Origin of the sequence: uncultured Parabacteroides sp. (assembly GCF_902493135.1) — a bacterium.
In the GTDB taxonomy this organism is placed as follows: domain Bacteria; phylum Bacteroidota; class Bacteroidia; order Bacteroidales; family Tannerellaceae; genus Parabacteroides.
The window spans coordinates 1-57671 of the sequence record NZ_CABUOD010000027.1 but is presented as its reverse complement, the minus strand read 5'-3'; the positions used below and the strand labels follow the sequence as shown (position 1 = coordinate 57671).

Annotated in this window: 32 protein-coding genes; 10 read left to right on the top strand and 22 right to left on the bottom strand. The window is 45.6% G+C overall.

The annotated features are described in order from the left end of the window. The first annotated feature begins 66 nt into the window (after positions 1–66). Both RDN79_RS12770 and RDN79_RS12765 read left to right on the top strand, forming a co-directional pair. On the top strand, positions 67–384 hold the full coding sequence (locus RDN79_RS12770; protein ID WP_008146258.1) for an SUF system Fe-S cluster assembly protein: 318 nt from the start codon (positions 67–69) through the stop codon (positions 382–384). A 4-nt stretch (positions 385–388) separates the two neighbouring features. Beyond that, the gene (locus RDN79_RS12765) at positions 389–1165 is read left to right on the top strand and encodes a UDP-2,3-diacylglucosamine diphosphatase (protein WP_298546411.1); all 777 of its coding nucleotides are present in this window, start codon (positions 389–391) and stop codon (positions 1163–1165) included. 80 nt (positions 1166–1245) lie between these two features. Here RDN79_RS12765 and RDN79_RS12760 read toward each other — a convergent pair whose 3' ends face one another. The 4 genes from RDN79_RS12760 to folP all read right to left on the bottom strand — a co-directional run bounded on the left by RDN79_RS12760 (position 1246) and on the right by folP (position 5269). Continuing rightward, positions 1246–2445 carry an acetate/propionate family kinase gene (locus RDN79_RS12760; RefSeq protein ID WP_298546413.1) on the bottom strand — a complete coding sequence of 400 codons (1200 nt, stop codon included), beginning with the start codon at positions 2443–2445 and terminating at the stop codon, positions 1246–1248. Positions 2446–2469: 24 nt separating this feature from the next. Then, on the bottom strand, positions 2470–3486 hold the full coding sequence (gene pta / locus RDN79_RS12755) for a phosphate acetyltransferase (RefSeq protein ID WP_298546415.1): 1017 nt from the start codon (positions 3484–3486) through the stop codon (positions 2470–2472). Positions 3487–3618: 132 nt separating this feature from the next. Beyond that, positions 3619–4404 carry a diadenylate cyclase CdaA gene (gene cdaA, locus RDN79_RS12750; RefSeq protein ID WP_298546417.1) on the bottom strand — a complete coding sequence of 262 codons (786 nt, stop codon included), beginning with the start codon at positions 4402–4404 and terminating at the stop codon, positions 3619–3621. 4 nt (positions 4405–4408) lie between these two features. Beyond that, positions 4409–5269: a dihydropteroate synthase gene (folP, locus tag RDN79_RS12745; RefSeq protein WP_298546419.1), complete on the bottom strand. Its 861-nt coding sequence runs from the start codon at positions 5267–5269 to the stop codon at positions 4409–4411. A 97-nt stretch (positions 5270–5366) separates the two neighbouring features. Here folP and murF point away from each other — a divergent pair, with 97 nt between their 5' ends. After that, the gene (murF, locus tag RDN79_RS12740; protein ID WP_298546421.1) at positions 5367–6653 is read left to right on the top strand and encodes a UDP-N-acetylmuramoyl-tripeptide--D-alanyl-D-alanine ligase; all 1287 of its coding nucleotides are present in this window, start codon (positions 5367–5369) and stop codon (positions 6651–6653) included. A 74-nt stretch (positions 6654–6727) separates the two neighbouring features. Here the strand turns inward: murF and RDN79_RS12735 are convergent, their stop codons facing one another. From RDN79_RS12735 to RDN79_RS12705, 7 genes are all read right to left on the bottom strand, one after another. Next, positions 6728–8143 carry an FAD-dependent oxidoreductase gene (locus RDN79_RS12735; RefSeq protein ID WP_298546423.1) on the bottom strand — a complete coding sequence of 472 codons (1416 nt, stop codon included), beginning with the start codon at positions 8141–8143 and terminating at the stop codon, positions 6728–6730. 33 nt (positions 8144–8176) lie between these two features. Continuing rightward, on the bottom strand, positions 8177–10867 hold the full coding sequence (locus RDN79_RS12730) for a glycoside hydrolase domain-containing protein (RefSeq protein ID WP_298546425.1): 2691 nt from the start codon (positions 10865–10867) through the stop codon (positions 8177–8179). Positions 10868–10881: 14 nt separating this feature from the next. Continuing rightward, on the bottom strand, positions 10882–12012 hold the full coding sequence (locus tag RDN79_RS12725; RefSeq protein WP_298546427.1) for an acyltransferase family protein: 1131 nt from the start codon (positions 12010–12012) through the stop codon (positions 10882–10884). 82 nt (positions 12013–12094) lie between these two features. Then, the gene (locus RDN79_RS12720; protein WP_298546429.1) at positions 12095–13843 is read right to left on the bottom strand and encodes a RagB/SusD family nutrient uptake outer membrane protein; all 1749 of its coding nucleotides are present in this window, start codon (positions 13841–13843) and stop codon (positions 12095–12097) included. Positions 13844–13877: 34 nt separating this feature from the next. Next, on the bottom strand, positions 13878–17330 hold the full coding sequence (locus RDN79_RS12715) for a TonB-dependent receptor (RefSeq protein ID WP_298546431.1): 3453 nt from the start codon (positions 17328–17330) through the stop codon (positions 13878–13880). Positions 17331–17553: 223 nt separating this feature from the next. Continuing rightward, the gene (locus RDN79_RS12710; protein WP_298546433.1) at positions 17554–18537 is read right to left on the bottom strand and encodes a FecR domain-containing protein; all 984 of its coding nucleotides are present in this window, start codon (positions 18535–18537) and stop codon (positions 17554–17556) included. A gap of 68 nt (positions 18538–18605) precedes the next feature. Then, entirely contained in the window at positions 18606–19175 is a 570-nt protein-coding gene (locus tag RDN79_RS12705; protein ID WP_298546435.1) for an RNA polymerase sigma-70 factor, read from the bottom strand. Between the two features lie 345 nt (positions 19176–19520). On the opposite strand from RDN79_RS12705, the gene RDN79_RS12700 reads away from it, so the two are divergent. Continuing rightward, the gene (locus RDN79_RS12700) at positions 19521–19781 is read left to right on the top strand and encodes a hypothetical protein (protein WP_298546437.1); all 261 of its coding nucleotides are present in this window, start codon (positions 19521–19523) and stop codon (positions 19779–19781) included. A gap of 78 nt (positions 19782–19859) precedes the next feature. On the opposite strand, the gene RDN79_RS12695 is transcribed toward RDN79_RS12700, so the two are convergent. Both RDN79_RS12695 and RDN79_RS12690 read right to left on the bottom strand, forming a co-directional pair. Beyond that, positions 19860–22169 (bottom strand): DUF2339 domain-containing protein, encoded by a 2310-nt coding sequence (locus RDN79_RS12695; protein WP_298546439.1) that lies wholly within the window; start codon positions 22167–22169, stop codon positions 19860–19862. A gap of 25 nt (positions 22170–22194) precedes the next feature. Continuing rightward, entirely contained in the window at positions 22195–25137 is a 2943-nt protein-coding gene (locus RDN79_RS12690; protein ID WP_298546441.1) for an alpha-L-arabinofuranosidase C-terminal domain-containing protein, read from the bottom strand. A 191-nt stretch (positions 25138–25328) separates the two neighbouring features. Here RDN79_RS12690 and RDN79_RS12685 point away from each other — a divergent pair, with 191 nt between their 5' ends. From RDN79_RS12685 to RDN79_RS12660, 6 genes are all read left to right on the top strand, one after another. After that, positions 25329–25901: an RNA polymerase sigma factor gene (locus RDN79_RS12685; protein ID WP_298546443.1), complete on the top strand. Its 573-nt coding sequence runs from the start codon at positions 25329–25331 to the stop codon at positions 25899–25901. 90 nt (positions 25902–25991) lie between these two features. Beyond that, positions 25992–26981 (top strand): FecR family protein, encoded by a 990-nt coding sequence (locus tag RDN79_RS12680; protein ID WP_298546445.1) that lies wholly within the window; start codon positions 25992–25994, stop codon positions 26979–26981. A 443-nt stretch (positions 26982–27424) separates the two neighbouring features. After that, the gene (locus RDN79_RS12675; protein ID WP_298546447.1) at positions 27425–30439 is read left to right on the top strand and encodes a TonB-dependent receptor; all 3015 of its coding nucleotides are present in this window, start codon (positions 27425–27427) and stop codon (positions 30437–30439) included. Positions 30440–30451: 12 nt separating this feature from the next. Then, positions 30452–32107: a RagB/SusD family nutrient uptake outer membrane protein gene (locus RDN79_RS12670; RefSeq protein WP_298546449.1), complete on the top strand. Its 1656-nt coding sequence runs from the start codon at positions 30452–30454 to the stop codon at positions 32105–32107. 76 nt (positions 32108–32183) lie between these two features. Next, entirely contained in the window at positions 32184–35297 is a 3114-nt protein-coding gene (locus tag RDN79_RS12665) for an FAD-dependent oxidoreductase (RefSeq protein WP_308573233.1), read from the top strand. A gap of 76 nt (positions 35298–35373) precedes the next feature. Further along, entirely contained in the window at positions 35374–36255 is an 882-nt protein-coding gene (locus RDN79_RS12660; protein ID WP_298546451.1) for a PfkB family carbohydrate kinase, read from the top strand. A 122-nt stretch (positions 36256–36377) separates the two neighbouring features. Here RDN79_RS12660 and RDN79_RS12655 read toward each other — a convergent pair whose 3' ends face one another. From RDN79_RS12655 to RDN79_RS12615, 9 genes are all read right to left on the bottom strand, one after another. Then, the gene (locus tag RDN79_RS12655) at positions 36378–40385 is read right to left on the bottom strand and encodes an Ig domain-containing protein (RefSeq protein ID WP_298546453.1); all 4008 of its coding nucleotides are present in this window, start codon (positions 40383–40385) and stop codon (positions 36378–36380) included. A gap of 20 nt (positions 40386–40405) precedes the next feature. Then, the gene (locus RDN79_RS12650; protein WP_298546455.1) at positions 40406–44374 is read right to left on the bottom strand and encodes a DUF6383 domain-containing protein; all 3969 of its coding nucleotides are present in this window, start codon (positions 44372–44374) and stop codon (positions 40406–40408) included. Between the two features lie 202 nt (positions 44375–44576). Beyond that, positions 44577–45332: a DNA-binding domain-containing protein gene (locus RDN79_RS12645; RefSeq protein WP_298546457.1), complete on the bottom strand. Its 756-nt coding sequence runs from the start codon at positions 45330–45332 to the stop codon at positions 44577–44579. 519 nt (positions 45333–45851) lie between these two features. Further along, positions 45852–46802, bottom strand: coding sequence for a site-specific integrase (locus tag RDN79_RS12640; protein WP_298546459.1), 951 nt, complete (start codon positions 46800–46802; stop codon positions 45852–45854). Positions 46803–46860: 58 nt separating this feature from the next. After that, entirely contained in the window at positions 46861–48420 is a 1560-nt protein-coding gene (locus RDN79_RS12635) for an ATP-binding protein (RefSeq protein ID WP_298546462.1), read from the bottom strand. A 91-nt stretch (positions 48421–48511) separates the two neighbouring features. After that, complete coding sequence (locus RDN79_RS12630) at positions 48512–49723, bottom strand: sugar MFS transporter (protein ID WP_298546464.1); 1212 nt, start codon at positions 49721–49723, stop codon at positions 48512–48514. Between the two features lie 28 nt (positions 49724–49751). Beyond that, positions 49752–52694 (bottom strand): PAS domain-containing sensor histidine kinase, encoded by a 2943-nt coding sequence (locus RDN79_RS12625; protein ID WP_298546466.1) that lies wholly within the window; start codon positions 52692–52694, stop codon positions 49752–49754. A 159-nt stretch (positions 52695–52853) separates the two neighbouring features. Continuing rightward, positions 52854–55955 carry an ATP-binding protein gene (locus RDN79_RS12620; protein WP_298546468.1) on the bottom strand — a complete coding sequence of 1034 codons (3102 nt, stop codon included), beginning with the start codon at positions 55953–55955 and terminating at the stop codon, positions 52854–52856. Between the two features lie 183 nt (positions 55956–56138). Then, positions 56139–57299 carry an acyltransferase gene (locus RDN79_RS12615; RefSeq protein ID WP_298546469.1) on the bottom strand — a complete coding sequence of 387 codons (1161 nt, stop codon included), beginning with the start codon at positions 57297–57299 and terminating at the stop codon, positions 56139–56141. Positions 57300–57671 lie beyond the last annotated feature (372 nt).

Below are 57671 nucleotides of genomic sequence, written 5' to 3'. Positions count from 1 at the left end.
GACAAGAATATACGACTACCGGGAATTGAAAATTATTTAGTATGTTTGCATTCAAATTAAAGAAAGATGAACAACGAATTCCTCCAAACAGAAGAAGCGATTGTCGCCATGCTTAAAACCGTGTACGACCCGGAAATCCCGGTTAACGTCTACGATCTTGGCCTGATCTACAATATAGAGGTGGACGATGAGAAGAACGTCCGCATCGATATGACCCTCACCGCCCCCAACTGCCCTGCTGCCGATTTCATACTGGAAGATGTCCGGATGAAGATCGAATCTGTCGACGGTGTGAACAACGTGGAAGTAAACCTTGTTTTCGAACCGGAATGGGACAAGGACATGATGTCCGAAGAAGCCAAACTGGAATTAGGTTTTTTATAGAAACATGGATTCCCTTCGAAAGAAAATATATTTTGCGTCGGACGCCCACCTGGGGGCCCGTTTCCATAAAGATCCCCTTGCCGTCGAGAAGAGACTGGTACGCTGGCTGGACAGCATCAAGGACGAGGCAATGGCGATCTATTTCCTGGGGGATATGTTCGACTATTGGTATGAGTATAAATATGTCGTACCGAAAGGTTTCGTCCGTTTCCTCGGTAAACTGGCGGAACTATCCGACAACGGGGTGGAGATCCATATCTTCATCGGCAATCACGACATCTGGATGTTCGACTATCTTCCGAAGGAGATCGGTGCGGTCATCCACCGGGATGTGCTCACCGTAGACCTTTTAGGCAAACGGTTCTTCCTCGGACATGGCGACGAGGTGGACTATCGAAGCAAGGCGTTCCGCTTCCTCCGCGCCCTCTTCCGCAATAAATTCTGCCAATGGCTGTATGCGGGCATCCATCCCCGCTGGACGTTCGGCTTCGCCCTCGGCTGGTCGCTCAGCAGCCGCAAAAGCGGACTGAAAAAACATAAGACAAGCGAGGCTGCCGAATACCTGGGCGAAGACCACGAATATATGGTCCTCTTTGCAAAAGAATACCTCAAAACGCACCCGGACATCCACTTCTTCATCTTCGGACACCGCCATATCATGCTCGACCTGATGCTCTCACGGACCGCACGGCTCCTGATTGCAGGCGACTGGATGCGACACTTCTCCTATATCGTCTGGGACGGGGAGACACTGTATATGGAGCAGTTCGAAACAGAGTAAAAAAGACTGCCCCAACCGATGTCGGGGCAGTCTAAACACTAATCCTAATGTTTTGTAAGCTGTGAGGATTAGAATAATTATTATTTACCTAATATATCCATCGTATCGGCAGCGATCATGTATTCTTCGTCTGTCGGAACCACGATGATCGTGACCTTGCTGTCCGGTGTGCTGATGACCATTTCTTCACCCCGCATACCCTCGTTCTTTTCTACGTCGATCTTCATGCCCATGTATTCCATGTTTTCACAAACGACACGGCGTGTCGCCCACTGGTTTTCCCCGACACCACCGGTCCATACCAGGATATCGCAACCGCCCATGGCAGCAGCATAGGCACCGATATATTTCTTGATACGGTAGTTATAAACGTCCAATGTCATAATAGCCCGTTCGTCTCCCGCAGCTACCGCATTTTCCAGATCACGCATGTCGGAAGAACCGCCTACCAAACCGGCAACACCGCTCTTCTTGTTGATCAAATCCGACAAGCCGTGGCCGTCCAAGCCTTCCTTATCCATAATGAAAGACAGAGCACCGGCGTCTACGTCACCGCAACGGGTACCCATCAGCAGACCTTCAACCGGGGTCAGCCCCATAGAAGTATCCACGCATTTGCCGTGGTCTACGGCAGCGATGGAACCACCGTTGCCTACATGGGCCGTAATGATCTTCTGTTCTTCATAAGGGACACCCAGGATTTCGCAAGCGCGACGGGAAACATAGCGGTGGCTTGTTCCGTGGAAACCGTAGCGGCGCACACCGTATTTCGTGTACATTTCATACGGCAAACCGTACATATAAGCCTTGGCCGGCATTGTCTGGTGGAAAGCCGTGTCGAACACAGCCACCTGGGGAATACCCGGAATCAACGCTTCCATAGCATCGATACCCTTCAGGTTAGCCGGGTTATGCAGCGGAGCCAGATCGGAACATTCGATTACCTTGTTGATCACATCCTGGTCGATCTTCACGCTGGAAGCGAACTTTTCACCACCATGTACCACGCGGTGGCCGACAGCGTCGATTTCGTTATAATCCTTGATGCAACCGTATGTCTTGTCGGTCAGGATGCTCAGGATAAATTCAATCCCTTCCTTGTGGCCGGGAATCTCTTTTTCCAAAACGACTTTCTTACCGTCTTTGTCGGTCAGTTTCAGGAATGCACCCGGCAGACCGATCTTTTCGATACCTCCCTGTGCCATTACTTCACCGGACGTCATATCGAACAATTTATATTTAATCGAACTGCTACCGCAGTTTAATACTAATACTTTCATGTTTGTAGTGTATGTTATTCGTTATTATTTCTTTGCAGCTTTCAGACCGATCGACTGGTTACAGGCAATCGCTACCATCTTATAGACATCGTCAACGGAACAACCGCGTGACAGGTCGTTAACCGGAGCAGCCATCCCCTGCAGGATAGGGCCTACAGCTTCTGCACCACCTAAACGCTGCACCAGCTTATAAGCGATATTACCTACTTCCAGAGTCGGGAATACCAAAACGTTAGCCTGTCCGGCCACATCGCTGCCCGGAGCTTTCAATGAAGCGACTTTTTCAACCAAAGCGGCATCGGCCTGCAATTCTCCGTCGACCTTCAGGTCCGGAGCCATTTCTTTTGCCAGACGGGTAGCTTCGACAACCTTGTCGACCATCTCGTGAGAGGCACTGCCTTTGGTGGAGAAACTCAACATGGCGACACGCGGTTCCATACCTACGATATCGCGAGCCGTAGCAGCCGTGGCGATCGCGATACTTGCCAGTTCGGGTGCTGTCGGATTCGGCATTACGGCGCAGTCGGCAAATACCAGGATACCTTCTTTACCATACTGCGGAGTCTTTGTAAACATCAGGAACGCACCTGAAACGCAGCTCATGCTCGGAGCCGTCTTGATAATCTGTAAAGCGGGACGCAACACGTTACCGGTCGTGTTCTGTGCACCTGCGATTTCACCGTCGGCATCGCCGGATTTGATCATCAGGCAAGCAAGAAACAAAGGATCTTCTACTAAAACGGCAGCCTTTTCGGGAGTCATACCCTTTTTCTGGCGCAACTGGAAAAGCAGGTCTGCGTAAGCGGCTTTCTTTTCGTGATTCTTCGGATCGATAATAGTAGCTTGTCCAATGTGGTTCAACCCGTACTGGGCAGCCAGGCTGTTGATTTCAGCGGGGTCGCCGATCAGGATAATGTCTGCAACTTCGTCGGCCACTAAACGGTCGGCAGCTTTCAATGTTCTTTCTTCTGTTCCTTCAGGAAGAACGATACGCTGTTTGTTTGCTTTAGCGCGTGCAATAATCTCTTGCATTAAGTCCATAGCGGAAGATCTGTTTTTATTATATTGTTAGTTAGATATCACGATAATCGGGTACAAAAGTAGGCAAAATGCAATATAGAGTTTGCAAAATCAGTAAAAGATTTACAAGCGGGTCTATCAGTTTCAGAACATTTAACAATAATTTGTTACTTCCTTCTCCCCTGACAGGATTTGTTGCAATTCTTCTGCCGTAACATTCACTTCGATTTTACCGTTATGGGCGACCGATATCTTCCCGCGTTCTTCCGAAACGATGATTACCAGAGCATCCGTTTCGAGCGACATACCTAAGCCGGAACGATGGCGCAGCCCCATATCTTTCGGCAGATTGGCGTTCTGGGCAACCGGAAGGATGCAGCCGGCAGCCTTGATACGGTTGTCGGCGATAATCATGGCGCCGTCATGCAAAGGGCTGTTCTTGAAGAAGATATTCTCGATCAGGCGGGCATTGACATCAGCGTTGAACATTTCACCGGTATGCTCATAAACGGTCAGATCGACATCCTGCTGGATGCAGATCAGCGCCCCCGTCTTTTTCTTCGCCATATTCATGCAAGCCAGGACAACCGGAGCAATGAACTTCCCTTCGTTCTCCTTGTCGTGGTTCTTTTTCGAAAATATTTTCCCCAGGAACTTCCATCCCCTGTGCGAACCGAGCGCCACCAGGAAACGGCGTATCTCATCCTGGAACAAAATCACCAGCACGAGAAAGCCGACACTGATAAACTTGTCGAGTATCGCTCCCATCAGGCGCATCTCCAATACCTGGGAAACCAGAATCCAGACAATGATAAACGAGACAACCCCACTGAAGATGGCCAGCGTACCGGAATTCTTCATCAGCTTATATGTCTGGTACAGGAAGAAAGCTACCAGTAAGACATCGATCAGGTCTTTTATTCCGAAATTCATCCACATAATATTAACAGTTGAAAGTTGAAAGTTGAAAGTTGAAAGTTTTTGAGACGAGTTTGACTGCTTCTACTGCGGCTTTTACGTCATGGACACGAAGGATATCCGCCCCATTCAACAAAGCGATCGTGTTCAGGACGGTCGTCCCGTTCAAGCTGTCGGCAGGTGTTCCGCCCAGATATTTATAGATCATGCTCTTGCGGGAAACACCGACAAGCAAAGGCAAACCGAATTCTTTAAACTCGCACAGATGGCCCATTAACGTATAATTCTGGTCCACCGTCTTGCTGAAACCGAAACCGGGGTCCAGTATAATATCGTTCACTCCCAATAGACGAAGCTGGCGGACTTTTCTGGCAAAGTAGAGCATAATCTCCTCCATCAGATCCGCATAACCGGTATGTTGCTGCATCGTCTGGGGAGTTCCGCGCATATGCATCATTATATAAGGTACATGCAAACGGGCAACCGTCCCGAACATCTCAGCATCCAACTCGCCCCCCGAAATATCATTGATTATCGCCACACCGTATTCTTCGACGCAACGACGGGCCACATCCGCCCGGAAAGTATCGACAGACAGGACCGCATCCGGATAGTGCGTATTCAGTATCTTCAAGGCAAAAGCCAGACGTCTCATCTCCTCTTCCGGCGAGACCTCTGCGGCATCGGGACGGGAAGAATAGCCTCCGAGGTCGATGATCTGCCCTCCCTCGGACAAAATCGCCTGTATGCGCTCTTCAATGGCAGCTTCCGTCTGTTTCCGGCTGTCGGCATAAAAAGAGTCGGGAGTGACATTCAGAATCCCCATCACCAGCGGAGTATCGAGCGAGGTAAGCGTTCCTCTAATATTGAGCGTTTTATGTAACATTCTTATTTTTTCTTTCCGACAAAGATAAAGGTAAATACATTAAATCACTACATTTGCGCGAAATAACTCTCATAGAAATTATAAAGGAGAAAAGACGATGACTATTCCTGAGCTATATGAATTGTTCATACACAATCCGAAAGTGACAACCGACAGCCGTAACTGTCCTCGCGGTTCGATTTTCTTTGCCTTGAAAGGGGATAAATTCGACGGAAACCAATATGCGGAAAAGGCGCTGGCTTCCGGTTGCGTATATGCCGTAATCGACAATCCGGATTATTTTACCGGAGATCGTACGATCCTTGTGGACAACGTACTGACGACCTTGCAGCAATTGGCACACCGCCACCGTAAAGTGATCGGCTGCCCGATTATCGGTATCACCGGGACAAACGGAAAGACAACGACCAAAGAGCTGTTGGCTGCCGTCCTGTCTACCAAATACAACCTTCTTTACACCGAAGGCAACCTGAACAACCATATCGGGGTGCCTCTCACCTTGCTCCGCCTGACGCACGACCACGAAATGGCCGTGATCGAAATGGGAGCCAGCCATCCGGGGGATATCAAAGAGCTGGTCGACATCGCACAGCCGAACTACGGGATTATCACCAATGTCGGACGTGCCCATCTGGAAGGTTTCGGTTCTTTCGAGGGCGTGATCAAAACAAAAGGTGAATTATACGACTATTTGCGCCGTACGAAAGGCAAGATATTCATCAACCAGGACAATAAATATCTGACAGATATCGCCAAAGGGATCGAGCCGGTCACATACGGTTCCGATGAGACGGCTTTTGCCTGGGGATGCGTGGTCAGCAGCAATCCTTACCTGACTTTCGAATGGAAACAGCAGGGTAAAATCCACACGGTGGAAACCCGTCTGATCGGCAGTTACAATCTGGACAATGCGTTGGCTGCCGTTGCCGTAGGCCGTTTCTTTAAGATTCCGGCCGAACGCATCAGCCGTGCCATTGCCGCTTACGAACCGACCAACAACCGTTCACAACTGAAAAAGACTGAAAACAACGAACTGATCATCGACGCCTACAACGCAAATCCGAGCAGCATGAAAGTCGCCTTAGACAATTTCGCCACAATGCCTGTCTCGCCCAAAGCCCTCATCTTAGGCGATATGCGCGAATTAGGCCCTGCAAGCGACGAACTCCATGCCGAAGTCATAGCCCGGATCAAGGAAGGCAACTACGACAAAGTATTCCTGTGTGGCGAACATTTCCAAAAAGCCGCCGGAAAAAACTTCACCACGTATGCCACAACAGAAGAACTGATCGAAGCCTTGCGCAAAAAACCTCTGAAAGGGTATCATGTGCTGATAAAGGGATCGCATGGGATGGCGCTGGAGAAAACGATAGAAGTGTTATGACAGCAGGATTTTCATCCTACTGTCATAACTAACACACAAAAGAAGCAGACATTCAGTACAGTTACCCGATTTTTTCAAATAATAATCGAACCTCCTTCTTGGAGCACATCCCGAACATTTACGGCTGAAACATCTTTGATCTTTTTACCCTGTTTCCACGCCAAATATGAAGCGACTCCTGCCGCTTCTCCTACCTGATTCATATTAACCATCACTCTGATGCCCGAATAAGCCACAATAGAAGCATCTATCATTCTACCGGCAAGCATCACATTATCATATTTCTTAGGTATTAAAGAACGAAGAGGAACTTGATAGAAGGTAGGATTCACTTCTGTTTTTTCCCTCCACCTTCCTACTTGATCCGGGAAACCCGGCCTGCTATAAATCTCCGTGCCATCCAAATGTCTGAAGGTCAACCCCGGCTTATCTTGATGATGGAGATCAAAGACATAACTGCCATTGGCTATGGCATCTTCAAAACGACGCCCATACAAAGCATCTTCATCACTTGTTTGATAAAGACATTCGACATGCCTCGTTTCCCGTATGCCGATGTAAGAGGGCAAAGTCACCAAACGAGGGATATTCCCGCCCTTTCCATATTTCCTCATCATATCCATAATAGCACGGATTTGCCGCCGGCCTTCCATTTCCGCCTTTGTCAAATTTCCGGCCGCCGAACAGTCCGCTCCATATACCCGTGTTCCGGCAAACATGAAAACATGAGTGTTCGGCAGATATACTCCCCAAGCCGTTCCGGAAGGTATATTGAATTCAGCACCATGTTCCTTCAACACACTTTCATATAGCCCAAGATCCAATCCTTCCAAATGTGCACAAACCGTCGGAGGCTGTAGCAATTCGAATGTATAGGTTTTCAACCCCAAACGATAGCACAAATCTCCATCACCGGTCGCATCTATAAAATATTCCGCCTTTATTATCCCTCTTCCCGATTTTCCATCGACTATCACACCCGTCAGATTTCCATCGTCGTTCAAACACGGTTCGGAAAACAATGTATGAAGATGAGGATGAATACCCGATTCCAGCACTAATTCATCCAATTCTATTTTGAGTTCCTGCGAATTGAGTCTATATGCCGAACTCGGATTCGGATTCCGCTCCACCGCATCGCGTTCGCTCAAACGATCGATAACCTCCTGAGTCAAGCCGGCAATGATCCGCTGTGTCTTTCCGACATCATACAACGAATGCCAAACATTCACCAACGAATTAGTCGCCACCCCTCCAAAGGCATTTTGCTTTTCAACAACAGCAACCGTTGCCCCTAAACGTGCCGCCCTCACAGCTGCAAATACACCAGTACAACTGCCTCCGAGCACACATATGTCCACGTCATCGAATACCGGTAAATCGACCTTTGCTTCACCTTCCGCACAAGAAGGCAAAACGCCGGTCATGCCCATTCCTATACAACCTTTCCATATATTATCCAGAAACTTTCTCCTCGAATGCGAACTCATTTCTATATCTTATTTTGAATTAAAAACTTACAACTACTTTTCCAACAAGAGGATCAAACCTCCCCGCCCCATAATCTCGCAAGGTTTCTGAAAAGACAAACTACCTTTCCATTGTACCTCCCGGATCTCCGGCAGCAGACAAGAAGAAGGTTTGAATCCAAGCAACTCCTCATCAAACGAAAGATGGGCTGTTTGAGGCAAATCCGTCCAATTCGCCAATACGACCAATGCCCTGTCATCTTTCACATAGGCTGTGGCAATTATACTTTCATTTCCTGTTTTTACCGGACATCGTTCATCCCAATATCCTCTCAAACGAGCATCCTTCATTCCGAATTCATCCCAAAGTTTCCATAAAGGAACCGGATTCCCGCTCCACGGCAAACGAGGGAGCATCCCATACACCATCCCACGAAACACATTACGGGCATCCAATGTCTCACTCATCAATCCGAAAGGAATACCGGACATCTCCACCAACCAGAAATCGGGAGTATTATAGAATCCGAATCCTTCGCCTATCCAAGTACGATCCACATAAGGCAACAACTCCAGATAAAGATGCAAAGAATTGGCATAACCGGCCCACTGGTTCATGTGGTTCCACGAATGCATGTCGATCAATCGACGTTTTCCATCCGCATCCATGACACGACGTGCACGCTGCATCGTCTGATGGTCCAACGCACTATCATCTATGTAAATGCCATCCAATCCCAAATTCTTGATCATCCAGTCCAATCCCTCCAGATAATAATTATTCCATCGGGAATCCGGAGTCGTTATAACCGAAATATCCATATCGCCTGCATATTTGCCTTCCTTAAATGCATTATACCAAGCCGGAATAAAATGAGTTTTAAGATTCTTGTTCAGCCATTCATGCGGGCCGTTTCGATGAATCAAAGTCCGGGTTTCCGGTCCCGGACCGTCATGAATCACCTCCGTGCCCAAGCTACGCAATGCCCACAATTCAGGAATCTTCACCGTCAGTTCACGAGTGGTATAATACAGCCGGACATCCAGTTCTTTCTGGTGAGCTTTCGCAATAAACTGTTTCAAATCAGGTATGGCATCGTCATAATAAGGATAATTGATAAACGGATATATATCTTTTTTATGATGGACATTTACCATATCGGCTCCAGCCTGCAAAGCTGCCGGAATATATCCGGCACTGACATCGCTATTGGAATGATAAAAATGTTTTTCTGCCAGTTCTTTCAAATTAAGCGGTTTAACAGGAGTCACCAACATATTGAAATTATAATGCAAAGTTTCCCCCTTCCGCATCAGGCGTTCGCCACTGTACGCATTCAACAAGACACATCCGTTTTCTTCCGGAATAATATCAATACCACCTTTATTTGAATTCCCCCACGACTCCGGCAAATTCAATTTGCCTAAAGCATAATAAATATTGACCAACGGCCGGACATAATTTTCGTCCTTAAAGCAAAAGTTCAAACCGGCATTCACATTTCCCATCCATATCTTATCCTGATGATTATCCGTATTCCATTGCCAACGAATCAAAGAATCCGGTCTAAAACCACCTTTATGGCCCAATCCCATCATATACTTGGCGGCATAAGACGTATAAGGCACTTCCAAACGCATGTCTTTTACCTTCACATCATTCAACGCCTTTACTTCTATCTTATAATTCGCCAAACCGTCAAAACCGAAATTACCAGTACAAATCAGTTGAAAATTACGGCTTCTGCTGTTGACCGTCCAACTGGCGGAAGCCCGGTTCCGTTCCGTAATCCGTATCGATCCGGTTTTCCAATTTTCTTTACCTTGCTGCGTTTCTATGACAAATGTCATTTCCTCAGCCAACAAGGCATTATTAATGGAAGCAGATAACTGATTATCGGAATCATAATGCGTAGAAATAGATCGGGGCAACCCGGCATCCGACAAAGCCATTGTCCCTCCCAACCAGGAAATGGTATGCTTTTCCATTTTAACCGGAATATAGGGAGAAGTAGGTTCGGGCAAATTTCCGATGGAGGAATCCAACCAACGCAAACGCGACTTTCTCCAACCCTGGGCATCACCTTTGTCGTCTATCGTCCGGCCTTTCACTTGCAATTCACAAGCGATCTTGACAGGCTGGGCATGAGCAGGCTGTATAAGCACAAACCCTTTATACACGCCTGACGCATCTGTCGGGATATCACCTCCCATCCATAATGCTTGTACATCCCCTTTATTTACATTTACTTGCTTTTTAAACGATTTCCCATACGTGTCCGTCCCTCCCGAATTAAAACAACGGAATGCCGAAGCGGGAATCTTGTCCCCCCTTTCATTTTTCCAGTCGGAAAAAGAGACCGAAACATCAGAGAGCGTTTTATAAGGAGCAAATATCCCGACCTGCCAAGTATAGAACTCACCGGGACGACAATCTCCGCTCAATTTTGTCCGCAAGACAGCCGGACGATCCATCCAACGTTGAGGAATAGCATCCGTCATGCGAATGTCATGCATTCGGTCTTCCGTAAAACAGAAATAACCGGAAACCGGATTCTCCCGCATCAATGCTTCCACCGCCTCAGAAGATGCCTTCTGACGCATCTCGCTATTTTCCTCCTCTACCACCGCGCCTTGTCTTTTCAAGTCGTCAAAAGCATTCGTCACCTCCTCCTGGGCCTGCACCAGACAAGAAAGAGACAAAAACACCCCAATAAACAGATTCCATTTGAAATGCATCCACATAATCAAAACAGTTCTTATACTTTCAAAAATATTTTATGCTTATAAAGCAACCACAATATCCCATAAATGACCAGAACCGTCGACAACTTGATCAAACAAGCATATCCATCTCCCATATATTGTTCCAAACCACGGAAAAGAGAACGACCGATACAACTGAAATCAACCACGTTGGCCAACATATAAGCCACAATCGAGTTCATGCCGTACACCTTCAGCCATGATAAATATTTCTTATGTCCTTTATAGTCGATCCAATAATAGAACAATCCCATCAAAAGGAAGCAATAACCGCTACTGACCAAAACCATCGAACTCGTCCATATCTTTTTGATAACCGGCAATTGCAATCCCCATAGCCAACCCGAAGCTACCATAGCTGCACCGATTCCCAGCAGCCACTGCCATTTACGCTTTTGGTCCATCTTGCTCTTCAATATTTGTCCGGCAAACACTCCTGTCAATACCGTCACGACAAAATTAAGGCTACTCCATATCCAGGTGTACCGGTAAACGTCAGAAAACACGACTTGCCCGTTATCCACGACAGCTCCGTCACGGAAACGTCCCAAAACCATCCGGTCTATCCATTCCGCCAAGTTTGCCTCTTTGGTATAATCACCACCTCCATACCCGTCAACGGATACGAACTGCATCCCCAACCAATAAGCGATCAACAGGGCAAACGCCGTCATAACCTGCACGGACGGCCGTACATGGAGAAACAACAAAGCAGAAATCAAATAGCCTGTTGCTATCGACTGCAACGTGTTCGAATACAGATAAATCCTATTCGGATCCAATCCTAACAGATTTCCCTGGCACATCATCCCGAAAATCCAAAGCAAAAGTACACGCTTGAGTATACGTCGATAAACCGCCCACTTATCCGGAACATCTTTATAACGCGACAACGAAAACGGCATCGAAACACCTGCCATGAACATGAATAGCGGCATGACCAAATCCCAAGGAGAAAAACCTTCCCACGCCACATGCGAAAAATTCCACAAGAAAGAATCATACCATGAAGTTGCAATAACCGGTCTCAACGAATGCAAAATTCCGCACAAGCCCACAAGGCAAAACAAGTCGAAACCGCGTAAAACATCAAGAGATTCCAAACGTTTATAATTCGTATCCATAAATTTATATATCAATAAATTGATTGTCATTGGGCGGCAATGAAGAAATCGCCGCCCAAAAGATCATATAACCACAACAGTATTACATATAGTCCGGATCCTGCAACAAGACACCTTGCTGAATATCAATCTGTGTCTGTGGCAACGGCCAATACCTTCTATTTATCGAATAGGACACTCCCTGCATGAAATCGCGGAATTTCGAATCACGTGCAATAAAGTCATTCAATACTTCATTATCAATATTCCAACGTCTCAAATCAAAGAACCGATGTCCTTCCGTGGCAAATTCCAGCTGGATCTCAGTTCTGACCGCTTTCCAAGCCTGTTCCTGAGAAGAAAAAGCGACATGGCCCGCCGGATAGGGTTCCGTCTTATAATTAGCCGCAGGCTGTTCCCAGTCCACTACCAACTCGGTATCTTCCGCAAAATTAGTAGACAGGCAACGTCCCATTACCGGCGTACTCGTCTTTACACGATTGCGTATCATATTCACTAACTCGCGAGCCTTTTCCAAATCTCCGTCGACCACAGCACACTCAGCTCTCCACAAAATCACATGAGAATAACGATATATTCTGTAATTTCGGTTATTATTAAAACCATTCCATAATTGTTGATCCTTTGTCGCTTCGAAATGCATATACTTTTTTGTCATATAAGGACCTGCAAACGTTTGGGAGCGGATCCAATCCGCTCCCGGATGGATACCCCATCCGAGAAAATCAACGCCCCGACGAGAAACCGTCCAATCCAAACGCAAATCGACTGCTTGGTCACTCGGTGTATAATCCTCCGCACTGGATATCCCCATATCGCTTTTCAAAGTCGGTCTATTCACTACATCCAAATAAGGTAAGCCTTCGGATGTAACCTGAAAAGCATCCACCAACGACTGTGAAGGTTGGAAAAATCCCCATCCTCCGGAAGCCGGACCTTTTTGATGCATACATGGTCCCTGCATCCCCAGCGTAATGGCACTCGAACCACTTGAAGAAGCCTGGAACTCAAAGATAGATTCTTCATTATTTTCGGTCCGTTCATCAAAGTTATCGAAGAAATTATCAACCAATCTAAATCGGCCACTGTTGATAATCTGATCCAGCAAAGCTTTCGCCTCCGCATACTCGCCTTGGAACAAATGGGCATGCGCCTTGGTCGCCATCGCAGCATATCTGGTCGCACGACCCGGTTCATTCGGAAACGATTCCGGCAGGTTATCGATAGCAAACTGCAAGTCCGTTTCGATCTCATCCCAGCCAGCATCTTTGTTCGGCGTATTTACCGGATCAAAATCGACTTCATACTGCGCTTTAATATATGGAATGTTCTTGAATACTTTATTTGCCTGGAAATGATACCACGCTCTCAAGAATTTCGCTTCACCTTCCACTTGTCTGGCACGCTCCTGCTTCAACGGATAACTGCCACTTTGCGCACCATGCAGAAACTGCAATACCTGATTGGCACGAGAAACTCCATCATAGCAAGAACGCCATCTTTCCGTCACACATTCGTTATCCGGCATCGTTGAGTATTGTTCAACTGCATTCATCGCCATATTGTCGCCCGGTTCGGAACCTTTATAGGCCTCGTCCGAAGCACAACTACCAAAAACCCAGTCTGCACCTAACGCGCCTCCAAAACGATCGATCCCGTCCAAGTCCGCATAAGCGCCGACCAATATAGCCTCAACTCCCTGTTCGCTTTCCAAAGCAACCCCGGCAGTTGAAGCCGGAGGTTGTTTATCCAAAAAATCACTGCAGGAAGATGACAAAGCCATGCATCCCGTTAACAACGCTATTTTTATTGATGCAACTATATTTTTCATAATTTATATCCAATTCTTTTAACAAGTTAATCGACTAAAAACCTAAACTTACACCGAACAGCACCTGTCTCGGAGTCGGCCATGAACCGGAATCGATACCTAAATTCTTCGCAGCATCTATTCCAGTACCCTTCATATTGATTTCCGGATCCAATCCAGAATACTTCGTCAACGTAAATACGTTAGAAACTTGAGCAAACACGCGTAAATTAGTAATTCCAGGCTGTTTCAACAAACGAGCGAAATCATATCCCAACATCAAATTACGCAAGCGTAAAAAAGAAGCGTCTTCGATAAACGCAGTAGAGGGAACCTGGCTCTCCGTATCATTCGACTCTGCTATCGGAAGTTTTGCCTTCGAGTTATCCGACAGATAAGGACTGCCCCATGAATTATACAGACGATCATAACCGCGTCCGCCGCTGAACAAAGAATAGTCCGTAAAGCGTTTCAGGAAATTCACAGCCTTGTTTCCATAGCTTCCATAGAACTGCCCGCTCAAATCAAATCCCTTATACTCGATCGTGAAGTTCAAACCACCGACAAATTTAGGATGAGGAGAACCGATATAGGTTCTGTCATATTCATTGATCACCCCGTCAGGAGTTCCGTCCGGTCCACTGATATCCCGATATTTGTAATGTCCGGGCTTATTATAAGAGCCGTTGCTACCGAAAGCCGTAGGCCAAGCAGCCGCCTCTTCCGCCGTCTGGAAAATACCATCTACAACATAACCGTAGAATTCCGGAAACGAAGTGCCTTTTTCAGCACGTGTATAAAATTGGTTTTCAAAACTGCCTCCGTTCAATGTTTCATCTTCTTCTCCCGACAGATCCACAATCTCGTTTTTATAATGAGAAATGCTGGCATTCAGACTATACCGCAATTCATTACCTAAAGCCGTTCCGTTGTAACCGATTTCAAAGTCGATACCTTTATTCTTCATTTTTCCTACATTCACATAAGGAGCCGAAATATCACCCATTACCATCGGTATCGCTTTCGGGAAAAGCATATCTTTCGTGTTACGTTTCCAGATATCCAACCCGACAGACAGATGATCGAACAAAGTCGCGTCAAAACCGAAGTTGGACGTATGCGTCGTTTCCCATTTCACATTCATATTTCCAAATGTGGACTGATAGAAACCAAACTGTCCTTCCGTATTATTGGCTCCGGCTATATCATAATAAGAACCCCAGTTATTCATACCGAACTGAGAGAAACTATTATAGTTACCGATCCGGTCATTACCCGTCACGCCATAGCCGCCACGGAGTTTCAAGGAGGTCAGCCAGTAGCGTGTCGGCTTCATGAACTCTTCATTCGAAACGCGCCAACCCAAAGAAAATGCCGGGAATGTACCATATTTGTTGTTTCCACCAAAACGGGAAGAGCCGTCACGCCTGATCACACCTTCGAAAAGATATTTGTCATCATACGAATAATTCACCCGGCCGAATACAGAGAACAAACTCCATTCGGAAATATTACCATAGTTCGTTCTACCGGAAGACCCCGTGTTCAGTTCGATATAGAGCGGATCCTTGAACATATAGTCGGAACGACCGGCAGTCACGAATGTATAAATGTTGGCAATCGCTTCCGTTCCGACCAGAACCGTGAAATCATGAGCACCGATCTGCTTCGAATAATCTGCCGTATTCGTCCAGTTCCACTGTTTCGTATAAGATTCTTCACGAGTCAGTTGGTCTACAGAAGTTCTTTCCGCCCATCCTAAATCTACATAATCAATATTCTTATAATCTGTAAATGAATAAACAAAACCGAAAAGAGATTTGAGATTCAATCCTGAAATCGGAGAAATCTTGACAAACGCGTTTCCATTGGCAGCCATTGTCTTCCGCCTGTCATAACGATCATTATACAACAATCCTACCGGGTTCCTCGCATTGCCGGTATCACCGCCGACTCTTGTTCCTGCAAAATTACCTCCGATGTCATATACCGGAATAATCGGCTGCATACGATATGCCTGAGAAACAACGGAACTCTGTGAATTATTAGCCATATTGCCATAGGTTTCCGAATAAGTCACACCCAGATTTTCACCGATCTGCAACCACTTCGTCACGTCCGAAACGATATTGGACTGCAAATTATAGCGGTCCATTCCAGTCCATTTCAAGACACCTTCCTGTTTCAAATAACCGGACTGAAAAGCATACATCGTGTTTTCACTACCTCCGCTTATATCGACCGACACGTCATGATACTGTGCCGTACGTTCGATTTCCTTCGCCCAATTCGTCCCTTGTTTGTTCGCTTTCGTGATCAAATAAGTGTCTGTTCCATCCTGGTTGATCATCTTGTCGTCATACAGGCTTTCATCCACATTCACCCCTCTGTTCGGGAAAATATAGTCAGGAATGTCCGGAGTCGCTCCCGAACCGTACAGAGGATGAGAATAATTGGCAATACCTTCATTCTTGGCCTGTAGCCAAAGCATTTCACCATATTCTTGAGTGTTCAACATTTTATAATGACTGGTACTCTGCACAAAACCGGAACGCAAATTGACAGAAATATGTGCCTTCTGGTTTTTCTTACCGCTTTTTGTCGTAACAAGGATGACGCCATTAGCCGCCCTTGTTCCATAAATAGCCTGTGAAGCAGCATCTTTCAATATTGTGATTGTTTCGATATTATTCGGATTGACCTTTCCGTCAGGCACGCCATCGACAATCCAAAGAGGACGGCTGTCATTGATCGTACCGATACCACGGATCAGGATGGTCGGTTCCGCACCCGGCGTATTCGACTGTAATGTGGTCACACCGGCTACATTCTTAAGAGCATCACCGGCATTCGTGATCGCCAGTTTCTGGATTTCATCCGCCTTCACTGTAGAAACGGCCCCCGTTATCTCACCGGCCTTACGAGTGCCATAACCGACAACCACCACTTCGTTCAGCGCCTGACTGTCTTCCGACATTACAATGTTCAGTACATTACCTGTCACGACATGCGTCTGTGGTTCAAATCCAATATAAGAAATGACAACAGAAGCATTAGGCTGGACTTCCAAAGAGAAACGTCCTTCTTGATCCGTTATCGTTCCGTTTGTCGTACCTTTCTCCACAACATTCGCTCCGATGATCGGTTCACCATTTTCATCACACACTTTTCCTTTCAGCAACTTGCGTGCCTGTTGTTTTTCGGATATTTTATGGACCAACGTTATATAATTATTCTCAAACCGCCAGCCCACATTCGTATCTCCAAACACATTATCCAAACAATCGGCGACTTTCAGCGATCCCTTCTTCAGTGAAACTATCTTATCTATATCAATATCCTGATTACGAAACACGACCAAATAATCGGTCTGCGCTTCGATCTCGCTTATCAATTGACGAATAGTCATACTGCTTTCCGTTATTTTAACTTTTGCATCTTGCGCTCCTGCACCGACTGCCATCAGTTGGAAAACACATACAAACAAAAGGAAAAATGATATTTTCATAATCCTAAAAAAATATTTAATGCTAATATTATGTGTAATAAAAGGCCACAACAAAGTTTTTCTTTTCATATCTTTGTTCCATTATTTTAAAGTGAATACTAAAATTTACGACTTGTGTTTGCTTTAACTCCGGCGGCAGTTGTTGGTAGCTTCTGCCGCTTTTGTTTTCTTTTTTTACTGTTCCATCCCCATAGGCTTATCCGTTTTTATGTTTAAAATGATATTATTTCAAGGTCACTATATTTCGCTTGGTATCTTTCTCCACTTTGAATTTCCTGATTTGCCGCAATATGCGGAATATATCGTCCAAACTGTCCCGCTGCCGGAACTTTCCTGTATACGTACCTTTGAACAAAGACGTATCTTCCACCACTATTTTTACATCATAATAAAGTTCCAGCTTTTTCAAGATATCAACCAGAGGCTCATTCTCAAAAGCATAAATGCCATCCCTCCATAAGAAATGGTCTTTCAAACGGATGGGTTCAACTTTCATTTCTCCATTCGAAACCGTCACTTGCTGGTCGGGAAGCAAAACGATTCCTTCATTCTCCTTATCCCGGAAAAAAACGCGGACGGAACCTTCCAGCAAGCTGGTTTGCACATAGCCGGTCGCCGGGTAATTGCAGACATTAAACTGCGTGCCCAGCACTCTCATATCGACATCATGCGTGGAAACGATAAAGGGGTGGGCAGGATCTTTCGCCACCTTGAAGAAAGCCTCTCCTTCTATTGAGACTTTCCTGATGTCACCGGTAAAACGGGCCGGATAGATCAACTTCGACTTCGCGTTCAACCAGACTTCCGTTCCGTCCTGCAAAACCAGTTGTGCCCGCTGTCCGGCAGGAGTGTACAAAGTGTTCATCACATTCTCCGATAAAAACTCCGTTTGTTCAGGTTGTGCGTACCAATATGTCAATACACTTGTTGAAACGACTAATGCCAGAATAGCAGCGGCATACCCGATCCGGCGTGTCCAACGCCTCCACATCACAGTGTGTTGCTTCTGCAAAATAAAGCGGTCGTATTTTTGTTTGCCGATAGCTTTATCCTGTACCTGATGTCCTAAGTTCAACAAGGCATATAGATTTTGATATTCTGCAAATTCTTTTTTGAGTTCTTCGCTCGCCTCGACATCGCGCAAGAAGGATAGGCGCTCTTCCGTAGGAAGTTCCTCATAAAAGTATTTATGTATCTGTTCGTTCATATTTTCCGCTTTTGTTCTTAATAAACGGATCAGGAAACCAAAACCCCCAAAAGGATAAACGGATTTTTTTAATTCACGAGTAAAAACAGTAATAAAGGAAGATAGTCTTTCAGTTCGCTTTTAATTTTCTTATAGGCGATAGCCATTTGATTTTCAACGGTTTTAAGTGAGATATTCAGTTCGGCTGCTATGTCTTTCTGCTTTTTACCTTCTATTTTACTTTTTATAAAAATTTCCCGACATTTTTCAGGCAGAGAGTCGATCACTTCGGTAATGATCCGTTCGATATCCTGCGCAGAGAGCAGGGACTGATCGAATAATTCCAGAGAGGCAAGTTTCATCCGCAAAGTAACCTGATACTCTTCCTGTATCAGGTTGACAGCTTCCTTCACAACAATACGGTGGCGCAACAGGTCGATACAACGGTTCTTGATCGAGGTAAAAAGCAGGGCGACCAGATTCACATCATAAGCCAAGATCTCTTTCTTTTCCCACAGTTCGGTAAATACGTCCTGGACGATATTTTCTGCGTCTTCTTCTGACACGACATATTCCAGCGCGAAATATTTCATCCGGGAAAACCAAGAGACATATATTTCTTCAAAATGGTCGGATAATATTTTCCTTTCAACCTGCATCTTTCTTCTGTGTGAATTAAATCACGGCGTTCTCGATCTCCAAACCCTTATCTTTGAATTATGAATCAGTTAAGCAACGCAATTGTGCTATTTGCACAATGCAAATATAATATAAATTATTGGTTAAACAAGAAATTTAAATTTCAAGAAAATCCTCTAATGTATAAGACAGGAACAGTATGGATTTCATAAAGACAGAGGGCTTATTGTAAAATACCGGTTCCTTGACAACAATATACAATCTTTAATAATAGGGCTGAAATCCGGCTTGTTTGCGGGTAAAAAGGGTTTTGTCGGCTAAGGTGCGCAGTTTTTTACCACGAAGACGGTCATAATTGCTCCGAGATGCGCGGTGTATATAACATGACGACCGTCTTGATGGCGACGAAGACGGTCGTAAAGAGAACGAAGACGGTCGTCGTGGCGGAAAATCCCCGGAATCGGTTTGAGATATACGGGGAATATCCCGACTTTTTTACTACAGGCGATTCTCCGGGAGTTCAGGTTTTCCACAATATCCGGTCTTTCTCCTATCTGATTACAAAGAGACATCGTTTTTTCATTTTCTGCCTACGACGTTTTTTCAATCGTTACCAATTCCGGTAAAAAGCCGGCAAAAAGTCAAATCAAAACGATCCGGAATTTTACCCGAAATAGAATCTGAACCCATCCGGGGTTATTGTATTAATTATTTGCCAACTCTTCCCGGTCTTCTTCAAACAAAACCTTTTTCAGCTTCTGGTAAAGAAATGAAAGAACAAGTAGGATAACACCCAGAATGATAAAGATAATAATCTTTCCGAGGGTCGGCAGCAACCACAAATCGATCACGACCAACTTTAGCAAGACAATGCCGAAAGTCGTCAGGCTGATCATACGCAAAGACTTCAGGTGCAACCGCATGCCAATCGCCATTTCGACAAACCCCGCAATCGCCAAGGAAATGGAGAAGCCGGCATTCGTCTCATCGGAAAGCGAAAGCTGGCAAAGCAGGCTTCGCACGGCAAGGACCAACAGGACGGTGGAAAGAATGCTGACATAGACCGTCATCCTGTTCGCCGACTTGCTACGGAAATTGAACACGGCATAATATTCTTTTGCCAGCCAATAAATATGCGCCGCAATAATAGCCACCGTCAGCCATCCGAGTGCCTGCAAAGCCGTCCACTGAAAATAGCGGCCGGACAGGAAAACGCACATATACCAGCAAACCGGGATCAACAAGGAAAACGCATACCACCGGAAATAACGTTCCATCGGAAAACGTCTCCGCATAACGAGAAGCAATAGAAACAAAGTAACCGCCGTAAACGCCATCATTAGACCTTGCGACAGATACCAGTCGTCGACATTCCGCGCGAACTCGATCATAAAGGCCGTATAAAGGACAGCACTTCCGTCTAAAAGAGTTATCGCATTGCAGGGCGAATATTTCCATACGGAAGTAGTCGCAAACAGATCTTTATTCCGGAACAGGAACCAAGCAACCAGCAAAAAAGCTATGCCGACAGATATTCCGGTAGCGAATGTGCCGTTGACGAACAAAGCCTGCCTTACGCCTGAGCCCAACAAGGCTTCGATATCCATCCAATAGGAAACATTCGTCAGGAGAAACAGGATTGCCACAAAGTATTCATATATTCGGATTCTCCATTTGATGAAGAGCCACAGGACGACCACCATCTCACACGCCCAAAGCAGGGTGATAAAGGTCCCGTCCAACTGGATCGGTATGGTGATGGAAACAAAGGTGAGCGCCAGTCCGGTCAATGCCGGGCAGAGCAAGCTGCTTTCCACTTTCCTCCGGTTTACAACAAAGGCCACCGCCGCATTTATCAGAGCGATAAACAAGGTGAACGCCCCATTTATATTCTGTTCAAGCTGCATCTCACGCAGGAACCACAAACAGAAAAAGAGGTAAAGGAAGTTATTCAGTACCACGACTGCCATCAGCAATTGGTTGATTTTACGGCTGTCGGAACGTATCACCGTCACGACGGGCAGAAGAAAGATAAGGAAGAACAGGGTCGCGAAAAGCAACAGGTGCACCAATTGCGTAAACCCCGCCACGTCCAGATCTCCCGCGCTCGAATAACCAAACAGGATCAGATAGCTCGCCACGAAACTGACGATCGGCAGCTCTCCCCATTTCTTATAAAGGGAAAGGACGAACATCCCAAGATTCAGGATCGTCACATAAACGAACAGCACCAGGTAACTCCCCATGCCGTTGCTGACAAGGAAAGGTGATATAAAACCGCCGACCAACGCAATAATGGCCAATTCGCGCCGGTTGTAAAAGACGGAAAGGACGGACATCAGGATCGTAAGCACCACTAAAATGACAAAGGCAGTCGCCTGGCTGAACAGCCCGTAGTAATGATAGGCCATCGCCACCGTGACATAGAAGATAGCAAAAGCGCCGCCTGCCAACAAGGAACTGAACGCGCGGTAGGTTTTCTTCAACTTCTGCGAGATCAGCAGCAGACCGCCACCGACCACAAAGCCCAGCACGGTCCGCAAAACTTCGTTGATCCAATTCTTATCGATCGCATACTTCACAAACAACCCCATGCCGATCACCAATATCAGGATACCGATCTTGCCGAACAGGTTCTCTCCGATAAACTTTTCGTAATTAACCGGTTTACGTTTCTTTTTGGGAGGCGCCGGCTTAGGACGAGTCCACGTTTTAAGAGGCGGGGACGCCACCGGAACAAGCGGGGACGCCACCGGAACAACAGGTTCTTTCCGAGGTTCCGGTTCCGGCTGTTTTACATCAGGCTTCGAAGTCTCTTCATCCACTCTTATTTCGACAGACAAAATCGGGATATGGCACTCTTCCTCCGCTACAATTTCCCGCCCTTCCAATTGCTTCCTTAGACTGGCTATCTCTTTTTTGAGAGACTCGATATTGGCAATTGCCTTACCTATATGGTTATGCAGGCTGATCCATACGACAAGAAGTAGCAAAACGAAAAATGCAGTTTCCATAATATTGCTGTTTTATTAACAGCGACTAATATACGGATTTTATCTTTATCCTGATCACCGTAAACGAATATGCCGGCAATTCGCAGGTAAATACCTGTCCGACCTGGCAGTCCAAGGTCTGCGGTTTCAAATCCGTATCTTCCAACGCGCCGGATAAAACAGTCTTGACTGCGTGTGTATCGGCAACAGCAACTCCGTCCAGCCGGATGTTTGTGCGGGTTGCAGCCGGTAGGATATTGACTAATTTCACGATCAGGTCGCCCGTTTTACTATCTTTTACGACAGATACGGGGAGACGTTTGGCAATATCGCCCGACGGATCGGATAGTCTGACCGTGGCCGGCAGATACTCGTCGCCGGCATTGAGGCCATACATTTGCTGGACATAATAGTTGACGGTCGGCTTCACCTCCCGGTTGTTGAAGTAGATGAGATCGGGGTTCCATTGCGTATGCCCTTCTTTTGCCAGGAGCGGGGCGTAGGAGGCCATACCGACAATATCGCCGTTGCGTTCCAGAGAGGTCATATACGCCGCTTCGGCCAGCGACACTTCGAGGTTATTCGGCCGGCCGGGAAGGTGGGCGGCATACTCTCCTAAATAAACTTTCGCGCCCTGACGGTCGTAGGAATCATAGAAATGCTGGTTATTCAGGAACCAGCCGGGTGTCTGGTAATAGTGCTCGTCCACCATCGGGACCTGCAATCTGTCAACAATCTCCCAGCCTTCCTCATAGTCGGTCCCTTCGTTGAAAGGCCCGGCCGTACCGATCACGGTTATTTCCGGATGTTTGGCTTTGAGGGCCTCATAGATCATCGTGAAACGTTCTTCAAAAGCATCCGTTATCTGGTCTTCGTTTCCGATCCCGATATATTTCAGATGGAAAGGTTCCGGATGGCCGGCTTCGGCACGCATCCGCCCCCACTTCGAAGAGGCATCTCCATTCGCATATTCCACCAAATCCAGAATGTCTTGGATAAAAGCGTCCATATCGCACATCGCGACTCCCTGCTGCCCGCCTCCACGGGAGTTCTGGCAACATACGCCTGCGGCAATGACAGGAACAGGTTCCGCCTGGATATCTTCACAGAACTGGAAAAACTCGTAATACCCAAGCCCTTTCGTCTGGTGATACCCCCACAAATTGCGTTGGGGTTTGCGGCTTTCCAGCGGACCGATCGTTTCTTTCCAGTTATAAATATTATGCACGCCATCACCATGCGCCAAGCAACCTCCCGGAAAGCGCATAAAGCGCGGGTGCAGGTCGGCTATCGTTTGTGCCAGATCAGCACGCAAACCGTTCGGACGGTTCTTAAATGTTTTCTGCGGGAAAAGGGAGATCAGGTCTAAAGCATAAACGCCAGGAGCCATCGTCTGTATGGACAGGCAGGCACTGTCCGCATCTTCCACCGCCTGCAACGTGAGGTGCTGCTTCGTCCATTCTCCGGAATTGAGTTGAACCGCGGCTTGCGCAAGCGGCTTACCGAAACGGTTCCTCAACTGGATTTGCAAAGCGCCCTGACCGTTCCCCCGGACACGGGAGAAAAAAGAAAGATCATATTTCTCCCCCTTCCGGATATGGATACCGTCGAAACCGCCATTGACCAGGTCCAACTCAGCACCTTTGGCACGGAGCACCGCATAATGCGGATTGTTGGGATGGACCGGTTCTACCGTGTCGATCTCCAATCCGATGCTTTCTGCCGGGGCATCTGCCTTATATGACTTCAATTTCCAGGCATAACGGTTGTTCCAAGCCGGGTCGTTACCGGTCTTATCCTCCGGATCATACTCGAAATCACGGTTCTGGACCAGTTCGGCATACAAGCCGCCGTCGGCAGCATAATTCAGATCTTCAAAAAAGACACCGAACAGATGATCACTGATCTTTTTCGCCCGGTCACCCTCAACGGTAATTTCCGCCTCGACAGGAACCGCCTCTTTTAAGGAGTCGGGCAAGGCGAGCCGTTCATTGCGCAGGTTCTCGCGCTGCCGGGCCGCATCCACTTCCGAAAGGATATTATCGACAAACGCTTTGGTAACAGTGATGATAGAGCCGTGTTTGGCATCTTTCGGTATCGAAATACGATCCGTCACATCTTCCCAGGTTCGGAAATCACGTGTCCGCTTCGCTTCATAGCGATGGCGGGTATAGGCGTCCATATAAACGACATAGCTCCCGTCGGACAGCGGGCAAACGGCCGGCCCTTCCACCCAGTCGGTCGCAAAAGGCATGTCTCCGGTCGGCAGATACGGACCTGTCGCATGGTCGCTTACGGCAACCGACAGTTCCTTTTTGGCTTTCGGCCAGATGCGTTCGTCTTTATAAAGCATATAGTATTTGCCATCCTTTTTCTGTATGGTCACGTCGATCACGTTATGTCCCGGATCGAAGAATATCTTTGCAGGGGAAAAGGTCTTGAAATCTTTTGTCGTAGTGTAATACATACGATGGTCATATTTTTCTCCCGGCTCGGTCTTCCACACGCCGTTCTCTTTGATCGTACTGGCCCAGAAGATCACATATTGCCGGTTCTCGTCGTCGTAAATCATTTCAGGAGCCCAGCAGTTCCGGACTTCATACCCTTCCATCACTTTCGGATAGGACTGGCGCGACCAGTGCACGAGGTCCTTGGAGTGAGCATATCCGATTGCATTCCCGTCCCAGTTCAGCGTCCAGATACAATGCCAAAGCCCATCCGGCCCTTTCATGACAAAAGGATCGCGCATACGTTTATCGGCATACCAGGTCCCGTAATCGCACTTCAGGAAACTATGTTCCGGCCCTATCGGTGTCCAGGAATATCCATCCGCACTCCAAGCCAAGTGCATACCGTTGCGATTCTCATTCTTATCTGTAAAATAGGCGAACAGATAGCGTATGTCGGAAGAAGACGATGCCTGTGCCAACGAAAAGAATCCCGGCAACAGGAACAAGACCAAGATAAAAAAGGAAAGATGTTTTCTCATAAGATGACTGCTTTTTCAGGTATTACATAAATCAAATACGTATAACAGTGGCAAATATAAAGAAAAAGTGTAAGAACGTACACTATTTATTATTCAAAATAGAGGAGAAAGAGCTTTAACAGTCTATTTTAAGCATTTCTATTTGTTTTATGTACATTTGTCCCTCGTTTATATATTCATATTTCACCAGCATGAGTCAACATCCAGAAATTTTAAAACAGTTAAAAGAGGGATCTTACAAAGCATTCAATTCTTTATATGAACAATATTTTGACTTGCTATATGGCTTTATCTTCGGACTCACCCGTTCGCATGAACAAACCAAGGAACTAGTACAGGAAGCCTTTATAAAAGTATGGATCAACCGGCAAAAAATAGACCCGGATTTATCTTTTAAGGCCTGGCTGTTTAAAATGGCACAAAACCAATTGAAGGACCAACTGAAAAAACAATTCAACAATCCTATTTTTGAAGATTACCTGATTCATTGCTCCGATGAACAATTATCCGTCAACGAACAAGATAGCTTCGACTTTGAGGCATTCAATCAATCTTTGGCTAAAGCAAAAGAAAAGCTGTCACCCAGGCAGGTTCAGATATTTGAACTGGCAAAGGAACAAGGATTGTCTGCCACAGAAGTTGCTGACAAATTACAAATATCCGAACAGTCTGTTTATAATTACCTTCATCAGGCATTGGGCATTCTCAGAAAAGAAATGTCTACTTTCTACACCCTGTTTTTCATGTTCTTCTTACATTCATAAATACCTTAACAAAGATATGTTTTACAACACACGAAATCATTAAGTAGATTTTCGCCTTTCCAGCGTATTACCTATAAACAATCTATTACTATGGTTCAGGAGGAGGTCAAGACATTATTCAAAAAATATTTATACGGACAACTCACAAGTGAGGAAGTCGTACAGTTGAAAGCACTTATCCAAAATATGAATGATCGCTCTTTGGAACAAAATCTATCCCAACTGTGGGATACCTACCCTGTTTCCGAAGAAAGAAATATCGAGGCGTTCGATACTATCTCAAAGAACATGAAGGAGATCATCCAACCACAAAAAAGGATAAGCTTATTGGGATATTTGGGTAGGATCGCTGTTGCCGCAATCTTTTTATTACTGATCTCATTAACCGGTTATCTTTATATAGATAAGATAAACATACAAACTGCGATTGCACAAATGTACACGATATCAGCCGAAAAGGGAGAACGTGCATCTGTCACCCTGCCCGATGGGACAAACGTTTATCTCAATGCAGAATCCACATTATCCTATCCGGCTTCTTTCTCTCTGAATGAAAGAACCGTCCAGCTAACCGGAGAGGCTTATTTTGAAGTAAAACATGACGCAGATGCCCCTTTTATTGTTAAAACTGCAGAAATCCAAATAAAGGTATTAGGAACGACTTTCAACTTATATGCTTATCCGGACGATTCATGGTTCGAAGCCTCCTTAGTCGAAGGGAGCATAGAAGTTACCCCTTATAAAAGTCCGGGGAAACAAGTACATCTTTCCCCTAACCAAAAAGCCCGCTACAGTTATGAAACGGGAGAAATCAAAGTAATGGCCACGGACCTAAGAGTCGAAACGGCCTGGAAGAGGGGAGATCTGATTTTCAGAAATCAACCTTTCAAAGAGATAATCGGGCAATTGGAAATATTCTATGGTATCAATATAACCGCAAACGGAGAATATCCGGAAGAGCTCTTCACGGGCAGTTACCACGAGAACGACATCATCCAGGTTTTGAAAAACCTTCAACAACATTATACATTCGAATATCAGAAATCGGGGAACGAAATATCTCTTAAATTCACGAAATAATCACTCTAAAAAACAAGCATTATGAACTCTTCCTAAAAAAAGCCGGAGAACCTATACAGATCTCCGGCAAAGTCAATACTTCAAACACAAAAGCCGAACCACCACGTAAGGCTTTAAGTATCAACAAATAATTATTTAAATCTATGTACTATCTAAATTTTCAATGCAGTTTAGTGTGTAAAAATACTATTTTCAGATTTATACAGCTGCTACTTATCTCTATTTTTTTAGTTTGTCCGACAGAAATTCATGCTCAAAATTCTCAAATAAGCATATCTGTTAAGAACGTTTCACTCAAAGAGTTATTAACAAGCATCGAAAAACAATCCGATGTCAGGTTTTCTTACATTGAAAAGAATCTCGATCACAAAAAAGATATTACCATCAGCATCCAGGACGAACCGGTTGAAAGGTTACTGGATCGCATCCTTCCCGGTAAAGGAATGGAATATACCCGGACAGGAAATACAATTGCAATCAAACTTATCCAATTACAAAAGGATAAGCAGAAAAAAGTGAGCGGAACCATCACTGACAACAGAAATGAACCGATCATCGGTGCTAATGTAGTACAAAAAGGTACAACCAACGGTATCATCACGGATGTAGACGGAAATTTTTCTCTTGAAATACCGGAAGGGGCCACTCTTGTCATATCTTACATTGGCTATTTATCTCAAGAAATCCATACGGACAATCAATCCGTCTTAAAGATAAAGCTGGCAGAAGACACACAAAATCTGGAAGAGGTTATCGTTGTCGGATATGGTGTCCAGAAGAAAATCAACCTGACGGGTTCCGTTGAAAACATCACTGGATCGGATCTGGCGAAAAAACCCGTAGGGCAAACTTCGATGGCTTTGCAAGGAATGTCGTCGGGTGTTACCGTCCAACAAACATCAGGACAGCCGGGCAAAGATAACGGGACCATCCGTATACGTGGTATCGGCACGTTAAGTTCAGCCAATCCCCTGATTCTGGTCGACGGTATCGAATCGGATATCAATTCGGTAGATCCGAGTGACATCGAAAGCATATCTGTTCTGAAGGATGCAGCATCGGCTGCAATCTACGGATCGAGAGCAGCAAACGGCGTTATCCTGATAACGACAAACCGCGCAGAAAAGAGTTTATTTAAAGTCAACTATGACAACTACATCGGTTGGCAGTCTCCAACATCCATGCCGCAAAACGTTTCAGGATATGATCACATGGTGATGATAAACGAAGCAAACCGGAATGTAGGGAAAGTAGAACCTTTTACACAAGAATATATCGATAAATACCGTAAAAATACACCGTCTGACCTCTATCCTGAAACTGATTGGAGGAAAGTCATGCTGAAAGAGAAAGCCTTGCAGCATAACCACCATGTCAGTATAAATGGAGGTGGTGAAAAAGTAAGTATTTTAGGATCGCTTTCTTACCTAAATCAGGATGGTATAACAATCAACACGAATTACGAACGCGTAAACTTACGATTGAATTCTGATATAAACTTGCACAAAAGGCTTTCTGCCAATTTCGATATTTACTTTATGACGGATGACAATGCGACACCTGCGGCCGGCATGCCCTGGTATTTTCTCAACCGTTATCCCAATAACCTGCAAGGCAAAAATGAAGATGGCTCCTGGGGAATCGGATGGGATGGAACAAATACCTGGGCACAAGAAAACGATGGAGGGATGACGCATGAAAAGAACTATTCCGCCAACATCAACTTCAAAGTCAATTACCAGCCTATAGACGGTCTTAACCTGAGTTTTCAATATGCTCCGAAGTGGAATTTCGTCCACTACAAGAAGTTCGGGAAGACGGTTAACTTATACTATCCGAGTGGAGATTTATACAATCCGACCCCATACAGGGCAAATATGACTGAAAAGTACAGCAAGAATGTCACCAATAATCTGAAAGCTCTGGCAACTTATGACAAATCGTTCAATGCCCATAATCTATCATTACTGGCGGGATTCGAACAAATAGACTTCCGGGGAGACTGGCTGAACGGATTCAGGGATCAATATTTATTGGAGAACTACGAAGTGCTAAATGCAGGTTCACCTGCAAACCAGGCTGCAACAGGTTCTGCCAGCGACTGGGCGCTACGCTCCGTATTCGGACGTATAAATTACAACTACAACCAAAAATATCTTCTCGAAGCCAATATCCGCTACGATGGCTCTTCCCGTTTTGCTCCCGGATTAAAGTATGGCATATTCCCTTCTTTTTCCGCTGGCTGGAGAATATCCGAAGAATCCTTCATGAAAGATATCGAATGGATCAATAACCTGAAAATAAGAGCTTCGTGGGGAAAATTAGGGAATCAGGATATCGGGAATTATCCTTTTGTATCGTCCGTATCATTGGGGATGGATTATGTTTTCAACGGTGCAGTTTCAGCACCGGGCGGAGCGGTCACTGACGCAGCCAATCCCAATATCACATGGGAATCCACTGCAATGACGAATATCGGGTTCGACGCGACCCTTTTTTCCAAACTATCGGTCACAGCGGAATATTATGTTAAAAACACATCCGATATTCTTCTTAAATTACCGATACCTGGAACTTCCGGGCTAAATCCGGCTTATCAAAATGCCGGAAAAGTAAGGAATAAAGGATGGGACATTACATTTAGATATAACGATAGAATCGGCGATTTCGAATATGGGATCGGAGTTAATCTGTCGGATGTCCATAACGAAATAACAGATCTGGCAGAAACAGGGCCTTACATCTACGACCGGACAATCCACAAAGAAGGTTATCCTATTACTTCACTCTATGGATTAGAGGCGGAGGGATTATTCCAAAATGCGGACGAGATAAAAAACCATGCTTCCCAATTCGGGACAATATTAGCTCCAGGTGATATCAAATATAAAGACCAACTGACAATCGATTCAGACGGTGACGGTATTATGGATAAGGCAGACGGGGTCATTAATGCAGATGACCGAGTGATAATGGGAGACTATATGCCACATTACACATTTGGTATTGACTTTTACGGAAAGTATAAAAATGTAGACCTATCTTTTCTGTTACAAGGAGTAGGCAAAGCGGACGGATACATCGACCAACAAGGGGTATTGGCATTCTATATGGGAGGTACAGCCCAAGAATGGCATAAGGATCACTGGACAGAAGAAAACCGGAATGCATCTTATCCACGACTTACATTCAACTACCCGAACAATGAACAAGTATCTTCGTATTGGATCAGGAATGCATCTTACCTTCGTTTAAAAAATCTCCAAGTAGGATATACGGTACCTAACCGGTTCGTTAAAAAGATATTCCTGGATTACTGCCGCATATTCTTCAGTGCACAGAATCTGTTTACCATCACAGGCTTTTATGATGGATTCGATCCGGAAGCCCCTATTGGCAGAGGCGATTTCTATCCCATGATGAAAGTCTATTCATTCGGACTTAATGTAAAATTCTAAAAACTAATCACCATGAATAAATATATAAAACTCATAATCGGCGTATTCACTTTAGGATGTCTTTCATGTTCAGACTATTTAGAGAAATATCCATTGGATAAACCTTCGGATGCGACCTTCTATAGTACGGAAAGCGAACTGACGATGGCTATCAACGGCATTTACTTTAAAAGCATGTATTTTCAACAAGCGGCCTCTTCTTTAAACCTTGTTTTGGATTGTGCCTCCGATATCGGTTGGGACCGTGATCAGGGCAGTGACCTACAATTATTAGGCGAAGGGCTTCATGTTCCGACAAATGAAACTTTTAATAAAATATGGTTCAACTGTTATACCGTTATCAACCAATGTAATATGCTTTTAGCAAATATGCATAAAGCACAGTCCATCACGAACCCAGACATATACACGAGAATAGAAGGCGAAGCCCGTTTTTTCAGAGCCTACCACTATCATTTATTGGTTAATTTCTTTGGCAATATACCTCTGTTGACCGAGCCTCAATCAATCACCGATAAACCGGCTCAGGCCGACAGAAGTCAAGTTACCGAATTCATATTAAACGAACTGGAGGATGCGGCCAAATTATTACCTGTACAATATACAGGCGATGACATCGGCAGAGTCACTCAGGGATGTGCCCTTTCCGTAAAAGCCAGGGAAGCCCTATTTTCCGAGAAATGGGATATTGCCGCCGATGCCAGTAAACGCGTAATAGAATCAGGTGTCTATTCGCTGGAACCCGACTACAATAATCTTTTCAATAAGCAGAATAAGCAAAGCAAAGAAGTTATTTTCTTCGTACAGTACTCGCGCGTAAACCAACAGACTCATGGTGTTCCCGGTAATCTATTCTCACGCATGGCTTCCGGGTATTCCAATAAGGTACCGGCCCAATCACTTGTTGATTCTTATTACTGTACAGACGGCTTGCCTATTAACGAATCAAGTCTTTACAATGCAGCCACCCCATTCAAAAACCGGGATTTACGGTTGGAAGCAACCATTGTCGTACCAGGCAGTACATTCCAAGGCTACCAGTTCGAAACGCATCCCGACAGCTTGGAATGCTGGGACTACAATGTGACTCCTGCAGTTCGCAGAAACAATCAGGATGTAACAAATCCCTATGCTACATTCTCAGGATATTGTTGGAGAAAATACACGGATGAAGAACAAACTTTCCGGCTGAAAAGCGAGCTGAATATCATCCTTATTCGTTATGCAGAAGTTTTATTAATGTATGCGGAAGCGGTCAATGAATTAGGAAGAATGGATAATCTCGGGTATGAAGCCTTAAAGTTAGTCCGCGAGAGGGCACAAATGCCAGCTATCAAACCGGATACACAGGAGAATATCCGGAAGCTGATTCGACAGGAAAGAAAGGTTGAATTTGCGATGGAAGGTTTGCGCTTCTTTGATATCAGAAGGTGGAGAATTGCAGAATCCGTCATGAACGGGAAATTGTATGGAAGACCTGTAAGGGATTACCTACCCCACTACATTCCGACATTCGATAAAAACGGCATGCCTCAATATGATGCGTATGCCGAAGCATTACGATCTTTCGATAACAGAACATTCAACCCTGATAGAGACTATCTGTTCCCAATTCCTCAAAAAGAATTGGATATTAATAAAAATCTGAAACAAAACCCCAATTATTAATTGAGAACTGCCATGAAATACAGACATTTGTATTTCATGGCAGACTTTAAGCATAAACAATCAATTTTAAGACTATATGAAAAGAAGAGACTTCATCCACATCAACATAGCGGCATTAGGAGGAGTGCTTATCAATAATCATTTTTCGTACGCACAAGCTATGGAAGAAATATCACAGTCATTCCAACATACGACGAAACAGAACGGCTATGACCTGATCATAAACGGAGCCGGACTTTCCGGTTGTTTTGCGGCAATCGAAGCGGCTAGACAAGGAATGAAAGTATTGGTCATCGATAAAAGAACTTCACCTGGCTATGATATTGCAGCCAAGAGAAAATTATGGTTAAATACGGCAGGATACAAAAAATGGCCGGATAATCTGGTCCAACTGTTCTTCCCCGAAGGAGAAAAGAATGAGATCTTTAATACTCAACTCGGTGAGCCATACAACAGTTCTATCGGAGACGAGACACTTCTGTTTGCAGGGAGCTTGAAAAAGGGGTTACTCCGCTCCCTTCTCACCAATAATGTCGACCTACTGCTAATGACCGATGTTTGCGGTATCATTTCCAATCGGAAAAGACAGGTTTCAGGAATAATCGTCGCCTGCAAACAAGGAATTTATTCCGTCCCTACTACAGGGTTCATCGATGCATCGGACAACAACTCATTCACACGACGCTTATTCGGACAACCATATAAACCTAATAAAGCCGGATTTGTGATGGAAGTACAGGACGCGGAATATTTAAATGGCAAATACTTAACCCTTAGCTCTTCTTATGGCCTTTCAGATAACAGACTCGAAATCCATCACGGTAAGAAATCACAAGATCAGTATTTCTTATCATTCAATTTCCCTGTTGAGACAGACTGCCTCAATGCAATCGAACAGAAAGCAAGGCTTATTGCAACACAGATCAGCAAGGATTTCCCTTTGTTAGCAAAGGGTCTGACAAATGCTAAGTTGCGTTATTACGCACAGGAATGCTCCTATTATCTGGACAATTACAAACTTCCGGATATCACCCTCAAAGACTATATTTGTATCGAAAGCCACCCGATAGAACATAGCTATAACTCCATACTCGAACTGGTTCAAAGTGCTCAGGACAGCATCGGCAAGTACAAAAAGCAAGATACTCGGAGAACCATGGACACTGTTTACTATGCAAAAGGGAAAAACAAACCATTCAACACTTCTACAAACCAAACTGTAAACGAATACGGGCATATACTCCCTCTGACTGCTTACTCAATAAAAGATATGCAACTGCCTGTGGTCAATAATCCCCTATTAATTGCCGGAGGGGGAACTGCCGGAATAGCAGCAGCCCTATCTGCTGCAGAAAAAGGGGCAAAACCTCTTATCATCGAATATTTTAATGACTTAGGGGGGAGCAAGACTATGGGAGGTGTGACCGGTTATTATTTAGGGCAAAACAAACATTCTTATATTTTGGCATTAGAAAAAGAGATACGGCAAACAGCCAAAGACTATAATATAGCTGTCAACTGCATTTGCAGGTGTTTCCATAATATCTGTACTTTAAACCGCTATGACTATAGTATGATTAACGGAGCTATTATCTGTGGAGCCCAGACCAACGGGAAGAAGTTGGAAAAAGTCGCTATCTGCGTCGACGGAGAATTGAAATGGATACAGGCAAGACTTACGGTAGATGCAACCGGAGATGGAGATATCGCCTATTTCGCGGGAGAAAACTTTGAAACCGGGAATGCAAGAATGTATACGACCCAGAACTACAGCCAATGGGATCTCCCTTTCAAAAGTAAAAATGCACCTATGCAAACGATCAACAAAGACTACGATATTATCGACAACACAAAAATAACAGAGTTGCAGAGAGGTTTATATCTGTCTCATTACGAATCATTCTTCTACGACTTTTATCCTATGCTAACAGTCCGCGAGTCCAGAAGACCGGAAGGCGAATACAAGTTAAACCTGATCGACGCGTTGGAGAAGACATGGTTCAAAGATACGATTATTAATGCACACAGTGATTTCGATCCCCATCATTTTGGTCATTCCGAGTATTCACGTTGTGCATTCTTATTGCCTCATTCCAACCAAATCACAGTAAATATTCCTTATCGCTCAATCGTTCCCCAAACAATTGACGGCCTTTTGCTTTCAGGAAGAGGCATCAGCCAGACACATAACGCACTGCAATTCACGCGTATGTCCGCCGATGTTTATTTACTTGGATATGCGACAGGGATTATTGCAGCTTCTATTATCAATCAACAGAAACGTCCAAGAGATTTTTCTGTTTCCCAACTACAAAAGGAATGGCTGCAAAACGGACTTTTATTGCCTAACCACCCGCAGGAAAAACTCTCAGCACAGGACATCGTAAACAAACTAATTGAAGGAGATAACGAATATCTATTTAAATGCTGCCGGAAAGCAAAACAGGATATCCTTCCTCTTCTGAGAAAAGCATATAAGAAAAACAAATCAATTTTGATAGCTAAAGCTTTAGCCTGGTTCAAAGATGCGGAAGGAGCCGGATTAATTATTTCCGAATTAGAGCAACTGTATACCAACGAGGCTCAGGCTGGACATCCGCAACAGTATTTCGAGAAATATCAATCAGACAACCTGTATTGGAGAATCAACCAGGATATCGCACTGCTCGGTATGTGTGGAAATTCAGATTCCAATCGGATTATAAACCAAATTCTATGTAAAACACACTCCGGGGGAGAAAAAGTCAAGGCAAACGACGCTTATAATAAAAACAGAATCGATTTGTTATTAATCCCATATTATAATCGCATTTTGAACCTCTGTTTCTATATTGAACGTATGCCTGATCCTCTCTTCATCACAGGGCTTGAGAATTTGGCTGCTGATACGAATATCATCGGTTACAAGACATCTGATTACAATCAGACCAGATGGCGGATATACGGGGGACTTCTGGAATTATCGATTGCAGCCGCCTTGGGACGGTGCGGTTCCATCAAAGGTGTTCAAACTTTGATAGAGTACCTGAAAGATGTACATTCGGATTTCAGGTTTTTCGCTAATCAGGAGTTGAGTGCTATCCTTAAAAAGGATATGAAATTCGATTATAATAAATGGACAAATCTGATTAATACGGAGAAAGGTTTCCTAAATAGAACAACACCTTTTTCCAAAGAGATTGAGTTATAGAGTATTTTTAATTATGAGTCAAGTATCTATGTATAATTGTTTTTTCCTACTTTTGCACTCTGATTAAATAAGTAATATGAATACACATAATCTTTGTTGTATCGGCCACATTACGTTGGATAAGATTGTAACGCCGAAAAGGACACTGCACATGCCGGGAGGGACATCTTTCTATTTTGCGCATGGGATGAGCAATTTAGACACTTCCGACTTCCTGTTGGTAACAGCTCTTGCTGCCAGCGAGATGGATGCGGTGGAAGAAATACGGAGAAAAGGGATCGATGTCAAAGTGCTGCCCAGCGCCCATTCCGTCTACTTCGAGAACACATACGGCGAGAACCAGGACAACCGGACGCAGCGGGTATTGGCAAAAGCCGATCCGTTCACAGTCGAAGGGTTGCAGGATGTCGATGCCCGCATCTACCATTTGGGAAGTCTGTTGGCGGACGATTTTTCCTTAGACGTAATCAAATATCTATCGACCAAAGGGATGCTGTCGGTCGATGCCCAGGGATACCTGCGTGAAGTCCGCGGTGAGAAAGTGTTCGCCGTAGACTGGCCGGAAAAGGAAGAGGCACTGAAATACATCCATATCCTGAAAGCCAACGAACACGAGACGGAAGTCCTCACCGGATGCAAAGACCCGCGCGAAGCAGCCCTGAAATTAGCCAACTGGGGTGTCAAGGAGGTTTTGCTGACATTGGGAAGCATGGGATCCGTCATTTATGCCGACGGCGAATTTCATGAGATACCCGCCTACCCTCCCACAGAGATCGTAGACGCTACAGGATGCGGCGATACCTATATGGCCGGCTATCTGTATATGCGGAACAAAGGAGCTTCCTACAAAGAAGCGGGATGTTTTGCCGCCGCCATGTGTACAATCAAGCTGGAGGCTTCCGGGCCTTTCGGGGGAACGGAGAAGGATGTCTGGGAGATTATCGAAAGGAATAAATAACAAGGATAAGGACATTTCCCGCAATTAGCACTTGATCACAACAAAGGGGAGAGCCTCACGGTTCCCCCCTTCGTTTTCGGATCAAATGATTTCCTCATTACGAGGTGCGCATAATAGTTATACTATCTTACAATAACTTTCGTTGTCGTCGCCTTGCCGGAAGCAGACAGGCGGACAATATAAATGCCGCTGTAAGCCGGAACCTGTTCCATTCCGTTAACCAAGCTCTTGTAGATCATGACACCTGCCATATTCACAATTGTAGCCTCGACCGGTGCAGCCGGTTCGATCACGATCTGTCCTCTTTGTCCGTAGACGCGGCTTTCGGACAGGATCTTTTCAATGCCGGTGGCGGCATCAACGGTTACTTCACACATTGCGGTAAAGCCTCCGTCGACTGTGGTCGCGATAATCGTCGCCTTGCCCGCCTTCAATGCTTTCACGGTTCCGTCTGCATCGACACTGGCAATCGTCGGATCGGTACTGGTCCATTTCACATCCTTCTTGGTCGCACCTGTAGGCGTTACGGTAGCAACCAATTTTTCGGATTTCTTAGGAGCCAAAGTAAGCGTCGACTTGTTCAGGGAGATCCCCGTAACGGCTACGCCTTCTGACGGGGTGTCGCCACCACCTTCTGTACCGGACTTGAAGGTTACAGTTACGGTAAACGCTTCACTACCGGCAATACAATACCATTTTGTAGGTTCGCCACTACCGGCTTCGCTACCGGAAGAGGCATTTGCTCCACTGACAGTAACAGCCTCAATCGTGCCGCTGGTAGTTGTAATAAACAGCTTCATACCGGCAGGCACTTTATTATCGGTAGCCGGATTTATCACATTGCCTGTAGCATCCGTAAAGACCAGATTACTTGCATTTCCATTCTCTGCCTTGACCGTCATCAGATAGCTTGCGACTCCCTTCAATGAGACATAAGAGTGAAGTTGAAGGCCTTCTACCGAATAGTTATTCTGATCACTCGGTGTAAATATCACATTTTGGTCGCCGGCAGATGTCACCTTCTTGTCATCCTCCCAGGTAAATTGTCCGGGGACCGGATTACCCTGTGCATCCGTAACCTTTCCATTCGTGTCCAAAATAGAAGTAGACAACATGGCATTCTTAGCTACAGGTGAAGCATTCGGAACTTTAATATTCGTCACCACTAATTGTTGCGGCTTGATTGTCAACGTACCGATTTCCGTTTCTGCAAGTGCACTATATGTCGTGCCATTGTCACAACTTACTTTAATCTTATAAGTTCCGGCATCAACAGGGTCAGGGGTCGTGTACGCATCATGATTTGAAGCATCTTGCTTTACATACTGGACCTTCCAAGCCACATCAGGAGCCAAGCCTAAAGCAGAGGATGTGCAAGCCAAAGACCGGCCTGTATAGGTAGCATTCACTGACTGGTTCGTTTTATATGAAGGAGTTGACATGAGTGTGAAAGCATCGGCAGCAACATTAACCGTCACATTATAGGAAACTGTAAACGTATGATCGTTGTTTAACGTACCACCTGTTACCGTGATTTTGCTCCAATCAATCTTATAACCGGCTTCAACTTTCGCATTAAGCGTCAAATTCAAACCGCTATAAGTCTTATTACCAACCGGTACGAAGTCGTTTTCAACAGAGACAGTACCATGATCGTTGGCATTAGTGGCATAGGTGATTGTAACTGTTTTTGCATTAGAGGCTTCAGAAGCAGGAACAGTAGTTGTCTTCACATATCCCAAATTATCGTCTGACGGTACAAAGTAAATGACAGAACTATTGCCAGCCTTTGTAGCGGGTTCACGATTCGGATATTTGCTTTGAAAAGCAGCTTGATCCAGCCACTCACCTGCCACAGTTGTCTTAGCAGCTACATCCGCATCTGCCAATCTATCCGAGAACGGGATATCCAATACACCCGGTACTCCCGGAAGGATTTCAAGTGTATAGTCTTTTTCGTTCGAGTAAGCGGCATATAGCTCATCGGCTTCACGCGTAATGATCACCTGATACTTACCGACTGTCGATGGAGCAACCACTTCGTTACCATCTTTTTTAAATGTAACCTTGAAATCCGCAAGATTAGCAGCTGTTTTCACCGTATACACTTGGGCATTGCCATTATAGATAACTTTCGTCTCCTTTTCATTTTGGATATTGACCGGTTCCAAAGTCTTTACCAAAGCAGAGAAGTTCATATCACCTTCCACCAGCAAATCGTTATCGCCATTGGCGATTGCCTGGTTGTTCAGCAGGAGGGAAACTAATTTATGAGTACCCTTATAGGCTTCTTTTATAGAGGCTTTCACATTCTTGATCGACGTGTTGAACTCCGACTTGCCAAACGAGACATTGCTAAACTCTACCTGTTCGGGAGCCAGGTTTTGCACCAGATATTCTTCTTTCACGAAGCTTGCCGCAATCGTGATGGCGGTATTGACAGTAATATAATCGCCAGTCACTTCGGTATCGCCCGCTCTCAACGAAGCCAACTTATAACCTCTGTTCGGAACAGCGACAATTGTCAGGGCAGACCCTTTATCAACAGAAGAGTTAGGATTCACGGCTTTATTGTCTTTATCCAGCATGGTAATAGAGCCATTGACCGGAGCTGTGACATTTACCATCACTTTCTGGTTCGGGATGTCCTCAAATTCTACAGTTACGGCATAAGAACCACCTTCTTCTCCTCCTACGACAAAATTGTTGGCAGAGGTTGTTGTACCTGTATCGCTATCACTCTTTTTATAGGCATAAGAAACAGATTTCACCTGCTTTCCGGATGCCGGTTCGGCTACGATCGTCAGGTTTGTGCCATACGAAATATTAGCGTCTGTCGCAATTTCCTTATCGCCATTCAACACTTTGACCGTTCCACCATCAGGAGATGCCGTAAAGGTAATCTTACGGGTTGCTTTTGCAAAGACAGCCTTGACGACAGTGCCGTCAGGAGCGGCTTTTATTTCCCTCGTTTTAGCTTCTTCATACTTTTCTGTCGAAGCAGCTTTAGCTTGTTCAGCAGGTGAAGCCCATGATACGAACTTATACCCCGTTGCAGGAGTGGCCGTAACCTTTACATCTGCATAAGCGCTGGTCGTTCCTACATATTTATTATCAGGGGTAGCGTCATCAATCGTGACCGTACCGCCGGCAGATTGTTCAACGGTGACAGCAGCCACATACAAGGCGGAGACCGTTATATCCCCGGAGGTGGCATTATTATAGATTGCAGATGAATCCGGAGTAAAGATTGCTTTACAGGTATTAGTGCCTTTTGACAAGACAAGATTCGGATTCTCCCATGCCCATGTACCTTTGATCACACGTTCACCGTATTTACAAGTTCCGGCGGTGAGAGGGACATTATATAACAACTGGCCTTCTTTTATAATCAAACCGGAGGCGACAGACGGCTGAGTTGCAACAGTCAACGCCAGCTTATTGTTGACAACCAACGGTATGACCATATCCAAGCCTTTCTTATCGGCGGTCTCATCAGCTTGGAGTTTGACATAGTAAGTACCGGCTGCCTTGATATCGGAAGCACCGTTTGACAGTTTATCGTTTTCCTCACAGGCATTCGTCTTATAATAGCCTTTTATAATATCAGCATTGCCAGTACCGTTATCCTTTACGGTAACAGCCGCAGCCCCAGAAGTATTGACCGTCTGTGTCGTGTTCTCGAAAGTCAAGTTCCAGCTTGCCTTTTCTTTCCAGACAACCGTTACATTCGTTTCACTCTTTATCTGACCAAGAGGAAGAGAATAGAGGTTCGGATTTCCTGCCATGAAGGTGAGAGTTCCAAGTATGGTTTTTTCATCAGCAGTGCCTGTCCAAATCGCTTTCTTTCCACCTACCTTCAATGAGTCGATAGTCTGTCCCGGTCGGGCTTTCAGACCTATACGAAGGTATGAGCCATACTTGACCTGATTGCCTTTCAGTTCAACGGAATCCTTCGTATTTTTGTAATCTCTTATCCATACCGTATCGGCGGCAGAGCCTTTGTCCGTTACATTCAACGTCACCATGAAGCCCGGTTCTGCGGGGGCTTTGGTGTCTATATTTTGAGCGTATATCGCCGGGGCCGCAACGAGAAGGGCGAGGGATAACGCGGATTTTATCTTTTTCATATTCGTCTTCGTTTTAATTGTTACTTAACTATTACTTTCTGTTTGTTTACAGCGTAGATGCCTGCCGGGAGGTTGATCTGATAGCCGTCGGAGGTTACGCGGGCATTATAATAGATACGGCCCAACATATCGGCGACAACCACCTGTACAGGTTCAGCCGTGCGGATCGTAATCGTTCCATGACCGGATTCGACATAATAGCCTTCCGCCGGAGTGATGGTTTCGTTGCCTGTCGGTGTTTCGCCTACACGGAGGGAGCGCAATGTGCTGGTAGTAGTTTCATCAGCCAGGATATAGCTCTGGAACGGGGCGATTGCCGGGTTGAACTGCTGTGTAAAGACATTCTTGGCTGCATCAAAAATGTAGGCATAACCAGTTAGCTGCATTTTGTACAGGTTCGGGTTGGCACACATTTTCAAAGTCGGGTTGCCACTCTTCAAATCACCAACCGATACCGGGGCTTCTTTTGTTCCTAAAGAGACAACCACATCAGCCGGGCTTGTCACGTAGATCAGGCTGTCTGCGTTGTCGCATGCGATCAGGCAAGCGGAATCGGGAGTGGCATTGGCAGCTTTCATTTCGAACTCAACCGCACTCGCTTTTACAGAAGCACCCCAAAGGCCGGTTTCACCTGTAGTTCCAAAGTTTCCTGTTGCAGTTTTAACGTCAGTGCCTTTTGCATCCTTAACGGTCATAGTCTTGCTATTCCCCATTTTATTGAACGGGAACCCGAATGCTTTCCACTGATCCGTAACCTTATAGGTCAACTGGACAGCTTTAGCAGTAACGGCTGTATTCGGAAGCACCTTCAGCTGAGCGCCTTCTTCCATAAAGACGGTATCGAGAGCCATTGCTACGTTGATATTCAGAATACCTTTTTCCGTAATCGTAACATTCTGCTCTGCATACTTCGCATCGTTCCAAGACTGTTTGTCTTCAATAACCGGAGCAGAGAAAGCAGAAACGACTGCCAATTTGTTGTCAGCAAGCGTCAGTCGCTTAACCGGCTTGTTCTTTGCCACTTCTGAAAATGCGGCTGCATCGTCTTTACCTGTTACCAGATAAGCGTCTTCACAGTTGATGATCAAACCATTCCTCAACGCGGAAGCAGTAAAGTTTTTATTGAATGTAGCATATTTCACACCTGTATTCATCACACCGGCAACAGTTGCAAAATCGGTATCGATCAACAAAGAATCCAGACCGGAAGAGATGCTATCCAATTGGATAGTTTCTGAATTGCTGATGTATTCGGTTGCCAGGTTGGAGGTCCAAACACGGACAAGAGGAGTATTGTTATCCGTATGCAAATATTTAGCCTTAGCCCAAGAACGAGTTAACTTTTCACCATACGAACCAACAACCATCTTTGCAACTTCCACAGAAGTACAATATGTACCTTTTAAACTATTCGAAACACGATCGTAAAATGCAATCTGTGGAACAAAGTCTTCATCCTCCCCTGCTTTATCATTCAACATACAACCGTCACCCAACTCGATATGCGGATAATTTGTTGTCTCACTGGATAGTTTAACTGCAAACTTCTTATTGCCGCTTGTCGTGAAATCAGTAGCAGACAACGCAGAAGAATTCAAGTGAACAGCACCTTCAAGATTGCCATTCATTGCTACGTTATTAAAAAGAAGTCCGGGGAAATTGTATGCATTAATACCGACAACATCCATTTCTTTCATGGTAAGATCTTTAATGGTCAGTGTGCTTGTTACATCATTCCCTTCTATATAGAACAAATATTTCTTGCCTCCATCATTAGAAGAATTAGTATTGTTATATTTCTTTCCTGAAATGGTTTTGCCGTTACCGGCAATCGTCAAAGCCAGGTTCTTCATCTTAGCTGATTTCAAAAAGAAAAGGCCCTGATAATCACCTGCACCTCCCATTAATTTTGTATTTGAATCGAATGTCAGATCTTTTTCTAATGTGATCACAGAAGTCGTTATTTCATTATCAACACCCTCTTTGATCATATCTACAGCCGTTTGCATTTCTGCAAAAGTAGAGACATTAGCATCGAAAGACTTGCCATATTTCAATGTCCCTGTCTTCGTCAGCGTCACACCGCTTGCCATTGAAAGGCCGTCGTTGAAGGTCCAGGTTTTGTTGGCAGGGATAGTAAAATCTTTAACTAAATCATTAGGAGTACTGGCCTTCCAAAGGAATGGAACGAGATTAACTTTTGCACCTGTCACCGTAACATTTTGCATGCCGTTACTTACATTTACAATTGGAGTATTAGTTCCCTTAAACGTAATCGTTATATTGTCTGATGTAGGAATAGGATTCTTTTGTTCACTATCCCGGTCTGTACCAAGATAACATTCATATTTGGCATCGAATATACATTTATCATCGAATGTCATCGAAATATTTTCAGCTTTTCCGCGAACCATGGCAGCAATCGTTCTATAATCGCCTGTTCTGCTATTGAATGTACAGCCGTTAGCAGTTACAGTTGAAGATTTTGTATAACCTCTCCAGCCTGCACCATACAAACCACCATTGAAGGTTACCTTATTATAGGTTGCATTTGCTGTACCCATAGCGGAATAACTATAACCACCACCAGCACAAGAAGCCCCTGTTACCGTTCCACCTGTCATAGAAAAAGTGGAGGTTCCTATACTATTAAGATAGTCTTTTGAATCCGTGTTTTCAGTTTGGCCGAAGCCAACCGGTGCAAAACCACCACCTAAAGCATAAGTCAAAGTTGCACCATTTACCGTAACATTCGTTGATTCCGTTTTAGCAAATTCCATGCCTCCAGAAATCAGATAACCGACACTTGCCCCATTTACGTTCATCGTTACGGCTGTAGCATCAGCAGATTTAGCATTTTCCTTACTGTCATTCGGTCCAAATCCACCACCAACTAAATACTGTCTGATTGTACCGCCATTCACTGTTAAAGCTACATCATTCACTTTAGCCTTATAGCCACCACCTATCAAGGCAAAAACTTTACCACTCTCCATCGTGATACTTGTGTTCTTATCCAATGCTTCTTTTGAACCGCCGAATATAACAGGATTACACTTTTCGGGTAATTCGAGCTGAGTTCCTGTTGTATTATTAAGAATTGTAACAAATCCGGAATTGGCACTTGCTGCAACAGTGATAGGAGCACCTGCCGCATAAACAAATGTATAGCCATTAGTAAGATTCTTATTGCGAGGGAAATTTTCAACATATTCCATCGACAAGTCGGAAGTTGTCCAATACTTCTTAGTCTTCTCTTTATCCGACTCTTTAATCGTATAGGTAGCCCAATTAGATTTTTCCGGCAGAGTAACAACATTCTCCGTTGTTGTCAGCTCCGTCCAAATCTTATATGGCTCATAAGCGAGGAAATTTCCATCAGTAAATTTAAAATTAGGGGTATAGTCAGATGTACCTTTATCGACATTGACACTTCCCCAACCATTACCAAGTGTTTTTAAAGATTTGACTTCAACAGCAGAATGAACCAATAGACCAGCATTCATGCTCCCGTCAATTATAACACCTTCCAAACAGGTTTTCATTGCAGACTGGGCATTTATTCCTGATGCCATAGAGTTATACACGGCAAGATTTTTTAATGTCACCGATTTTTCGGCTGCACCACCCACAATGGAAATTAGGTTTGTTTTGCTGTTATCAATACTTCCATCAGTTTTTTTTGGCCATTCCGCATCACGATTAGCCTTAATTATTGTAGCATCAGAAGATCCAATGATTCCCTCTAATACTATTCCTTTGTCGATTACCAATTGTTCATCTAACAAATAAATTACCGAAGCCAGTTTGATCGTATCGCCATCAGCGGCCTTTGCGATCGAATCCCGTAATCCTGCGACATCTCCTGTCTTATTTGCTATTGTGCCAACATGGAAAACATGATGAGTTTCGTTTTCCGCATGTAGCCAACCGACACTTGCCGTCAACCCTATACTGACGGCGAGCAAAAAGTGTAATTTTCGCTTCATAAGCTTTTGATTTTAAAGTGAGTTATTAATATTGAAATAAATCATTAACATTTGTTAGGACGTATGGTGTCAACTTAGGCTTTGACACCCATAGTGATGCCTAAGTTGATACCTATAGTGATCGCCCGTTTGACACCTGTGCCGAAGCCTCGTCCCCCATACGTAGGGAACGAGGGATCGACACCTGTATCGAGCGGACGGGTTAGAGTTCTCCGGGGCGTTCTTCTTCTCCGCCGCCTCCGACAGTCAGCAGGATGGGGAAACGGTATGTGCGGGGTTCTTTTACTAATTTGTAACCACTGCCGGCTTGCGTCGTGACACTAAGATAGTATGAGCCGTTGGAGAGTTGGGGGACCGAGATGATGATCTGCGACTTCGTGTTGGTCACAATAACCGAGACTTTTTGGGGTTCGCCTCCTCCGTCGGGGGTGAAATAGACGCCTACGGAAGGATCGTCGCCTTTCAACAGAAGAGTAGAGCCGTTGATAATGGCCGGACCGCCGGCGGTCAGTTCCTGACTTTCCTTGCCGGTTGTCGAGTCGATAATAGAGTTGATGACCGGGCCTACTGTGGCCATGTGGAATCTTGCCGTTAGGTTTTTCAAGCCTTTCAACAGGGCATTCCCTGGGGTGAAGGTAGTGCCGAATTTATTCTTTTCAGGATCGAAAACGGGTTTCTCGCCTTCTAACGGGCCGCTAAAGTTCAAGAGGTACTGCCCGACACCGTCGATCACGCTTTTGCCGTTGAGAACGGCATCGATCTTTTTCTGGTCGGCCAGATTCAGGATATTGATGATTGTTTCCGGACGGAACTCCGTACGTTCTTTTACGATGTCTTCCGCAATATTCTCATTGCGGTATGTACCGGTGATATTGACTTTTCCGGTGTAATCGCCGGGGGCTTCTGTCAGTACGTTATCGTACAATTCTACGGACAAGATTGTCTTTTCAGTTGCCATAATATTTTAAATTTAAGTTACCCGGTGGTGAGGCGGGAAATACCAATACAATTAATTTTTACCCTTAATTCTGATATAAGGGTAAAATAGATTATGATTTATTGGCATGTTATTTTAGCTGTTATTAGCACCGGGAGTAACTGTTTTCCCTCTGAAAAGGAGGCAAGGAGTGTGTAAATTTGGTTTTTGCACCGGAAATAACGCCTTCCATATCCCCGCTCCATAAGAGAATCTGTTATTTCCGGCAACCGGGAAGAAATCAATAGATCGTCATTTATTTGTACTCGGCCTGTCGGATATCCGTATTCGGGTATCCTGCCTTTTTATGCTCGTTTTTATGCTGAAAAACATCGAATAGGAGAACTCATCAAATAAAATCCCTTACCCGCTTAAAATTAAGCAGAGAAATGTTTTTTATAGCAAAAAGATTTATACCTTTGCCTTCGTCAAAGTTTTAGATAACCTTTGTTTATTATTCTTTATCTAATCCTAACACCCTCCCTTATATCAGAATTAAGGTTAAGCCCGCAGCTTGACAAGATCATCAACCGTACCTGTGACCAGACTATTGGCTTTGCTCAATTCGGAAGGATCCAATTGAGCGAGATAATGCCGTGTCGTTTGTTCGGATGCGTGGCCCAACGCCTGGCTGATCAGAGCGATCGGCGTGTACTTCCGGTAAGCGATGGTAGCCCAGGAATGACGGACCACATACGAGGTAAAAAGTGCGGGCAATTGCAAACGCTCGCCGATGCGTTTCAATGCAGCGTTGTACTTACGTAAAAGCTTCTTATAATGTTCGTAAGAAGCAGGGCCTTCCGGAGGGAAGATCGGGAATAGGTAGGGGCTCGACAGAGATGCATATTTATCCAGCAGGCACCGCATCCCCGATGTAATGCCGATCTTGATGGGCGAACCGGTCTTCGTCCGGTTGTAGACAAGCGCACCATCTTTGATATTATCGCGCGTCAGATGTGCCAGATCGACAAACGGTATGCCGCAAGCGATAAACGAAAAGGCACAAAGATCCGCAGCGAACTGCAATTCCGGTTCTTCCTTCAGATCCAGCACGGGAATCTGTTCGAATACTTCCAGGTTTACAGCCCGCTTGATCGTTTTCTCCGGGTGGATGACGATGTGCGCAAAAGGATGGATGCGCGGGACATAGCCTTGTTCGCGGATTATGATGTTATACATCGCCCGCAGTGCACTGACATAGCTGTTCACCGAGTTCACTTTGAGCTTCCTTCCCGCCTGCAAAAAGGCGATAAAACCGTCTACAAGGGACGGCGTCAATCGGGACAGGCTGATATCATATCCATGCCTGTACTTGCGGAACCAGTTGCCGGCCGCCCGGTACAGATCGGCTGTAGCATCCCTGCCTGCCTTGCGCCTGCGCAGGATCAGGACATCTATATGCCGGAACAAATATATTCCTGAAGGACGCTTCTTTGATTTGTTTGTTGTCATAATCACTTTATTTAAAATGAAACGAATATACAACAAACAAACGAACCGATTGGATGAATCATCCAATCTTCCATTCCCCTATATTCCGTTCTCCGGCATCGAAAGAGACACCAACTCTCACCAATTGCCGTCCATCAGCGGTGTAGGGAATAAGGTAACCTCTGCTGTCGATCTGCGCCAACGCTTCTCCAGCGGAGCCATCGAGCTTGAACTCGAAAACATAAATATGGTCCTTCGTCTTGACCACCGCGTCGGCACGACCCCTGGCACTGCGCACTTCGGCATCGCAAAACTGCCCCATCAGCTTGAAAACTATATAAAAGACCACTTGGTAATGACGTTCGGTCCGCGCATTCAACTCATAGGGGAAATCGGCAAAAAAGGCACGCAGACGGGTAAGAAAAGCATCCACATCGCCAGCCCGAAGTTCCCGGACAAACTTACCGATATAGAAACCTTTGTCGCTATCCGAGATGGAAGAATAGAACGGGGCGATGAAACTGAGGAAACCGTAGCGCACCTCTTCGTTCGGGAATTGCAATTTATAGAGTCCGAACTCACGGTTATAGTCTTTTATGGTGAGATAGCCGCTTTGATAGATGAGCGGGATGGGATTATTGGCTTCCATGCGATACTCGGTAAAGGCGGATGCTTCCGTCTCTATGCCGTCGATCAATTGCCGCATATCGAATTCGCTCTGTTTCAGCAGTTCGACAAGAAAGGTCGGTGTGCCGGTCTGGAACCAGAAATTGTCGAGTTTAAGACTGTCCAACGCATTCAGCAGACTGAAAGGATTGAACATTCCTGGAGTATTTTCCCTGAAATGATAGCCGTCGTACTTATGTGCCAATTTGCCGGGCGTTTCCTCACAGGTATATCCGTTTTCCCGGGCTACCGCCTCGATCTCCGGCTGGAAGTTCTGTTTGAGTTCTTCTAATGTGATTCCGCATATACCTGAATAAGCCGGGAACATGCTGATATCTTTTAACTGATTGAGGTCGCTGAAAACGCTGACGTGCGCGAACTTGGTGACACCGGTGAGGAATACGAATTTCAGATACGGGTCGGCACTTTTCAACACGCCGTAGAATGCTTTCAGGGTGGCACGGTAATTGGCGAGCAGCGCTTCGTTGCTGAAAACCTGCAAGAGCGGCTTGTCATATTCGTCTATCAGGACGACGACCTGACGCCCCGTCTGCTCGTTGGCGCGGCGGATGATGCCGGCAAAACGGGTAGAAAGTGTCGTTTCATCCTCACCTTTTCCATAAACATCTTCCCAACGGGTAAGATGACTACTTAATATTGCGATCAATGCTTCCGGCGAATTGTACTTCTCCGCGTTCAGATCGAGATGCAGCACCGGATAGGTAATCCAATCCTGTTCGAGCTTCTCGATAGCAAGCCCTTTGAAAAGCTCTTTCTTACCGAGGAAATAGGCTTCAAGGGTGGAGATAAGCAGGCTTTTGCCGAAACGGCGGGGACGACTCAGGAAATAGGGTTTTCCCCGCGTGACAAGTTCATAGATAAGTGCTGTTTTATCTACATATATATACCCACCTCTCCGTATGTCTTCAAAACTCTGTATGCCGATCGGCATCTTTCTGACCGCTGTATTCATAAAGCTGTTGCCCGTCCGTTAGTGAACGAGCCTTACAAAGATAGGAAAGAGTTGCGAATTATGAATTATGAATTATGAATTATGAATTTACTCAGCGTATCTTCTTCGCCATCACCCCATACGAATAGATCAGGACGACCGCATATCCGAACAGCGGCACGATAAAAGCGAACGACATCGTCGAGATATCGGCCACATAGCCCATCAATAACGGTCCGACCGCTCCGCCTATCGGGGACATCATCAGGAAGGAGGAGGCACGCTTGGTGTAATCGCCCAAACCTCTCAGCGAGATGGCGAAGATGGTCGGGAACATGATGGCCTCGAAGATATAGCAGGCAAATAAGGCGCTTTTCGACAGGACGCCTACGTTCAGGGTGACGAACAGAGCGCCCAAGACGGTAAAGATCGCACAGATAAACAAGACTTTCTCCGCCCGGACATAACTCATGATCCAGCTGCCGATGATACGCCCGACCATAAACAAGCCCAGTCCTCCGAAGGAAAGGACGATAGCGGCATCGTGGGCATCCATCCAACCGTCGTCGGTCACATAGTTGATAAAGAAACTGTTTATCGATATTTCCGCTATTTCATAGCAGAACAAAGCCATCACGCCCCAAGTGAAACAACGATGTTTCCACAGGCCTTTCAATCCGGCTTTTGCCTCGGCAGTCGTCTCTTCGCAATCGTCATGGTCGATCTCCGGCAGGCGGATGCGAAAGAAAACAAGGGCGACAGACAGGACGACAACCCCCATCACGGTATAGGGCAAAGCGATGTTAGCCTCCCCGTTTCCGGAAAACAACAGCATTCCACCGATCACAGGCGCACAGATGCAACCTAACCCGTTGAAGGATTGTGCCAGGTTCAAACGGCTGGCTGCCGTCTCGCGATCTCCAAGCTCCGTCACGTAGGGATTGGCTGCCGTCTCGAGGAACGTCAGGCCGCAGCCGATCACGAACAGGGAGAAGAGGAAGAAGTTGAACGACATCAACTGCTCGCTCGGAATGAAAAGCAGCGAACCGATCCCGTAGAGGATCAGGCCGAACACCACGCCTTGGCGGTATCCGTATTTATTGATGAAAAGCCCGGCGGGGATCGCCATCGTGAAATAACCGGTGTACATCGTTGCCTGGATCAGGGCGGAATGGGCTTTCGTCATGACAAGCGCCTCCTGGAAATGTTTGTTCAGGACATCCAGGATGGCATGTGCGAAACCCCATAAGAAAAACAGGGATGTGACTAATACAAAAGGGACCAGATACTCTTTCTTTACCAACGATTTCTTTACTTTTTCCATTATGATGTTATTTGTTTTTATTCTCACTTTACAGGCTTGCCGGCCGGAAGGGAATCGTAAACCAGAAAGTCGACCCTTTGCCTAATTCGGACTCCACCCCGATCTCGCCACCAAAAGACTGGACTATGGACTCGCAAATGGAAAGCCCCAAACCCGTACCCTGCACAAAGCTGTCAAATTTAGCAAAACGTTCGAATACACGCGGCACGTTTTCCACGGCAATGCCTTTTCCCGTATCCGTAACGTAGAAACGGAGGATATCTTCCCGTTTCTCATAGCCCATCACGATAGAACCTTCGGAGGTATATTTGCAAGCGTTGCTAAGGAAATTGGAAACGACCTGCGTCAACCGGTTTTTCTCCGAACGGATCACATATCCCGGAGAAGGCTGCCGGCAAATGAGGTCCACCCCTTCTTTCACCCTGGATTTATACACCTGATACAGATTGAAGAAAAGGTCCGACAGGTCGACATCCGAATAGTTGAAATCCAACTGCCCGGCCTCGATCTTCGAAAGGTCGAGGATATCGTTTATCAACTGCAGAAGGAGTTCGTTGTTTGTTTCGACTATTTTCACATACTCCTCGATCTCGTCTTTCTCATCCGTCGTCGCAATCAGGTTCGAAAAGCCGACGATGGCATTCAACGGAGTCCGTATCTCGTGGCTCATATTGGCCAGGAAGGCGCTCTTCAGCCGGTTTGATTCTTCGGCTTTGTTACGCAGACGGATCAGTTCGTTTGTCATTTTCAGATCCGTAATATCGCAACGCAAGCCGATCAGTTTGCCGATCCTTCCGTCCTCATCTTGCCCGTACGCCACGGCATGCATTTCGAACCAACGGTTTCCCAAGGCGGGTGCGGTCGTACGGATCTGGACATCCATGACCGGTATCTTTCCTGCAGCAAGCTCTTCCAGGCCCCGGCTCAACAGTATCCGGTCGTCGGGATGGACAAAAGATAGATAATCATCCAACGGGATCACCGCTTCTTCAAATATCGTGGAGTCGGGCGAATAGAAACTCCGGGCTTCGACGTTATATTCCCATGAAATGATCTGGGCGGCCTTCAAGGTAAAGTCCAGTTTCATCTTGCTTTCTTTCAACTCCCGTTCATTCTCGTGGATATCCGTCGTATCGACGATGGTCGACACGACATATCGGTTCCCATCCTGATCTACAAGGCGCGTTTTGGTCGTGATACCCCAACGGACAGGCAATCCGCTTTCCTTATCATGAAATATCCGGTTGTACGAAATCGGCCCGTCGCTTTCCAGCACGTCGAGATCTTCCTCGCGGTATTGCGCCGCCTTCGGGTCATTCACCTCAAAGTCGTTCTTTCCGAGCAGAAAGTTGAAATTCTCCCCGTAAAACTCGGAGACCTTATTGTTATAGAACAAATACCGGAAGTCATTCCCCACATCTTTGATAAACAACCCTACCGGCAAGTTATCGATAATAGACTGCAAGAACGTCTTCAGGCGCAGTATCTCTTTATCGGCAACCACATAGGGAGTGACATCGTGGGTAAAACAGATCACATATTGCTTTCCGAACGGCACGACGCGTGCCTTCGTATAAGTGGCGTTGTCTCCCTCTCCATATTTATAATTAAAGACCGTTACCTCGCCGGTCCGGATCGTCTTCTTCACATTCCCGATGATATCGTCCATCATCTCTCCATACCTCGCATACTCCTGGCGGATCTCCCACAGGTTCCGGCCGATCATGTCAGTCACATCTCTCCCGAACAAAGCATGATCTTGGGGATTTACAATATCCAGGATATTCAAATCCGCATCAAAGATCGTCGCCATATCCGGCATGCAGCTCAAAAGTTCCATCATTTTCAGATTGGCGGTCTTGTAGTTTTCTTCTTTGCGTCTCCTGTACATCAGGATTCCGAAGAAAATAACGATCATCAGGACGATCAGGCAAAAAAGAAGTATGATTTCCAGTGAATGTTGTTCCCACAAAGAGGGAGTCCTGTTATAAAGCACGGCTCCTTCCGGCAGGGACGAGAGCTCGAATCCGGCCTTCACAAAAGTCGGATAATTGATATAATAGCGGGGCTGCGAAGGCGTATATTGGAACTCCGGGCTTTTGCTTATCCCTTTTGTCAGGACGCTATGCACAAGAGACGCCAGGTCCTTTCCCATTTCCACACCGGAAATAAAATAGCCGCCGATGAAATTCATGTTCGTCTTCCCCTGGTCCAACGACTGGAATACAGGTATGGAAGTATGATGGGACAAGGCATTATGGAGCATCGAATGGGCATGGGGATATTGGGCGGCATCGGTATACCATCCGCCTGTCAGCAGAGCATGGCTGTCGTCCATCAGGGAAATGGAATCGAGCAATTGCTGGGTAGTCAGTTTGCCGCCGTCCAGATAGTACAGATCAAGCGAATCGACCTGGTCGCAAAGGTTCTTTATATACGCTTCGAAAAAGGCTATCTTATACCGGTTGTCATAGCAGAAGGCTATATGCCGGATGTCAGGGTTCAGCTGCTTGATCAGCTTGAAGTTCTCGATCAGGTAATCCCGATAAGCATAGCCCGTCACGTTGAAATCACCGAAAGACTCTTTCATCGGTATCATCTTCTCCACACCGGTCCCATTCAGGCTTGCCAAATACTCATAATCGATAAACACACCCTTCATGTACCCCAAGACAACAGGCGTAGCACGCCAGCTTTCCGGGCAAGCGGACCGGTAGGCAGACCAGGCTTCGTTCCCCAACAGAACGACGACTTCGGGTTGCTGCTTATACGCCTCGAACAGTTGCAGCATCCATTCCTCCCAGTCTTCAAATGCAGGCGACGATTCAGAATCCATATATTCTACAGATACCCTCGTATCGACCTTCTCGTCCAAATGAGTGATAAGAGAAGCAATCACATGGTTCCCTTCTTCCTTGAGCGGAGAATAAGAACTGATGAGCAAGATCATCTTCCGGTTCTCCGTTTTCACCGTATTTGCCTGTACACGGAAAGAGGAAAGAACAAAAACTATTAAATATATAAGTAATCCGTAAATTGTAGATTTACTGCCTAATCTCATCTTTCTATCATTATAACTCTTCGGTGCAAAAGTAGTGCATTTTTTGTCAGTTCCGGCAATCCAGAGGAATTAAACAAAAAACAACCGCTTGCCTAACAAATCTCCCATCTGCTGTTTCAAGGCCGGCGCATTCAGCGGTTTGGATGTGTAAGCGTCGAAACCGCTGTTCATGATCTGTTGCTCGTCCGAGGCGAAAGCATAGGCTGTCACAGCAATGATCGGCACTTCGGTCGAGAGTTTACGAATCTCGGCAGTCGCTTCGTACCCATTCATTTCCGGCATATTGATATCCATCAGTATGATATGGGGACTATACTTTTTGAACAGTTCTACCGCCTCTTTCCCGTTCCAGGCATGCAGCAACGTATATTCATGTTTCAGGATCGACTCGAACAATTTAAAGTTTCCGACATTATCCTCGGCTATCAGAACGATCAGTTTATCTTTCTCCACCTTCTTCTTCTCGAACTGATGCAAGTGCTTTTCCGGTTTCTGGGCCGGAGAGCATGGGAAGGTGAACCAGAACGTTGTGCCTTTCCCTTCTACCGATTCGACCCCGATCTCCCCGCCCAAATGGTCGATGATCATCTGGCAGATAGAGAGTCCCAAGCCGGTTCCCTGAGCGAAAGCGTTCAGCTTGACAAAACGTTCGAAGATCTTTTTCTGCAACTCTTTGGCTATCCCGCAACCCGTATCCGTCACATAAAAATGCAGCCATTTCTCATGTTCCCTGGTGTAACCGAAACGGATACTGCCTTCTGTCGTAAACTTGATCGCATTGGTGGTCAGGTTCGTCAAGACCTGCATAAGCCGGTTCTTGGGAAGAGAGACGTAACATTCGGCGACCCGTTGCTCGAACTGGACCTTCACATCCTTCATCGCCCTGGGTTGCATCATCCGTTCGAATTCAGACAATAAATTATTGATGTCTACATCCGAATAGACGAACTCCAACGTCCCCGCCTCGATCTTCGAAAGGTCCAGGATATCGCTTATCAATTGAAGGAGGAGAGCATTGTTATTCTCGATAATGCTGATATATTCTTCTTTCTCATCTAACTCGTCCGTAGTCGCCAGGACATTGGAGAAACCGACAATCGCGTTCAGGGGCGTACGGATCTCGTGGCTCATATTAGCCAGGAATGCCGATTTCAGGCGGTTAGATTCTTCCGCTTTGTTTTTCGCCTCGATAAGCTCGCGTTCGATGGTTTTGCGATCGGTTATGAGCAGGGAAGAGCCGATCAACGAAACTGGACGCCCCTCCTCGTCTCTTTTATCCACGGCAGCACGGGCTTCAACCCATTCGAAGCCGTGCAATCCTTTCTCCGGATTATAAATACGATATTCCTCCCTTATCTTATCGACCTTCCCGTCGATCAATGCCTGATAGGCCTCTTTCACCTTTTTCCGGTCGCTCTTGAATATTTTGGAGAAATAGTCGGCTTCCGGCACTGACAATTGGTTTTCATCAAACAATTCGGAAGTCCCCGTATCGATTTCCCGGCTCACATCGCACAGGATCGTCCTTTTCTCCAAATCCCATTTCCAGGGGGTCACGTTTGCGACATCCAACGACATGGACAACTTCTTGTTGACAGTCCGCAACAATTGCTGCGCTTTGAACAGTTCGCTCGTATCGACCATAAATATATCCACACAATCCTTCTCGCTGGCAGAAATAATCATCACGCTGAAATAACGGTCCGACGGGCCGAAATAATATTGCGTGCTCACTTTCTTATTCTGCCCCAATACCAGGCTGCACATATTCAAGTATTGCAAGAACTGCCGGTCATGCACTTCGGAACCTTTCTTTCCCTGGTAACTCCTATTCGTATCCAACCGCTTTTCGAATTCCGGATTGACATTCTTTATGATATAATCGACCGGCTTGTTGTCTTCATCAAAAATCACCTGCTGCTTCATATAGCAGATCGGCATGTTATTAATCAGACGGCTATAACTGCTCATCAACTTCAGTTCCTTTTCCTGGTACAACCGTTTCTTGTTCAGGGTCGAAATCCTGAAAGAGAGGAACAGCAGCAAGAAAAGCAACGAAGTGCCGCCGGCCAAGACATAATCGCCATACTGCTCCCAGAACGAAGGGGGCTTCATATAAAAAAGCGAATCGGGCGGACAAGCCGAGAGGGAGATGCCCGACTTTTCCAACATCTGATAATTCAATACCGGACGCGGACCTTCGGGCATGATGATGGAATTATAGATTTTTCCCCTCAGCAATTCGTCAATGGTGGTGTACAGCAGGGAGGATATTTTGGAGGCCGGATAATAGCATCCGCCGACCATGCCGTTCTTAACGATGTCCATGTCGTTCAACGTAAAAATGGGAAGATCGGTATAGGAACTCAGCAGGATGTACTTTCCGCGCTCGTTCCTCAGTATCCAGGAATAATAAAGGATCCCGGTATGGGCATCCGAACTTTGCAAGATATTGATCAAATCTTCCGTTTGCAAATCTCCGGCTGTCAGTATCTCCAATTCTATATCCGGGAAGGATTCCAGCATCACCGTTTCTAATGTGCTTTGGTTCTGGGCACTGATATAACGCTTATCGGAGAGGAACAACAGACGGGTCATATCCGGGATGCATTGTTTCATCAGGGAAATCGTCTCACCGATAAATTCGGGGACATATACGACTGTCAGATTCTTGCGTGTCTTGACACGGTCCGCGAGTTGCAATCTTTCGTCTATCGGACAAGCCTGCTTGGACAAATAATATTCACGCGGCCCGATATACTCCTTTTCCGCACAGAGCAGAAGCGGCACATCGACTCCCCAACGCCGTACCAGCTCATCCCGGAGCAAGACATAGGAGCTATTCCCTAAAAGGACAATCAGCAAAGGGGGTTTGGCGGTATATTTCTCCGCCAATTCGTCAATAAAGTCTTTTACATCCTCTTCCGTTTCCATCAACATCACGTCCATATGCTCGGTATAGGCATTGATACTGTCATCATCCGTAATCATCCGTTCATAGATGGGAGTCGTAAACACCCGGCTCCAGGGAGTGGATTCCGTATAGGAATTTATGATCAGGACATAATCCGATTGCTCTGTTACCGAAGAAGCAAAGACTGAAGTTAACGAAGCCAATAAGAATAAGCAGGTCAACAAAATGAATATCCGACAATGATGCAATAGATCCATGCTACAAATTTTATCTTAGACAAAGAATACAAATCAAATACCTCTTGAAAATCAAAATAGAATTCCAGTAACAAAGGTATCGATTTATTCCTGACAAAAACAATAATACGGAACATTAAAAAACAAATCCGGAGAATTTAACTTCTCACGGATCCACTGTCATTGAACACACCGGACGGCCTTTTAGCCGACAACATACCGGGCCTTTCTCCCCATCGACCGGTAAATCGCAGCGACGATCAACCAGGAAATGCCAAATGCAACGACTGCGGCGGCAGGTATCTGCAAGGCGACCGGGACATGCAGGGCACGCATCAGGACGACACCCGGACCGGTAAAGAAATAATGCACCATATAGATCCCGAACCCGCAAGTCGTCAGGTTCGCCAGCAAACTCTTGATCTTTTCGGACCGTACGTTCACCTTCTTGGCCAGCAAGAAAACGGGGATCGTCATCATCACGACATTAAGAGAACAATAGGTAAAGAAAAGTTCCAGCAATTCTTCGCTGTACTCCGGCAAAGCGGTTACATAGCGGAAACCATAAAAAGTCACGGCATAGCCGAGCACGAACATCGGAATTCCGACCGACAATATCTTGCTCAACTCCCAATCATGATTGCGCAGGTAATGGCCTAAAAGCAAGTAGCCATTGAATCCGGCGAAATAATACAACATATTGAAAGAGTTCCAGGAACAACCACCCCAGATATAAGGCGAAACGAACTGATAATAATAAGGTAACAACGTCGACACGCCCCAGGCCACGAGGAACCATAGTTTGGCCTTTTCCGAGGCTTTCTCCACCCAGGCAGAGAAAACAGGCAGGTACAAGTACAGTCCGATCAACAGATAAATATACCACATGTGCACATCCACAATTGAGAAATTCAACGGGATCTCCGCAATATATCTCAAGGAAACACCCAACGACTGTCGGGCCACCTCTTCGCCCGAATAGGGGAAAAAGTCCAAGATCACCTCCGGTGCCAGGCCAAGCAGTCCGGTTATCCAGGGGAACAGATTATAAAGCACCGACCAGATCAGGAACGGCCAAAAGACACGGCTGATTCTTTTTTTATAGAAGACGGAAGTATCGCCCTTCACCGGCAGCAACAAGGCTCCCGTAATCATCACGAACAGGGGGACGCAGGGACGTAGCAACGACCCGTAGGCAGCTCCCCAGAACTTGATCTGATCGATATTGGCAGGCGATTCGCCCGGATAAAAGTTAAACGGATCCGCACTATGGCAGCAAACCACGGTAAACATGGCGACAAAACGCACCACATCCAACCAAACGACATGCGTTTGGCCGATTGCCGAATTCTGACTCTTCATCATGATATTAGCATCTTATTAAGTTTATATTCCAAATTAAGAACCGCCCGCCACGCAAACGGTATCAGGAGGGCAAAGATAGGATATAAATTTTCAAACATGCTTTTTACATCTTCTATTATTCAAAACTGACTTTATTTGCTGTTTTACAGAATCTCGCTTACATCTATCTGCCTGTAATATAATCTGAGGGCAGAACACGTTGCAGGCACAAGCCGCACACGCTGTAAACCTCGCCCTTACTTCCCGTAATTGGCTTATGGGTTGCTATATCGTGGAATTTGAGGCACAAGCCGAAAAGAAGAATGCTGTTTATTGGTAATATTCTTAACCATCTTAAAAATACACACTTAAATATTTTATAATCAATATGTT

Coding starts and splice junctions, on each gene's coding strand:
- RDN79_RS12655 (WP_298546453.1), bottom strand. CDS start 40,385: ATGAAAAAGATAAAATCCGCGTTATCCCTCGCCCTTCTCGTTGCGGCC.
- cdaA (WP_298546417.1), bottom strand. CDS start 4,404: ATGTGGATGAATTTCGGAATAAAAGACCTGATCGATGTCTTACTGGTA.
- RDN79_RS12675 (WP_298546447.1), top strand. CDS start 27,425: ATGGAATATACCCGGACAGGAAATACAATTGCAATCAAACTTATCCAA.
- RDN79_RS12705 (WP_298546435.1), bottom strand. CDS start 19,175: ATGCAGGTTGAAAGGAAAATATTATCCGACCATTTTGAAGAAATATAT.
- RDN79_RS12720 (WP_298546429.1), bottom strand. CDS start 13,843: ATGAAAAATATAGTTGCATCAATAAAAATAGCGTTGTTAACGGGATGC.
- RDN79_RS12735 (WP_298546423.1), bottom strand. CDS start 8,143: ATGAGTTCGCATTCGAGGAGAAAGTTTCTGGATAATATATGGAAAGGT.
- murF (WP_298546421.1), top strand. CDS start 5,367: ATGACTATTCCTGAGCTATATGAATTGTTCATACACAATCCGAAAGTG.
- RDN79_RS12660 (WP_298546451.1), top strand. CDS start 35,374: ATGAATACACATAATCTTTGTTGTATCGGCCACATTACGTTGGATAAG.
- RDN79_RS12710 (WP_298546433.1), bottom strand. CDS start 18,537: ATGAACGAACAGATACATAAATACTTTTATGAGGAACTTCCTACGGAA.
- RDN79_RS12700 (WP_298546437.1), top strand. CDS start 19,521: ATGCGCGGTGTATATAACATGACGACCGTCTTGATGGCGACGAAGACG.
- RDN79_RS12760 (WP_298546413.1), bottom strand. CDS start 2,445: ATGAAAGTATTAGTATTAAACTGCGGTAGCAGTTCGATTAAATATAAA.
- RDN79_RS12770 (WP_008146258.1), top strand. CDS start 67: ATGAACAACGAATTCCTCCAAACAGAAGAAGCGATTGTCGCCATGCTT.
- RDN79_RS12695 (WP_298546439.1), bottom strand. CDS start 22,169: ATGGAAACTGCATTTTTCGTTTTGCTACTTCTTGTCGTATGGATCAGC.
- pta (WP_298546415.1), bottom strand. CDS start 3,486: ATGGACTTAATGCAAGAGATTATTGCACGCGCTAAAGCAAACAAACAG.
- RDN79_RS12715 (WP_298546431.1), bottom strand. CDS start 17,330: ATGAAAATATCATTTTTCCTTTTGTTTGTATGTGTTTTCCAACTGATG.
- RDN79_RS12650 (WP_298546455.1), bottom strand. CDS start 44,374: ATGAAGCGAAAATTACACTTTTTGCTCGCCGTCAGTATAGGGTTGACG.
- RDN79_RS12630 (WP_298546464.1), bottom strand. CDS start 49,723: ATGGAAAAAGTAAAGAAATCGTTGGTAAAGAAAGAGTATCTGGTCCCT.
- RDN79_RS12680 (WP_298546445.1), top strand. CDS start 25,992: ATGGTTCAGGAGGAGGTCAAGACATTATTCAAAAAATATTTATACGGA.
- RDN79_RS12620 (WP_298546468.1), bottom strand. CDS start 55,955: ATGGATCTATTGCATCATTGTCGGATATTCATTTTGTTGACCTGCTTA.
- RDN79_RS12730 (WP_298546425.1), bottom strand. CDS start 10,867: ATGTGGATGCATTTCAAATGGAATCTGTTTATTGGGGTGTTTTTGTCT.
- RDN79_RS12665 (WP_308573233.1), top strand. CDS start 32,184: ATGAAAAGAAGAGACTTCATCCACATCAACATAGCGGCATTAGGAGGA.
- RDN79_RS12645 (WP_298546457.1), bottom strand. CDS start 45,332: ATGGCAACTGAAAAGACAATCTTGTCCGTAGAATTGTACGATAACGTA.
- RDN79_RS12765 (WP_298546411.1), top strand. CDS start 389: ATGGATTCCCTTCGAAAGAAAATATATTTTGCGTCGGACGCCCACCTG.
- RDN79_RS12685 (WP_298546443.1), top strand. CDS start 25,329: ATGAGTCAACATCCAGAAATTTTAAAACAGTTAAAAGAGGGATCTTAC.
- RDN79_RS12670 (WP_298546449.1), top strand. CDS start 30,452: ATGAATAAATATATAAAACTCATAATCGGCGTATTCACTTTAGGATGT.
- folP (WP_298546419.1), bottom strand. CDS start 5,269: ATGTTACATAAAACGCTCAATATTAGAGGAACGCTTACCTCGCTCGAT.
- RDN79_RS12640 (WP_298546459.1), bottom strand. CDS start 46,802: ATGACAACAAACAAATCAAAGAAGCGTCCTTCAGGAATATATTTGTTC.
- RDN79_RS12725 (WP_298546427.1), bottom strand. CDS start 12,012: ATGGATACGAATTATAAACGTTTGGAATCTCTTGATGTTTTACGCGGT.
- RDN79_RS12635 (WP_298546462.1), bottom strand. CDS start 48,420: ATGAATACAGCGGTCAGAAAGATGCCGATCGGCATACAGAGTTTTGAA.
- RDN79_RS12615 (WP_298546469.1), bottom strand. CDS start 57,299: ATGATGAAGAGTCAGAATTCGGCAATCGGCCAAACGCATGTCGTTTGG.
- RDN79_RS12690 (WP_298546441.1), bottom strand. CDS start 25,137: ATGAGAAAACATCTTTCCTTTTTTATCTTGGTCTTGTTCCTGTTGCCG.